The organism is Bradyrhizobium nanningense (assembly GCF_004114535.1).
Taxonomy (GTDB): Bacteria; Pseudomonadota; Alphaproteobacteria; order Rhizobiales; family Xanthobacteraceae; genus Bradyrhizobium; species Bradyrhizobium nanningense.
The window spans coordinates 285,027-342,141 of sequence record NZ_LBJC01000014.1; the positions used below are offsets into that span (position 1 = coordinate 285,027).

At 65.1% G+C, this 57,115-nt stretch carries 51 protein-coding genes, 1 other RNA gene and 1 pseudogene (2 of these 53 only partly in view); 42 read left to right on the top strand and 11 right to left on the bottom strand.

Annotated elements, in window-relative coordinates:
* The 5 genes from XH84_RS09345 to tkt all read right to left on the bottom strand — a co-directional run.
* Positions 1–561 carry the 5' portion of a class I fructose-bisphosphate aldolase gene (locus XH84_RS09345; protein WP_128922103.1) on the bottom strand. It extends 465 nt beyond the left edge of the window, so only the first 561 of its 1,026 coding nucleotides appear in the window; it begins with the start codon at positions 559–561; the stop codon falls past the left edge of the window.
* A 238-nt stretch (positions 562–799) separates the two neighbouring features.
* Positions 800–1,867, bottom strand: a complete 1,068-nt coding sequence (fba, locus tag XH84_RS09350) for a class II fructose-bisphosphate aldolase (protein ID WP_128922102.1) — start codon at positions 1,865–1,867, stop codon at positions 800–802.
* 39 nt (positions 1,868–1,906) lie between these two features.
* Positions 1,907–3,100 (bottom strand): phosphoglycerate kinase, encoded by a 1,194-nt coding sequence (locus XH84_RS09355; RefSeq protein ID WP_128922101.1) that lies wholly within the window; start codon positions 3,098–3,100, stop codon positions 1,907–1,909.
* A 152-nt stretch (positions 3,101–3,252) separates the two neighbouring features.
* Positions 3,253–4,260, bottom strand: coding sequence for a type I glyceraldehyde-3-phosphate dehydrogenase (gene gap, locus XH84_RS09360; RefSeq protein ID WP_128922100.1), 1,008 nt, complete (start codon positions 4,258–4,260; stop codon positions 3,253–3,255).
* 148 nt (positions 4,261–4,408) lie between these two features.
* Entirely contained in the window at positions 4,409–6,424 is a 2,016-nt protein-coding gene (tkt, locus tag XH84_RS09365) for a transketolase (RefSeq protein WP_128922099.1), read from the bottom strand.
* A 380-nt stretch (positions 6,425–6,804) separates the two neighbouring features.
* On the opposite strand from tkt, the gene XH84_RS09370 reads away from it, so the two are divergent.
* The 7 genes from XH84_RS09370 (at position 6,805) to XH84_RS09400 (ending at position 12,124) form a co-directional block, all read left to right on the top strand.
* Positions 6,805–7,125: a DUF4164 domain-containing protein gene (locus XH84_RS09370; protein WP_018318703.1), complete on the top strand. Its 321-nt coding sequence runs from the start codon at positions 6,805–6,807 to the stop codon at positions 7,123–7,125.
* Complete coding sequence (locus XH84_RS09375; RefSeq protein ID WP_128922098.1) at positions 7,122–7,505, top strand: cell division protein ZapA; 384 nt, start codon at positions 7,122–7,124, stop codon at positions 7,503–7,505. Before XH84_RS09370 ends, XH84_RS09375 begins: the two co-directional genes overlap by 4 nt.
* 274 nt (positions 7,506–7,779) lie before the next feature.
* Positions 7,780–7,940: non-coding RNA, 6S RNA (gene ssrS / locus XH84_RS09380), on the top strand.
* Positions 7,941–8,144: 204 nt separating this feature from the next.
* Entirely contained in the window at positions 8,145–8,741 is a 597-nt protein-coding gene (locus XH84_RS09385; protein ID WP_128922097.1) for a 5-formyltetrahydrofolate cyclo-ligase, read from the top strand.
* Positions 8,719–9,543, top strand: a complete 825-nt coding sequence (locus XH84_RS09390; protein ID WP_164936592.1) for a TIGR00282 family metallophosphoesterase — start codon at positions 8,719–8,721, stop codon at positions 9,541–9,543. The genes XH84_RS09385 and XH84_RS09390 overlap by 23 nt, the downstream gene beginning before the upstream one ends.
* 393 nt (positions 9,544–9,936) lie before the next feature.
* A complete protein-coding gene (locus XH84_RS09395; protein WP_128922096.1) occupies positions 9,937–11,538 on the top strand; it encodes a tetratricopeptide repeat protein in 1,602 nt (533 codons plus the stop codon).
* A gap of 22 nt (positions 11,539–11,560) precedes the next feature.
* Positions 11,561–12,124: a hypothetical protein gene (locus XH84_RS09400; protein WP_128922095.1), complete on the top strand. Its 564-nt coding sequence runs from the start codon at positions 11,561–11,563 to the stop codon at positions 12,122–12,124.
* A 343-nt stretch (positions 12,125–12,467) separates the two neighbouring features.
* On the opposite strand, the gene XH84_RS09405 is transcribed toward XH84_RS09400, so the two are convergent.
* Both XH84_RS09405 and XH84_RS09410 read right to left on the bottom strand, forming a co-directional pair.
* Entirely contained in the window at positions 12,468–13,892 is a 1,425-nt protein-coding gene (locus tag XH84_RS09405) for a methyl-accepting chemotaxis protein (RefSeq protein ID WP_128922094.1), read from the bottom strand.
* 107 nt (positions 13,893–13,999) lie between these two features.
* Positions 14,000–15,748: a methyl-accepting chemotaxis protein gene (locus XH84_RS09410; RefSeq protein WP_128922093.1), complete on the bottom strand. Its 1,749-nt coding sequence runs from the start codon at positions 15,746–15,748 to the stop codon at positions 14,000–14,002.
* Between the two features lie 218 nt (positions 15,749–15,966).
* On the opposite strand from XH84_RS09410, the gene XH84_RS09415 reads away from it, so the two are divergent.
* The 7 genes from XH84_RS09415 (at position 15,967) to XH84_RS09445 (ending at position 21,238) form a co-directional block, all read left to right on the top strand.
* A complete protein-coding gene (locus tag XH84_RS09415) occupies positions 15,967–16,713 on the top strand; it encodes a YebC/PmpR family DNA-binding transcriptional regulator (protein WP_128922092.1) in 747 nt (248 codons plus the stop codon).
* A 213-nt stretch (positions 16,714–16,926) separates the two neighbouring features.
* On the top strand, positions 16,927–17,454 hold the full coding sequence (gene ruvC / locus XH84_RS09420) for a crossover junction endodeoxyribonuclease RuvC (protein ID WP_128922091.1): 528 nt from the start codon (positions 16,927–16,929) through the stop codon (positions 17,452–17,454).
* Complete coding sequence (ruvA, locus tag XH84_RS09425) at positions 17,451–18,068, top strand: Holliday junction branch migration protein RuvA (RefSeq protein ID WP_128922090.1); 618 nt, start codon at positions 17,451–17,453, stop codon at positions 18,066–18,068. Before ruvC ends, ruvA begins: the two co-directional genes overlap by 4 nt.
* A gap of 20 nt (positions 18,069–18,088) precedes the next feature.
* Positions 18,089–19,123 carry a Holliday junction branch migration DNA helicase RuvB gene (ruvB, locus tag XH84_RS09430; protein WP_206734178.1) on the top strand — a complete coding sequence of 345 codons (1,035 nt, stop codon included), beginning with the start codon at positions 18,089–18,091 and terminating at the stop codon, positions 19,121–19,123.
* A gap of 129 nt (positions 19,124–19,252) precedes the next feature.
* Positions 19,253–20,173, top strand: coding sequence for a metallophosphoesterase (locus XH84_RS09435; RefSeq protein ID WP_128922088.1), 921 nt, complete (start codon positions 19,253–19,255; stop codon positions 20,171–20,173).
* 69 nt (positions 20,174–20,242) lie between these two features.
* Complete coding sequence (gene ybgC, locus XH84_RS09440) at positions 20,243–20,692, top strand: tol-pal system-associated acyl-CoA thioesterase (protein ID WP_128922087.1); 450 nt, start codon at positions 20,243–20,245, stop codon at positions 20,690–20,692.
* Between the two features lie 78 nt (positions 20,693–20,770).
* A complete protein-coding gene (locus tag XH84_RS09445) occupies positions 20,771–21,238 on the top strand; it encodes a nuclear transport factor 2 family protein (protein WP_128922086.1) in 468 nt (155 codons plus the stop codon).
* Between the two features lie 112 nt (positions 21,239–21,350).
* Here the strand turns inward: XH84_RS09445 and XH84_RS09450 are convergent, their stop codons facing one another.
* Complete coding sequence (locus tag XH84_RS09450) at positions 21,351–22,070, bottom strand: type 1 glutamine amidotransferase (RefSeq protein WP_128922085.1); 720 nt, start codon at positions 22,068–22,070, stop codon at positions 21,351–21,353.
* 29 nt (positions 22,071–22,099) lie between these two features.
* On the bottom strand, positions 22,100–23,026 hold the full coding sequence (locus XH84_RS09455) for a LysR family transcriptional regulator (RefSeq protein WP_128922084.1): 927 nt from the start codon (positions 23,024–23,026) through the stop codon (positions 22,100–22,102).
* 151 nt (positions 23,027–23,177) lie between these two features.
* Between XH84_RS09455 and XH84_RS09460 the strand changes: the two genes are divergently transcribed.
* The 9 genes and pseudogenes from XH84_RS09460 (at position 23,178) to XH84_RS09500 (ending at position 32,178) form a co-directional block, all read left to right on the top strand.
* Positions 23,178–24,134: an N-carbamoyl-D-amino-acid hydrolase gene (locus XH84_RS09460; protein WP_128922083.1), complete on the top strand. Its 957-nt coding sequence runs from the start codon at positions 23,178–23,180 to the stop codon at positions 24,132–24,134.
* A 49-nt stretch (positions 24,135–24,183) separates the two neighbouring features.
* Complete coding sequence (locus XH84_RS09465) at positions 24,184–25,011, top strand: ABC transporter substrate-binding protein (RefSeq protein ID WP_128922082.1); 828 nt, start codon at positions 24,184–24,186, stop codon at positions 25,009–25,011.
* Positions 25,008–25,865, top strand: coding sequence for an amino acid ABC transporter permease (locus tag XH84_RS09470; protein WP_164936591.1), 858 nt, complete (start codon positions 25,008–25,010; stop codon positions 25,863–25,865). Before XH84_RS09465 ends, XH84_RS09470 begins: the two co-directional genes overlap by 4 nt.
* Positions 25,862–26,624: pseudogene (locus tag XH84_RS09475) on the top strand (amino acid ABC transporter ATP-binding protein). Before XH84_RS09470 ends, XH84_RS09475 begins: the two are co-directional and overlap by 4 nt.
* A 14-nt stretch (positions 26,625–26,638) precedes the next feature.
* A complete protein-coding gene (locus tag XH84_RS09480; RefSeq protein WP_164936590.1) occupies positions 26,639–27,454 on the top strand; it encodes an ABC transporter substrate-binding protein in 816 nt (271 codons plus the stop codon).
* Positions 27,441–28,325, top strand: coding sequence for a polysaccharide deacetylase family protein (locus XH84_RS09485; RefSeq protein WP_128922079.1), 885 nt, complete (start codon positions 27,441–27,443; stop codon positions 28,323–28,325). The genes XH84_RS09480 and XH84_RS09485 overlap by 14 nt, the downstream gene beginning before the upstream one ends.
* An 8-nt stretch (positions 28,326–28,333) precedes the next feature.
* Positions 28,334–28,990 carry an aspartate/glutamate racemase family protein gene (locus XH84_RS09490; RefSeq protein WP_128922078.1) on the top strand — a complete coding sequence of 219 codons (657 nt, stop codon included), beginning with the start codon at positions 28,334–28,336 and terminating at the stop codon, positions 28,988–28,990.
* Positions 28,991–29,224: 234 nt separating this feature from the next.
* Positions 29,225–30,808 carry an ABC transporter substrate-binding protein gene (locus tag XH84_RS09495; protein ID WP_128922077.1) on the top strand — a complete coding sequence of 528 codons (1,584 nt, stop codon included), beginning with the start codon at positions 29,225–29,227 and terminating at the stop codon, positions 30,806–30,808.
* Positions 30,805–32,178 (top strand): amidohydrolase family protein, encoded by a 1,374-nt coding sequence (locus XH84_RS09500; protein WP_128922076.1) that lies wholly within the window; start codon positions 30,805–30,807, stop codon positions 32,176–32,178. Before XH84_RS09495 ends, XH84_RS09500 begins: the two co-directional genes overlap by 4 nt.
* Before the next feature lie 93 nt (positions 32,179–32,271).
* Here XH84_RS09500 and XH84_RS09505 read toward each other — a convergent pair whose 3' ends face one another.
* Positions 32,272–33,171 carry a LysR substrate-binding domain-containing protein gene (locus XH84_RS09505; RefSeq protein ID WP_128922075.1) on the bottom strand — a complete coding sequence of 300 codons (900 nt, stop codon included), beginning with the start codon at positions 33,169–33,171 and terminating at the stop codon, positions 32,272–32,274.
* A 273-nt stretch (positions 33,172–33,444) separates the two neighbouring features.
* Here XH84_RS09505 and XH84_RS09510 point away from each other — a divergent pair, with 273 nt between their 5' ends.
* The 10 genes from XH84_RS09510 to XH84_RS09555 all read left to right on the top strand — a co-directional run bounded on the left by XH84_RS09510 (position 33,445) and on the right by XH84_RS09555 (position 43,639).
* Entirely contained in the window at positions 33,445–34,479 is a 1,035-nt protein-coding gene (locus XH84_RS09510; protein WP_164936589.1) for an ABC transporter substrate-binding protein, read from the top strand.
* Positions 34,480–34,503: 24 nt separating this feature from the next.
* Positions 34,504–35,544 (top strand): ABC transporter ATP-binding protein, encoded by a 1,041-nt coding sequence (locus tag XH84_RS09515; protein WP_128922073.1) that lies wholly within the window; start codon positions 34,504–34,506, stop codon positions 35,542–35,544.
* Positions 35,541–36,416: an ABC transporter permease gene (locus XH84_RS09520; protein ID WP_128922072.1), complete on the top strand. Its 876-nt coding sequence runs from the start codon at positions 35,541–35,543 to the stop codon at positions 36,414–36,416. The genes XH84_RS09515 and XH84_RS09520 overlap by 4 nt, the downstream gene beginning before the upstream one ends.
* Positions 36,413–37,219, top strand: coding sequence for an ABC transporter permease (locus XH84_RS09525; protein WP_128922071.1), 807 nt, complete (start codon positions 36,413–36,415; stop codon positions 37,217–37,219). Before XH84_RS09520 ends, XH84_RS09525 begins: the two co-directional genes overlap by 4 nt.
* A gap of 8 nt (positions 37,220–37,227) precedes the next feature.
* A complete protein-coding gene (locus XH84_RS09530; RefSeq protein ID WP_245471655.1) occupies positions 37,228–38,424 on the top strand; it encodes an NAD(P)/FAD-dependent oxidoreductase in 1,197 nt (398 codons plus the stop codon).
* Positions 38,425–38,451: 27 nt separating this feature from the next.
* Positions 38,452–38,748, top strand: coding sequence for a (2Fe-2S)-binding protein (locus XH84_RS09535; protein ID WP_128922070.1), 297 nt, complete (start codon positions 38,452–38,454; stop codon positions 38,746–38,748).
* The gene (locus XH84_RS09540) at positions 38,745–40,163 is read left to right on the top strand and encodes an FAD/NAD(P)-dependent oxidoreductase (RefSeq protein WP_128922069.1); all 1,419 of its coding nucleotides are present in this window, start codon (positions 38,745–38,747) and stop codon (positions 40,161–40,163) included. Before XH84_RS09535 ends, XH84_RS09540 begins: the two co-directional genes overlap by 4 nt.
* The gene (locus XH84_RS09545; protein WP_128922068.1) at positions 40,160–41,287 is read left to right on the top strand and encodes an NAD(P)/FAD-dependent oxidoreductase; all 1,128 of its coding nucleotides are present in this window, start codon (positions 40,160–40,162) and stop codon (positions 41,285–41,287) included. Before XH84_RS09540 ends, XH84_RS09545 begins: the two co-directional genes overlap by 4 nt.
* A gap of 222 nt (positions 41,288–41,509) precedes the next feature.
* Entirely contained in the window at positions 41,510–41,857 is a 348-nt protein-coding gene (locus XH84_RS09550; protein WP_128922067.1) for a RidA family protein, read from the top strand.
* A 168-nt stretch (positions 41,858–42,025) separates the two neighbouring features.
* On the top strand, positions 42,026–43,639 hold the full coding sequence (locus XH84_RS09555) for an ABC-F family ATP-binding cassette domain-containing protein (RefSeq protein WP_128922066.1): 1,614 nt from the start codon (positions 42,026–42,028) through the stop codon (positions 43,637–43,639).
* Between the two features lie 186 nt (positions 43,640–43,825).
* Here the strand turns inward: XH84_RS09555 and XH84_RS09560 are convergent, their stop codons facing one another.
* On the bottom strand, positions 43,826–45,157 hold the full coding sequence (locus XH84_RS09560) for a dicarboxylate/amino acid:cation symporter (RefSeq protein WP_128922065.1): 1,332 nt from the start codon (positions 45,155–45,157) through the stop codon (positions 43,826–43,828).
* A gap of 141 nt (positions 45,158–45,298) precedes the next feature.
* Here XH84_RS09560 and XH84_RS09565 point away from each other — a divergent pair, with 141 nt between their 5' ends.
* From XH84_RS09565 to XH84_RS09610, 9 genes are all read left to right on the top strand, one after another.
* Entirely contained in the window at positions 45,299–46,618 is a 1,320-nt protein-coding gene (locus XH84_RS09565) for a solute carrier family 23 protein (RefSeq protein ID WP_128922064.1), read from the top strand.
* Between the two features lie 73 nt (positions 46,619–46,691).
* Positions 46,692–47,528, top strand: coding sequence for an SDR family oxidoreductase (locus tag XH84_RS09570; protein WP_128922063.1), 837 nt, complete (start codon positions 46,692–46,694; stop codon positions 47,526–47,528).
* A gap of 44 nt (positions 47,529–47,572) precedes the next feature.
* On the top strand, positions 47,573–48,394 hold the full coding sequence (locus XH84_RS09575; RefSeq protein ID WP_128922062.1) for an NAD-dependent protein deacetylase: 822 nt from the start codon (positions 47,573–47,575) through the stop codon (positions 48,392–48,394).
* A gap of 142 nt (positions 48,395–48,536) precedes the next feature.
* Positions 48,537–50,621 (top strand): hydantoinase/oxoprolinase family protein, encoded by a 2,085-nt coding sequence (locus XH84_RS09580; protein ID WP_128922061.1) that lies wholly within the window; start codon positions 48,537–48,539, stop codon positions 50,619–50,621.
* Positions 50,622–50,623: 2 nt separating this feature from the next.
* The gene (locus XH84_RS09585; protein WP_128922060.1) at positions 50,624–52,282 is read left to right on the top strand and encodes a hydantoinase B/oxoprolinase family protein; all 1,659 of its coding nucleotides are present in this window, start codon (positions 50,624–50,626) and stop codon (positions 52,280–52,282) included.
* Between the two features lie 34 nt (positions 52,283–52,316).
* Positions 52,317–53,318, top strand: a complete 1,002-nt coding sequence (locus tag XH84_RS09590) for a TRAP transporter substrate-binding protein (RefSeq protein WP_128922059.1) — start codon at positions 52,317–52,319, stop codon at positions 53,316–53,318.
* A gap of 10 nt (positions 53,319–53,328) precedes the next feature.
* A complete protein-coding gene (locus XH84_RS09595; protein ID WP_128922058.1) occupies positions 53,329–53,922 on the top strand; it encodes a TRAP transporter small permease subunit in 594 nt (197 codons plus the stop codon).
* A 31-nt stretch (positions 53,923–53,953) separates the two neighbouring features.
* On the top strand, positions 53,954–55,258 hold the full coding sequence (locus tag XH84_RS09600) for a TRAP transporter large permease (protein WP_128922057.1): 1,305 nt from the start codon (positions 53,954–53,956) through the stop codon (positions 55,256–55,258).
* A 1,044-nt stretch (positions 55,259–56,302) separates the two neighbouring features.
* Positions 56,303–57,115 carry the 5' end (the start) of a methyl-accepting chemotaxis protein gene (locus XH84_RS09610; RefSeq protein ID WP_128922055.1) on the top strand. Its footprint extends 1,338 nt past the window's final position, so the window shows 813 of its 2,151 coding nt (coding positions 1–813); its start codon is at positions 56,303–56,305; its stop codon lies off the right edge, out of view.

The following is a 57,115-nucleotide window of genomic DNA, read 5'->3' on the forward strand; positions in this document are numbered from 1 at the left end:
GTGGTCGCCGTCCATCAGCACCTCCGGCTCCACGATCGGCACGATCTGTGCGGCCTGGCACAGCGCGGCATAGCGCGCCAGCGCATGGGCGTTGACGCTGATCGCGGTCATCGAGGGGATGCCGCTACCGATGTCGATCACCCCTCGCCATTTGGCGAAGCGCGCGCCGCGCTCATAGTATTTCTTCAGCCGTTCGGCGAGCTTGTCGAGCCCGACGGTGACGAGCTCTCCCGGGCACATCGGCAAGGCTTGCGTGCCCTCGTCGACCTTGATGCCGGGAATGGCGCCGCTCTGTTCGATCAGCTTGATCAGCGGCGTGCCGTCCGCAGCATTCTGCCAGATCGTCTCGTCATAGAGGATCACGCCGGAGATGTACTGGCTCATGGCGTCCTTGGAGCGGAATAGCATCTCGCGATAGTCGCGGCGGTTCGTTTCCGTGGAATCCACGCCGATTGCGTCAAAGCGTTTCTTGATGGTGCCGGAGGATTCGTCGGCGGCGAGGATGCCCTTGCCTGATGCGACCATGGCGGTCGCCACCCTGTTGAGCTCAGTCAGATTCATCGAGAGGCCCTCCCAAAACGATTCTGCCCTTGCCTATGAAAATAGACCGTTCTCGGGCAATTGCCGAGTTAACGTTCGTCGCAGGGTAAAGGGGCTTTCTGTCATTCCGGGATGCGCCGAAAGGCGCAGGCCCGGAATCCATAACCCCAGGCTGGGGTTATGGATTCCGGGCCCACGCTTCGCATGTCCCGGAATGACGGGAGGATGTGACGGAGGCCCCAGGCCCTTTCGCGATCGCTTACGCGACGCGGGGGTCGAGCTCGCCCTTGGCGTAGCGCTTGGCCATCTCGGCGGTGGTCAGGACGCGCTTGACCTTGGAGGCCTGGCCCGCGGTGTTGAACTCCTGCAGGCGCTGCTTGCACAGCTTGGTCATGGCTTCCATCGCCGGCTTCAGGTACTTGCGCGGATCGAACTCTTCCGGGCTGTCCTTCAGCACCTTGCGAATCTGGCCGGTCATCGCCATGCGGTTGTCGGTGTCGATGTTGATCTTGCGCACGCCGTTCTTGATGCCGCGCTGGATCTCGGCCACCGGCACGCCCCAGGTCGGCTTCATCTTGCCGCCATAGGCGTTGATGATGTCCTGCAAGTCCTGCGGCACCGAGGACGATCCATGCATCACGAGATGCGTGTTCGGCAGCTTGCGATGGATTTCCTCGATCACGTTCATGGCGAGGATGTCGCCATCGGGCTTGCGGGTAAATTTGTAAGCACCGTGAGAAGTCCCCATCGCGATCGCGAGCGCGTCGACCTTGGTCTCCTGGACGAACTTCACGGCCTCGTCCGGATTGGTCAGCAGCTGGTCGTGGCTGAGCTTGCCTTCGGCGCCGTGGCCGTCTTCCTTGTCGCCCATGCCGGTTTCGAGCGAGCCGAGCACGCCGAGCTCACCTTCCACCGAGATGCCGCCGAGATGGGCCATGTCGGTCACGGTCTTGGTGACGCCGACATTGTAGGCCCAGTCGCCGGGCGTCTTGCCGTCGGCCTTGAGCGAGCCGTCCATCATCACCGAGGTGAAGCCGGCCTGGATCGCGGTCATGCAGGTCGCGGCCTCGTTGCCGTGGTCGAGATGCACGCAGACCGGGATGTGCGGGTAGATTTCGGTGACCGCGTCCATCATGTGCTTGAGCATGATGTCGTTGGCGTAGGAGCGCGCGCCGCGCGAGGCCTGGATGATGACGGGTGCGTCGACCTGGTTGGCCGCGTCCATGATCGCCAGCGCCTGCTCCATATTGTTGATGTTGAAGGCCGGTACGCCGTAATCGTTCTCCGCCGCGTGGTCGAGCAGTTGACGTAACGTGATCCGAGCCATCTGTGTCTTTCTCCCGTTGGGGCCTGCAAGGCCGCTTGATTACCTGATACGCAGAACTTCAACGCCGGGCAGTGGCTTGCCTTCCATCCATTCGAGGAATGCGCCACCGGCGGTCGAGACATAGGTGAAGTCACCGGCCACATGGGCCTGGTTGAGCGCCGCCACGGTGTCGCCGCCGCCCGCGATCGAGATCAGCTTCTTGGCCTTGGTGCGCTCGGCAGCGTGCTTGGCCGCCGCGACCGTGCCGCGGTCGAAGGGCTGCATCTCGAACGCGCCGAGCGGCCCGTTCCAGACCAGCGTCGCCGCGTCGTCGATCGCGGCGTGGACGCGCGCGACCGATTGCGGGCCGACATCGAGGATCATGCCGTCGGCCGGGATCGCGTCGAGCCCATAGGCATGCGACGGCGCGTTGGCGGCGAAGTGATAGGCAACGGTGGCGTCGACGGGGAGGATGATGGCGCAGTTGGCGGCTTCCGCCTTCTCCATGATGCGCACCGCGGTGGCGCTAAGATCCTTCTCGGCCAGCGACTTGCCGACCGCGACGCCCTGGGCGTGCAGGAAGGTGTTGGCCATGCCGCCGCCGATCACCAGCGCATCGACCTTGCTCACGAGATTTTCGAGCAGGTCGATCTTGGTCGAGACCTTGGCGCCGCCGATGATGGCGATGACCGGCTTGGTCGGGGAGCCCAGCGCCTTCTCCAGCGCATCGAGTTCGGCCTGCATGGTGCGGCCGGCATAGGCCGGCAGCTTGTGGCCGAGGCCTTCGGTCGAAGCGTGGGCCCGGTGCGCCGCCGAGAACGCGTCGTTGACCCAGATGTCGCCGAGCTTTGCCAATTCCGCGACGAAGGCGGGATCGTTCTTTTCTTCCTCTTTGTGGAAGCGGGTGTTTTCGAGACAGAGAATATCGCCGTCGTTCAGAGCCGCGACCGCCTTGGCCGCGGGCTCGCCGATGCAATCCTCGGCGAAGGCGACGGGCTTCTTCACCACCTTCGCCAGCGCCTCTGCGACGGGCTTGAGCGAGTCCTTGGCGTCGCGCCCCTTCGGCCGGCCGAAATGCGCGAGCAGGACGACCTTGCCGCCCTTGTCCGAGATTTCGGTGATGGTCGGCGCGACGCGATCCAGCCGGGTCGTGTCGCTGACGCGGCCATTGTCCATGGGCACGTTGAGATCGACGCGCAGCAGCACGCGCTTGCCCTTCACGTCGACGTCGTCGAGGGTGCGGAATTTGGTCATCTCTGGATCTCTTGTCCCGGGCGCTGCGCAGCGCGGAGCGGTGCGCTGCAGAACCGGGACCCACATGACAGCGAGTCCCGCGGTTGAATGGGTCCCGGTTCTGCGAAGCAGCGCTTAGGCGCCGCTCCGCGCCCGGGACACGAGACCTTGGCTCAGATCACCTTCGCCATCGCGGCGGCGGTGTCCGCCATGCGGTTCGAGAAGCCCCACTCGTTGTCGTACCAGGACATCACGCGCACCAGCGTGCCGTTCTGCACCTTGGTCTGGTCCTCGTGGAAGGTCGAGGAGTGCGGGTCGTGGTTGAAGTCGATCGAGACGTTCGGCGCATTGGTGTAGCCGAGGATGCCCTTGAGCTGCTGCTCGCTGGCGCGCTTCATCGCCGCGTTGATCTCCTTGGCGTCGGTGGCGCGCTTGGCAACGATCTTGAGATCGACCACCGAGACGTTCGGGGTCGGCACGCGGATCGCGACGCCGTCGAGCTTGCCCTTCAGCTCGGGCAGCACGAGGCCGATCGCCTTCGCCGCACCGGTCGAGGTCGGGATCATCGACATCGCAGCCGCGCGGCCACGATAGAGATCCTTGTGCATCGTATCGAGCGTCGGCTGGTCGCCGGTATAGGCGTGGATCGTGGTCATGAAGCCGGTCTCGATGCCGACGAGATCGTTCAGCACCTTGGCAACCGGCGCCAGGCAGTTGGTGGTGCAGCTTCCGTTGGAGACGACCAGGTGGTCCCTGGTCAGCGTCTCATGGTTGACGCCGTAGACGATGGTGGCGTCGGCGCCGTCGGCGGGCGCGGAGACCAGCACGCGCTTGGCGCCGGCGGTCAGATGCGCGGATGCTTTATCCTTCGAGGTGAAGATGCCGGTGCATTCCATCGCGATGTCGACGCCGAGATCCTTCCAGGGCAGCTTGGAGGGATCGCGCTCGGCGGTCACCTTGATCTTGCCATTGCCGAGATTGATCGAGTCGCCATCGATCGTGACGGTGCCGGGGAAGCGGCCATGGACCGAGTCGAAACGGAGCAGATGGGCGTTGGTCTCGACCGGACCGAGGTCGTTGATGCCGACGACCTCGATGTCCTTGCGGCCGGACTCGGCGATAGCCCGCAGGATGTTGCGGCCGATGCGGCCAAAACCGTTAATTCCGACGCGGACTGCCATGTTTCGTCTCCTTCAATGACCGTTGTCATCCCGCACAACGCGCTTTGCGCGCCTGCGAGGGTTTTTTAGGGGCGGGCGCCCGGTTCGGCCGGGCGGTGCTTGATCATATGGGAGATTAGGTAGTCCTTTTTTGCGGCAAGCTCAACTCTCAGGAAACGCGCTTCAGCACAGCGTTAACCGCAGCCTCGGCGGTAATACCGAAGTGCTTGTAAAGCTCCTTGGCAGGGCCGCTCTCGCCGAAGGAATGCATGCCGATGAAGTCGCCATCCTGGCCGATCACGGCATCCCAGCCCCAGCGCACGGCGGCCTCGATCGCAATCTTGACCGGCGCGTTGCCGATGATCGCGGCGCGCTTGGCCTCTGGTTGCGCTAACAACAGCTCGAGCGAGGGAACAGAGACCACCCGTGACGCGATGCCGCGTTCGGCGAGCTGCTTCTGGGCGGCGACCGCGATCTCGACCTCGGAGCCGGAGGCGAACAGCGTCGCCTTGGCTTCGCCCTGAGCTGCGACCAGCTCGTAGGCGCCGGCCGCGCAGGGATTGTCGTTCGGTGCGGTGGTCCGCAACTGCGGCAGATTCTGGCGGGTCAGCGCCAGCACGGTCGGTCCGTCGACGCGATTGAGCGCGAGCTCCCAGCACTCGGCGACCTCGATGGAATCGCAGGGACGGAACACGCGCATGTTGGGAATGGCGCGAAGTGCGGCGAGATGCTCGACCGGCTGATGGGTCGGACCGTCTTCGCCGAGCCCGATCGAGTCGTGGGTCATGACGTAAACGACGCCGGCGCCCATCAGCGCGGCAAGGCGCATCGCGGGACGTGCGTAGTCGGTGAACACCAGGAAGGTTGCGCCGTTCGGCGCGAAGCCGCCGTGCAGGAAAATGCCGTTCATCGCGGCGGCCATGCCGTGCTCGCGGATGCCGTAATGGATGAAGCGGCCCTTCGGCGTCTTGGCCGAGAAGGCGGTCGCCGACTTCGCCTTGTTGTTGTTGGAGCCGGTGAGGTCGGCCGAGCCGGCCAGGAATTCCATCGGCATCGCGGCGGCAATGACTTCGATCGCCGCCTCCGACGATTTGCGCGTCGCCGCCGTCAGGGGCTTCTCGAGCAGCTCCTTCTTGTGCGCGCGCAGCGCCTTTGCCAGCGAGGCCGGACGCTCATGACGCAGGCGACGCTCGAACTCGGCGCGCTTGCGGCTGCCGAGTTCACCGAGCCGTGCTTCCCATTCCTGCCGTGCCGCAGCGCCGCGGCTGCCGGCCGCACGCCAGGCCTTCAGCACGTCGTCGGCGACCGCGAACGGCTCGAGCGATATGCCGAGATTTTCCTTGGCGGCCTTGAGCTCGTCGGCCCCCAGCGCCTCGCCATGCACCTTCGAGGTGCCGGCCTTGTGCGGCGCGCCGAAGCCGATGGTGGTGCGGCAGGCGATCAGCGTCGGCTTGTTGGATTTTTTCGCGCGCGTAATCGCAGCGGCGATCGCGGCCTGATCCTGGCCGTCGATCTTCTCGGCGGCCCAGCCGGCGGACTTGAAGCGCTTCACCTGGTCGACGGAATCGGCGAGCGAGGTCGGGCCGTCGATCGAGATGCCGTTGTCGTCGTAAAGCACGATCAGCTTGTTGAGCTTCCAGTGCCCGGCCATCGCAATCGCTTCCTGCGAGACGCCTTCCATCAGGTCGCCGTCGGAGGCGAGCACATAGGTGTGGTGATCGACGATCTTCTTGCCGAACTCGGCAGCGAGCATCTTCTCGGCGAGTGCCATGCCGACCGCGGTCGAGATGCCTTGGCCGAGCGGACCGGTCGTGGTCTCGATGCCCTTGGTGCGGAAATTCTCCGGGTGCCCCGGGGTGAGCGAGTCGACCTGGCGGAACTGCTTGATCTGGTCCAGCGTCATCTCGGAATTGCCGGTCAAATACAGCAGCGAGTAGAGCAGCATCGAGCCGTGGCCGGCCGAGAGCACGAAGCGGTCGCGGTCCGGCCAGGCGGGCGCGGCGGCGTCGAATTTCAGGAACTGGGTGAACAGCACCGTGGCGATGTCGGCGGCACCCATCGGCAGGCCGGGATGACCCGACTTCGCCTTCTCGACAGCGTCCATTGAAAGGCCGCGGATCGCGTTGGCCATACGGGTGTGATCGACCTGCGTATGGGCCATACGGGTGGCATCGAGCTGCATCATGATGAAAATCCGTCTGGAATGAGGTGCTTGATGGCCGTGTGCGCCGCGCTGGATCGAGCCTGGCGGTCACCGGAGGTTGGGGGCTGGATAGCATCTCGGTTCCGGGAGTCCAAGGCAATCAAACGCCGGTTTGGCCGCAAAAGTTGCTTACGGCATGATCCGGAAAAAGCCGCAGCCGCGGATCATGCAGATCCGGAACCAGCCGGCCGGCATGCCGAGGGCCGATCTATCGGTGCATAGTTTCGCGGCGGCGTTGCGCTTGGCTAGCTTGCCACGTAAATTTCTGCTTCTAACCGCTTGCCGAACCGAGTCTTTTGCCGGGCGGCAAGCCCCAGGAAAAGGCCACTGGGCAAAGGCCGCCAGGTTCCACCGCTGACTACATGAACGATCGCGTGTCCAACAGTGCTGCCATGACGGAGTCCTCCGCGGTCGAGATCGAGATCGCGACCCGCAGGCTGATGGCGGCGCTCGACGCGCTCGAAAGCGCGGTGGAGCGGCGGCGCGATGCCGATCGCGACGAGAACGAGCTCGCGGCGCGGATTCAGGCGCTGGGTGCGGACCGTTCGCGGCTTGCCGACGAGCTCGATGGCGCGCTGGTGAAGGCGCGCAAGCTCGAGCGCACCAATCGCGAGATTTCCGACCGGCTGGATTCCGCGATCGTCACGATACGCTCGGTGCTCGATACCGGAGAGGATGGATGAGCCACATCAACGTCACCATCAATGGCCGGCAATACCGCATGGCCTGCGAGGAGGGCCAGGAGGTGCGGCTGCTCAAGCTCGCCGAGAGCCTGGAGACGCGGATCCAGTCTCTGCGCGGAAAATTCGGCGAGATCGGCGATGCGCGCCTCACCGTGATGGCGGCGCTGACCGTCTGCGACGAACTGGTCGACACCACCAACCGCGTCCGAAGTCTGGAGCAGGAGCTGACCGAGCTCAGGGATTTCCGCAACGCCGCCGTCGAGCGCGCCCGGCTGACGCAGACCGCAGTGGTGAACGCGCTAAACGCGGCGGCCGAACGCATCGAGAAGTCGACCCAGGTCCTGAACCGAACCGTCGGCAACGGGATTGCGATCGGGTAGAGGTTGCGGAAGACGCGATCGATTGATGTGCTCGATGGTGCGGCGGACTTCACCTCTCCCGCTTGCTTTGCGGGAGAGGTCGGCGCGGAGCGCCGGGTGAGGGCTCTTTCCTCTGGGGGATTGTCCCGTTGCGGAGACACCCTCTCCCCAACCCTCCCCCGCAAGCGGGGGAGGGAGCGGATCTCCGCCCCGGCTCGCAGCTCGCTTCATTACGCCGAAGCTCGGCGCTCTCGCCGGGCTGGCGATTCGTCAGTATCGTTGTTAGATTGGCTGCGCGAGGCTGCGACGCACGTCAGGAGCCATATATCCCCGGGGCCTTATCGATCCTTTAGGGAACTGTCCCTGGCCGGGCCCGTGGGCCCGGACATATGGTGCCCACCTACTTTCGTAGGGAACTCCGGGATCGAGTGCTTCAACGGCGTACGCGGCTTCGCACTGTTTCTTCTGGTTCGTGCCTGTCGAATTGCGTCCCCGACACGCTTGCGGTTCAGCCTAAGGCTCGGTGTCATGCCCGCGAAAGCGGGGCATCCGGTACGCCGCGGCGTTGAGGTTCTTGCACTGGCGTCTCTGGAATACTGGATCGTCCGCATTCGCGGACGATGGCAGGGAGCAAGGCTCTGCCTTCGGGGGAAAACGCACATGCCCAATTCGAAAGCCGAACTCCGCGCCAAAGCTCTGGCGGCGCGCGACGCGCTGAGCGAGAAGAAGCGCGCTGCTGCCGCCGCCAAGCTCGCCAAGCGCGGGCTGCCGTTCAAGCTTTTGCCCGGCAGCATCGTCTCCGGCTATTCGCCGATCCGCAGCGAGATCGATCCGATACCGCTGATGAGGAAGCTCGCGGAGGAGGGGGCAAAGCTGGCGCTGCCCTGCGTCACCGCGCGCGGCCAATCGCTGATCTTCCGCATATTCCATCCGAACGATCGTCTGATGCTCGGTCCGCTCGGCATTCCCGAGCCGTCGCCGGCGGCCGCTGAAGTCATTCCGGACATCATGCTGACGCCGCTCGCGGCATTCGACCGTCTCGGCCATCGCATCGGCTATGGCGCCGGGCATTACGATTTCACCTTCGCGCATTTGCGCAAAGCCAAGCAGATCGTCGGCATCGGGCTTGCTTTCGCAGCGCAGGAGATCAAGGCGGTTCCGGCACTATCGCACGACGTCGCGCTGGATTATGTGCTAACGGAATCGGACGTGTTCGATTTCCGGAGTTCTGAAGTTGCGCATTCTCTTCGTGGGTGATGTCGTCGGCCGTAGTGGGCGCAGCGCCATCGCCGAATACCTGCCCGGCATGGTCAGGGACTGGTCGCTCGATTTCGTCGTCGTCAACGGCGAGAATTCCGCCGGCGGCTTCGGCATCACCGAAGCGATCTATCAGGAGTTTCTCGATGCCGGCGCCGATGCGGTGACGCTCGGCAACCATTCCTGGGACCAGCGCGAAGCTTTGGTGTTCATCGAGCGCGCCGAGCGCCTGGTACGTCCCGCAAACTATCCGCGCGGCACGCCCGGCCGCGGCGCCGCACTGGTCGAGACCAAGAACGGCAAGCATGCGCTCGTCGTCAACGCGTTGGGGCGCGTCTTCATGACCCCGTTCGACGATCCCTTCGCAGCGCTGGAGCGCGAGTTGGGGGCCTGTCCGCTCGGCGTTGCTGCGGACGCCATCGTCGTCGATTTCCACTGCGAGGCGTCGAGCGAGAAGCAGGGTATCGGCTTCTTCTGCGACGGCCGCGCCAGCCTCGTCGTCGGCACGCACACGCACGTTCCGACCGCCGACCACCAGATCCTGTCAGGCGGCACCGCCTACATGACCGATGCCGGCATGACCGGCGACTACGATTCCATCATCGGCATGCAGAAGGAAGAGCCGCTGCGCCGGTTCACCTCGGGGATTCCGTCCGGCCGCTTCGAGCCGGCGGCGGGCGCTGCAACGCTGAGCGGCGTCGCGGTGGAGACGGATGATGCCACGGGACTCGCGCTGAAGATTGCGCCGGTGCGCGTGGGCGGAAGGCTGGAGCCGGCGACGCCGAAGTTCTGGCTGAGCTAGCGTTCATCTGGCACTAAAGTCGGCGTTGCGCCAGCTTCGAGCCGCGCCGCACCGATGTTCGATCTCAACGACTCTGACGCAGCGCCGGCAGCCCACTCTCACCAGGCCTCAGCGCGTGGATCGTCGAGGAGCGTCTGCCAATATTCCGGCGGCAGATCGGCGTCGGTGAAATGGCGGCTGCGCTTCGCTGTCCGCCTTACGATTTCGCTCACGGAGCCTGACAGGCGTGCTTCCCTAATGCAAATTTGTCCGCTCCTATTGACTCGCCTCGCGAATGGGCAAATCCTTCCAACAACGCAATTGCCGTCGCCAATTTCAGCACTACGAACTTCTGCGCCTCGGACTTTATCGGCGCTATCCGACTCAATTTTCTGAATAGAAACGGAGGGGCCGATGCGCGCGCTCGCCTTGAGAACCGTCTCTCTTCTTACCCTCATTATCCAGGGCTCGATCTCTGCCACGCCTGCCGCACGCGCGGAGGATGGGACCGACGAGCAGTTTGGCAAGGTTCACTTCCAGACCTCCTGCAATGAATTGGCGCAGCGCCGCTTTGACCGCGGGATGCGCTATCAGCACTCGTTCTGGTACCGGCCCGCGAAAGAGATTTTCGAGGAGACGTTGCAGGCAGATCCGGAATGCGCGATCGCCTATTGGGGCATTGCCCTGAGCCTGCTGTATAATCCGCATTTTCCCGCGCCGAAGGAAAACCTCACCGAGGGCCTCGCCGCGCTGCAGAAGGCCAAGGCACTCGGCGCCAAGAGCGAACGTGAACGCGACTATATCGATGCGCTGCTGGCCTTCTATTCGGGCGACGAAAAGACGACGTTTGGCCAACGCGCGCAGGCCTATCTCAAGGCAACCGAAGCCGTCGCCGCGCGCTATCCTGATGATGACGAGGCGCAGATCGCCTACGCCATTACGCTGAATGTCACGGCCTCACCAAACGACAAGACCTATGCTAACCAGCTCAAGGGCGCTGCCATCCTGGAGCCGATCTTCAAGCGGCAGCCGCGCCACCCCGGCGTCGCGCATTACCTGATCCACCTCTACGACTATCCGGCGATCGCCGAGCGAGGTCTCGACGCTGCCAAGCGCTATTCCGAGATCGCGCCGGCGGCGCCGCACGCTTTGCATATGCCGTCGCACATCTTCACGCGCGTCGGCTACTGGAACGAATCCATCGAGGCCAATAGCCGTTCCGCCAAGGCTGCCAAGGAGGGCAAGGACCCCAGCGAGCAGCTGCATGCCGACGACTATATGGTCTACGCCCTGCTCCAGCTTGCGCAGGACAGCCGAGCTCGCGACGTCATCGCGGACATGGTTGCGACCACGGGTTATGCGCCGGCCGTCCGCGCTGGTCCCTACGCGATAGCGGCCAGCCAGGCGCGCTATATGGTTGAGCGCGGCGATTGGGAGGGCGCCGCCGCGCTGAAGGTTGAGCCGAGCCGGTTTGCCTATGTCGATGCGATCACCTATTTCGCCCGCGCCCTTGGCGCCGCGCGCTCCGGCAATGCAGACGCAGCAACGGCGGACATCGCCAAGCTGGCGGAGCTGCGGGACAAGCTGCAGCAGGACAAGGATGCGTATTGGGCCGAGATCGTCGACATTCAGCGGCAGGTCGCCACAGCCTGGCAGCTCAATGCCCAGGGAAAACAGGCGGACGCGTTGGAAGCGATGCGCCTTGCCGCCGATGCCGAAGACAAGACCGAAAAATCCATCGTGACGCCGGGACCGCTTGCCCCGGCACGCGAGCTTTACGGGACGATGCTGCTCGAACGCGGCATGGCGACGGAGGCATTGGCCGCGTTCGAAAGCACCATGCGCAAGGAGCCGAACCGCTTTGGCGCGACGATCGGCGCCGCTCACGCCGCCGAGAAAGCGGGTGACGCCGTGAAGGCGCGTCAGTACTATGCGAAAGTCGTCGACATGGCGCGCAATGGCGACTCCTCGCGGGAGGACCTCGCGGCCGCACGAAAGTTCATGGCCCAGAATTAGCAAAAGTGCCGTGGCAGCTTCCATGCGCCTGACAAGCAAATTCGTTGCGATCGGCGCAGCCACCGCACTGCTCTGCGCAGTTGCTGCGGTCTGGACATTGCGATCCGGCGAACCAGCACGCGCTACAGCGGCACTCGGCGAGGTCCGCCCGGTGTGGTCAGAAACCGACTGGCCTTTCGGCGCAGATCCTTGGGGGAAAGGAAAGGCATTCCGCTGCAAAGCCGAGGATTGCGGCGGCGAGGTCCAGCTCTACGTTCGCGCCAAGCTCGGGTTTTGCAATTGCGTCACCGGCGTCGCCGACGATGACGACCTCGAGAAAATGGGCGACCTAGCGCTGATTGGCAAGGCAACGCCGATCGGTGCCGGTCGAGAGATCATCGTCGGTCCGATGCGCGGCCGCAGCCGGCCCTATCGCGTCGAGGGAAATCGCAACGCGCTCTCACTCGCCTTCAATCAGCGCTGCGACATGGTGGCCGCCACGGCTTTGGTTGGATCGGGCGCGCCCGCGTCACTGGAACCGGCGGTGCTGGCATTCCTCAATAGCGACCGCATGTTGAAATGGGCCGAGATCGCGCTTGGCTTGTAACTCAGGGCGGTTCGGCTTCCGTCTGACTGCAGGACCTTCTCCGCTTGGCCTGAGCAACGTTAGCATTAAGGTCATGTGCGAGCGTGTGAGGGCTCTCCGCGCGAGATGAATCGAGTCGCAGCCGGCTACGCGGCCTTCTCCCACGAGGCAGCAAAAGGCCCAAATGCGCGATTTCGGAATATTCGTATTGTGTCCTGTTTTGCCCGGACGCGTCAACCGCGTCGCCGCTTCTTCGGGCCTGCTCGCGTAAGCCTTTGATTTCGCTGGTCCCGGCTACTGTGCATGGGGTTGTTTTTCAGCTTTTGATTTGAGGGCGCCGTCGCGCAAGGCGCCTCGCGGGCCGTCAGCCCTGCCGAAAACCCATCCGGAATGCGCCCCAGTGCTTGCCGCGGACTATGATCGGTGAGGACAGATCCTTCATCAGCACGAACTGCCCGCCGCCCATGTCGCGGCGGTAGGTCTGGAGCAGGAACGGCTTGGTGTTGCCTGCGACCTTCTTCACGGTGCGATCGTTGAACAGGCGGCGGTTGCGGCAATTGGCGTTATTCCAGACGGGGTCCTTGCCCTGCGGCAGGCGGTAGTTCGGATTGTGGGTCGGCAGGTAGCCGCTCCGCGCCCAGGCCACGCAGTAGACGATGCGCGGATCCGATTTCTGGATCGGGTCCTGGATCGCGGGCAGCACGCGGTCGGTGAATTCGACGTAGTTGGTGAGGTACTGCTTCGGATCGGTGCCGGGAATTTCGCGATAGGTCTCGTCGAGCAGCTGCTCGAGCGTGATGTCGCCGCGATCGATGGCGGCGTCGAACTCGGCCGAGATCCGCTTCGCGGTCTCGACCACGATTCGGATCAGCGGCGTGTCCGACGTTTCCACGCCGCTGTCGGCGATCAGTGCGATCAGGCCTTCGGATGTGTCGAGCAGTTTCGCCACCCGCTCGTCGGCATTCTTGAGGTCACGCGAGGAGAGGTCGACGCCCTTGGCGAGCTCGTTGAGCTCGCTGATGACGGTGTCGCAATGGCCGAGATTGGAGGTCGCCGCGCGCGTGACGCTGCCGATCTCCGCTTCCACCGATGCAAATCCCTGCTGGACGCGCGAGATGATGCCGGAAATCTGCTGGGCGCCTTCGCCCGCGGTCTTGGCGCGCTGCGAGGCGTCGCTGCTCTCGCCGATCAGGCCTTCGATCTGGCCGTCGAGATCGCGCACGGTGTCGGAGATCTGGTGCGTGGCCTGGCGGGTGGCTTCCGCGAGGTTCTTCACTTCGCTTGCGACCACCGCGAAGCCGCGGCCGGCATTGCCGGCGCGGGCGGCTTCGATGGTCGCGTTCAGGGCGAGCAGATTGGTCTGCTTGGCGATCGCCTCGATCGAGCCGGACACTTTCGCGACCTGCGCCAGCGCCGAGCCGACCGCGCTGAGGCGCGCCTCGATCCGCTCCACGGCTGCGACCAGCTCGGAGATATGGCTGACTGCGGTGTCGACGGCGCTGCGTGACTGCGCGATCTCGCCGACCGCCGCTGACGTGGTGGTTTGCACGGCCTGCGATGCATTGGCGATGTCGTGGTTGGCCGAGACCATCGTCTCGGCCGTCTTCTGCAGGTGATGGAAGCGTTCCGACTGGTTTGCGACGCGGGTTGCGACTTCCTGGACGTTGCCGGCAATATCGGCGAGTTCCACGCCGAGGCCGCCGATGCGGTCGGCGAGCTGATCAATCAGCCGTTCGGCCAGCGTCCGGTTGGATGCGGTGTCCAATACTGCAAGTTGTGCGGCGGACATGTCTTGGGCTTCCTCCAGTCAGAGCCGTTCGCCGGCCCTCCGCGGCATTCCCATTCCAGCTGCGACTTAGAGGATGATTCGGGGACGGCGTCTTGCCTGAGCGTGCACTACAGTTTGTAGGCGGTGCGGAATCCGCCCCAGTGCCGGCCCTGCACGCGGATCGGGACGTCGATCTCGCGCATCATGACCGTGTTGCCGTTGCCCATGTCGCGCGCATAGCTCTGGACCAGGTACGATCGCAGGTTGCGCGCGGCAGCTAACCCCGCCGGATCGTTGAATATCCGCCGGTTGCGGCTGTTGGCCGTATTCCAGGCGACGTCGCCCGGCCGCTGCGGATGCGAATAGATCTTGTTGTGCACCGGCAGGAAGCCGTTGCGGTCGACCATGGCGCAGAACGCCATGCGCGGGTCCTTTGCCAGAAAGGCTTCCTGGAACGGCGGCAGGGCGCGGTCGGCCCAGTCGAGATATTTCGTGCGGTATTGCTGCGGATTGGTGCCGGCGATCTCGGCATAGTCGGTGTCGAAAAGGTCGTCGATCCTGACCTCGCCGCGGGCAACGGCCTGCTCGAAGATCTTCGTCAACGCGTTGCCCGCCTCCATGGCGCGGGTAACGAACTCCGTGTTCTCTTCGTGGATCGACCAGAGCTTGTCCTCGATCTTTTCGCGGAGCTCGGCATTGGGGCCGGCGAACTGCGCGCGGGCGCCGGCCTTGGACTGCTCGATCACGCGCAGGCGACAGGCGCCGACGTCTTCGAGAGTGCCTTCGATCGTCGCTTGCGGTGCAAGCCGGCTTGCGTCCGCGCCGCCGATCAGCACGCCGTCCATCGAGATTTCATAGACCGGCATCATGCCGCGCGCGCTCTCGAACTTGAGATGACAGGGCAGCCGCTCGGTCTTGCGGCGATCGTCGTGCTCGCTCTGGCGCAGCAGCACGGCGCAGCGCGACTTCAGCTTTTGTGCGAAGGTGGTGACGGCCTTGCCGGCACTGGCGACGTTCTCGCCATGGCTCTCGGCTGCCTTCGTCGCGGCGTCGATCTCGGCCGCGCTCTCGCCGACCGAGACGATGAACTCCGAGGCGCTCGCGGCGTTACCGGAGACTTCGCTGGTGGTGGCGTTCTGTTCGGCGACCGCCCCGTTGACGGTCTCGAACACCGGGCGGATCGCCTCGATCGCCTGCGAAATGCGGTGCACGGCATCCGCAGAGCCGGCGGCGTCGCGCTGAAGTGCGTCGATCTTCTTTGTGATCTCTTCCGTCGCGCCTTGCGTCTGCACCGCGAGGGCCTTGACCTCGGTTGCGACGACCGCGAAGCCTTTTCCCGCAGCGCCCGCGCGTGCAGCCTCGATCGTCGAATTGAGTGCGAGCAGCGTCGTCTGCCGCGCGATCTGCGCGATCAGATTGACGACGTTGCCGATGGCGGCAGAGGATTCGCGCAAGCGATCGACATTGGCGCGGGCTTCCTGCGCCGCGGCGCTGGCCTCGTCGGCGAGCTTGCCGGCCTCGCGAACCTGCGCCCCGATTCCCAGCGCGGATTGGGTGAACTTGTCGGCGGCATGGGCGAAGGTGGATGCGGTCGATTGCGCGGCGTTGGTGCGGCCGGTCAGGGCATCTGTGCGGTCACGAATGGCGGCCAGCGTTGTCGCGGTCGCTTCGGCGCCGCCGGCCACCGAATTGGCGGCGCGTTCGAGCTGGCGGATCATGGCGCCGAGCTCGAGTTCCAGCAGCTCCAGGATTTCCCGCGCCGAATCAGTTTCGGCCGCGGCTGCGGGCTCGGAAGGGGCCGCCGGCTGCGGAGCCGCGGGGGCGGCCGCAGGCGCAGCCTGGTCCGATAGCCGCTTCCGAAATAGTCCGAACGCCATCAGCTCTCTCTTGTCGGGGAACGGTCGGACGCTATTTTCGCAGGTCGGAATGAAATCAGGGTTAACAATGCCCGATCTCTAGGCATCGGCCATTATGGTGGCTGCCTTTACAGTGCTACCTTAGGGCAGCAGATCCCTTTGATTCCGGTGGGGTGGCGGCCTATAAGGCCGCGCTTCCCACGCTCATCTTTGGCTGACGATTCCTCAAGAGACCACGCATGGCCGGACATTCCCAATTCAAGAACATCATGCACCGCAAGGGGCGGCAGGATGCCCAGAAGTCGAAGCTGTTCGGCAAGCTGGCGCGGGAAATCACGGTCGCCGCCAAGCTCGGCACGCCCGACCCCGGCATGAACCCCCGTCTGCGCGCCGCCGTGATCGCCGCGCGCCAGGAGAACATGCCGAAGGACAATATCGAGCGCGCCATCAAGAAGGCGCTCGGCAGCGATGGCGAGAACTATGACGAGATCCGCTACGAGGGTTATGGCCCCGGCGGCGTCGCCGTCATCGTCGAGGCGCTGACCGACAACCGCAACCGCGCCGCCTCCGACATCCGCTCCTTCTTCACCAAGTCCGGCGGCAATCTCGGCGAAACCGGCTCGGTCTCCTTCATGTTCGATCGCACCGGCGTCATCGAATACGACCGCGCCGTTGCTTCCGACGACGCCGTGCTCGATGCCGCGATCGAAGCCGGCGCCGACGACGTCGTCTCCGGCGAAGGCGGCCACGAGATCTACGCCTCGACCGAAGGTTATCGCGACGTCGCCAAGGCGCTGGAGGCCAAGTTCGGCGAACCGCGCAAAGCCGCGTTGATCTGGAAGCCGCAGAACACTGTTACGGTCGACGACGAGACCGGCGAGAAGCTGCTCAAGCTGATGGATTTGCTCAACGAGCACGACGACGTCCAGAACGTCTACGCCAATTTCGAGGTGTCGGACGCGCTGATGGCGAAGATGGGTGGCTGAAGTCGTTCTCGTGTCCCGGACGCGCTGCAGCGTGAAACGCTGCTGCGCAGAGCCGGGACCCACTGTTCGCTAGGGATCGGTGGCAAAATGGGCCCCGGTTCAGCGCCGCACCGCTTCGCGCTGCGTCGCGCCCGGGGCACGAGACCGCCTTTCCCCTGTTACTTCCGTTCTGTTTCTGTTTCCCTGCGCCCGGCCAGCCGCTATCACTGGCCCATGACTGCGCTCCCGATTCGTGGCCCCGTTCGCATCATCGGCATCGACCCCGGCCTGCGCCGCACCGGTTGGGGCGTGATCGAGGCTGACGGCAACCGCCTGATCTATGTGGCCTGCGGCTCGGTGGAACCGCCGAGCGACCTGCCGCTGTCGAGCCGGCTGCTCGCGATCCATGCAGGGCTCGCGGCCGTGCTCTCGAACCATCAGCCAATGGAAGCCGCGGTCGAGCAGACCTTCGTCAACAAGGACGGCGTCGCCACACTCAAACTCGGTCAGGCCCGCGGCGTCGCCATGCTGGCGCCCGCAATGTTCGGCATCTCGGTCGCCGAATACGCGCCCAATCAGGTCAAGAAGACCGTCGTCGGCGCCGGTCACGCCGAGAAGGCCCAGATCGCGATGATGTTGAAGATCCTGCTGCCGAAGGCCGAGCCGCCGTCAGCCGACGCCGCCGACGCGCTCGCCATCGCCATCACCCACGCCCATCACCGCCAGAGCACGGCGCTCAGGTTGAGGGTGGCGAGCCTATGATCGGCAAGCTCAAGGGCCTGATCGATTCCTACGGCGAGGATTTCGTCATCCTCGACGTCGGCGGCGTCGGCTATCAGGTGCACTGCTCCTCGCGCACGCTGCAGCATCTGCCCTCGCCCGGCGAGGCCGCCGTGCTCTCGATCGAGACCTACGTCCGCGAAGATCAAATCAAACTGTTCGGCTTCCGCACCGATCAGGAGCGCGAATGGTTTCGCCTGCTCCAGACCGTGCAGGGCGTCGGCGCCAAGGTTGCGCTCGCCGTGCTCGGCACGCTGGCGCCGGCCGATCTCGCCAATGCGATTGCGTTGCGCGACAAGGCAGCGGTGTCGCGCACGCCCGGCGTCGGCCCCAAGGTCGCCGAGCGCATCGTCACCGAACTGAAGGACAAGGCGCCGGCCTTCGCCAATGTCGATCCCGCCGTCGTGCACCTCGCCGGTGCCGTCGACGACCATCGCGCACCGCGTCCGGTAGCGGACGCGATCTCCGCGCTGGTCAATCTCGGCTACGGCCAGCCGCAGGCCGCCGCGGCCATCGCGTCGGCCTCGCGTAGCGCGGGCGAAGGTGCCGAGACGGCGCAGCTCATTCGCCTCGGCCTGAAGGAATTGGCTAAGTGAGCGATCCCAAAGCCAGCCGCATGGTCTCGCCCGAGCGCCGCAGCGACGATGTCGGCGACACCGCGCTGCGGCCGCAATCGCTGTCCGATTTCGTCGGCCAGCAGCAGGCGCGCAAGAACCTCTCCATCTTCATCGAGGCGGCGCGCAAGCGTGGCGAGGCGCTGGATCACGTGCTGTTCGTGGGTCCGCCGGGACTCGGCAAGACCACGCTGGCGCAGATCGTGGCGAAAGAGCTCGGCGTCGGCTTTCGCGCCACCTCAGGGCCAGTGATCGCCAAGGCCGGCGATCTCGCCGCGCTGCTGACCAATCTCGAAGAGCGCGACGTGCTCTTCATCGACGAGATTCATCGCCTGAGCCCGGCGGTGGAAGAGGTGCTCTATCCCGCGATGGAGGACTTTCAGCTCGACCTCATCATCGGCGAGGGCCCGGCGGCGCGCTCGGTGAAGATCGAGCTGTCGAAATTCACGCTCATCGGCGCCACCACGCGCGCCGGCCTGCTCACCAATCCCTTGCGCGATCGCTTCGGCATTCCGGTGCGGCTGAATTTCTACACCATCGAGGAATTGGAAAGCATCGTCAGCCGCGGCGCGCGCGTGCTCAATGTCGGCATGAGCGCGGACGGCGCCAACGAGATCGCGCGCCGCGCCCGCGGCACGCCGCGCATCGCCGGGCGCCTGCTCCGTCGCGTGCGCGACTTCGCCTCGGCGGCCGATGCGGACAAGATCGATCGCAAGATCGCAGACCACGCGCTGAGCGCGCTCGAGGTCGACGCCGCGGGCCTCGACGCCATGGATCGCCGCTATCTCACGACCATCGCGATGAACTATGGCGGCGGCCCGGTCGGCGTCGAGACCATGGCCGCGGCACTGTCCGAGCCGCGCGACGCGATCGAGGACATCATCGAGCCGTATCTGATCCAGTGCGGCTACCTCCAGCGTACTCCGCGCGGCCGCTTGCTCACCTCGCATGCCTTCCGCCATCTCGGCATCGCCGAGCCGTCGCGCGATGCGGCGGCACAGTTCGGCCTGTTCGGGACGGATGAGAGCGACGACTGATCTGCGCAAACGCCGCGCGCTCCTTTTGTCATGAATTTCCGGTCATCTCGTGCAGACGATCTGCACGAGCGCACCCCAATTCCGCTCCAATCGGACCGCATCAAGAGGGCGCATCTCGATCGGGTTTCCATGATCACGCGCCGTCATCTCATTCGTTCCATCGGCGGCCTGTCCGCCCTCGGCGTTTCGACCGCTGCCTACGGCGTGGGCGTCGAGCCGGTGCTGCGGCTCCGCGTCACCCGCTATCATCCGACGCCGCGGCAATGGCCTGCGGATCTTCCGCTGAAGATCGCCGCCATCGCCGACATCCATGCCTGCGATCCCTGGATGTCGCTGGAGCGGATCGAGGGCATCGTCGAGCGCACCAATGCGCTGAAGGCCGACCTCGTCGTGCTGCTTGGTGACTATGTCGCCGGTCTTCACCAGGTCACGCGCCTCATTCCGTCGCGCGAATGGGCGAGGGTGCTGGCCGGCCTCAAGGCGCCGCTCGGCGTCCATGCGGTGATGGGCAATCACGATTATTGGGACGACAAGACCGTGCAGCGCGCGGGGCACGGGCCAACCATCGCGCATTGGGCGCTGGAGGCAGCCGGCATTCCCGTCTACGAGAACGACGTCGTGCGCCTTTCCAAGGACGGCCGCCCGTTCTGGCTTGCCGGGCTCGGCGATCAGCTGGCCTACTATCCCGCAAAGCGCTTTGGCCGCGTCCACAGGCTTGGTGCCGACGATCTCGCAGGCACGCTGGCGAAGGTCACCGACGATGCGCCGGTCATCCTGCTCGCACATGAACCCAACATCGCGCCACTGGTACCTGCGCGCGTCGCGCTGCAATTGTCCGGCCACACCCATGGCGGCCAGGTTCGCTTGCTCGGCTGGTCGCCGGCCGTCTCGCCGAAACACGGCGTCCGCCTCGCCTATGGTCACTTCCGGCTGAGATGCGACCTCATCGTTTCCGGCGGCCTCGGTTGCAGCATCATGCCGGTCCGCGTCGGCGTGCCGCCTGAGATCGTCGAGGTGACGCTGGGAAGGTCAGGGCTGGTTGTGTCCTGACAGGCTTGCGCGGTCGGCCGTTTTTGCGCAGAACGGGGTCGGTTACCGACAAGCGAAGAGGCTCGCGACGTGACAGCTCATCTCGACGGCGAGATCCGCGACGGCCGGCACCACATGCAGGTCCGCGTCTATTACGAGGACACGGATTTTTCCGGCATCGTCTATCACGCCAATTATCTGCGCTACATGGAGCGTGGACGCACCAATCATCTGCGCTTGATGGGCGCCGAGCAGCAGGCGCTGTTCGAGCAGGCCGAGACGGAAGGCACGGGCTTCGCCTTCGTGGTGCGCTCGATGCATCTGGATTTCCTCAAGCCCGCGCGGATGGACGACGTGCTCGACGTCGTGACCTGGCCGGTCGCGGTGAAGGGCGCCTCGATCATGCTGGCGCAGGAGGTGCGGCGCGGTGAAGACGTGCTGGTGAAAGCCGAGGTCCGCGTCGCCTTCATCAGCGGCGGCCGCGCCCAGCCGATCCCGAAATCGATCCGCACGCTGATGAAGGCCGATTTGGTTTCGTGATCGCCCGATTTGTGATGGCCTATCGACTCCGTCAAACGGGGCGATAGATTGCGGCCTCAATCAACCGATGAGGCCACCATGTCGCGCCCGCCGCTTCCGCCCTTCACCCGTGAGACCGCAGCGCAAAAGGCGCGCATGGCAGAGGACGCCTGGAATTCACGCGACCCGGTGCGCGTCTCGCTCGCCTACACCGAGGACAGCCGCTGGCGCAATCGCTCCGAGGTGTTTCAGGGCCGCGAAGCGATCGTCGCCTTCCTCACCCGCAAATGGGAGAAGGAGCAGGACTATCGCCTGATCAAGGACCTCTGGGCCTTCGACGAGAACCGCATTGCGGTGCGTTTCCAGTACGAGTGGCACGATGGAAACGGCCAGTGGTATCGCTCCTACGGCAACGAGCAGTGGGAGTTCGACGAGCACGGCCTGATGAAACGGCGCGAGGCGTCGATCAACGACATCGCGATTGCGGAAAAGGATCGCCGGTTTCACTGGCCGGCGCCGGGGCCACGGCCGGCCGATGTCGCGGGACTGGGAAGCGATCCGTTTTGAAGAACTCTCACTCCTCATGGTGAGGAGCCGCGAAGCGGCGTCTCGAACCATGCAGGCCCCGCTGCCGCAGTGGGGCCTCGATCCTTCGAGACGCGCGCGAAGAGCGCGCTCCTCAGGATGAGGGGATGGATTTGCGTGCCAGAAACCGCGTAATTGCCCCACCGAGCTTCGCGTTGTCCATCGGTTCCGCCAGCGATGCTCGCGCTGTTGCGACGACATCGTCCGGCGCCTTGCCGTCGCGCAGCTCGCAGCATATTTGCGCGAACTCGACGTCGAACTCCGGATGCGGCTGCACGGTCAGCGTCGTGCCGTTAGCGTAGAGCAGACCGGCATGCGGGGCGAACTCCGACGACAGGATCGTCAGCGCATCGTTCGGGGGTTCAATCACCTGGTCCTGATGCGAGGCGGCGATCGCAATGGCTTCGCCGTCGACGACGCCGTTCTCCGGCAGCACTTGATAGACGTGCCGGCCGATGCCCCAGCCCTTCTCCGACTTGCGCACGGTGCCGCCGAGCGCCTGGGCGATCAGCTGATGACCGAAGCAGACGCCGACCATCGGTGTCTTGCTGGCGTAGGCGGCCCGCACGAAATCTTCCAGCGGCGCGATCCAGTCGAGGCCGTCATAGACTCCGGCAGCGGCGCCGGTGATCAGGACGGCCTCAAGCTTGCTCGGATCGGGAAGCGTATCGCCATTCGGGATGCTGATGACCTCGATTGTGGCGGCCGGGTCCTCGGTGCGGACCATGCGGGCGAACATATCGGGAAAGGAACCGTGGCGCCCGCGGTATTTTTCCGGGACCTCTCCGGTCTCGATGATGGTGATGCGTGCCATGTGCCTCCCAAAGTCAAAGGTTGCGAAGCTCAGTCGCTTTCTGCCCCATGTTGCTGGTGTGGCGCTGTGCGCGCCAGCAGCGTGCTCTCCTTGCGGACCTCGTTAAGAAAAGCCTTGGCGAGGCGCGACAGCGGCTCGGCTTCCGACCATAGCATATAGGCGACCGCGTGCGTCGTCGGCGCGAACGGCCGCACCACGAGGCCGCTGCCGCCGTTCTGCCGCGGCGAGAACGGGTCGACCACCGCGGCGCCGACGCCGGCGGCAGCCAGCACGCAGGCCGTGTTGCAATAGCGCACCTCGACGGTCGGCTGGAACGGCGCACCGGCCCGGGCAAAGCTATCGCGCACGGCTTCGCCGAGCCGTGTGCCGCGCTCCAGCCCGATGAAGGGCAGGCCGGAAAGGTCGGAAGCGGAGATCACCGGCCTATCAACGAGGGGATGCTGCTGCGGCAGCACGCAGACCATCTCACCCGTGTGTACCACCTCATGCGCGATGCCGGGATGACGCGTCAGGCCGAGCGCGAAGCCGAGCTCGGCGACGCGGCTGAGCACGCCCTCGATGATGCCCTCATAGCGGCGCACGTCGAAGAACACGCGGGTCCCCGGGCGGCGGCGCAGGAAGCCTGACAGCGCGGACGGAATGATGCTGTAGGCGAGCGGCGGCGTCGCCACGATGGCAAGATGGCCGGAGCGGTTCTCGCGCAGATCGCGCACACGGTTCTCCAGCTTGGCGTGCAGCGCGAAGATGGCTTCGCTCTCCTTGTAGAGCGCCATCGCTTCCGCGGTCGGAAACAGCCGGTTGTTGACCCGCTCGAACAATGCAAAGCCCGCCTGCGCCTCCATCGTCTTCAGCGCATTGCTGACCGCGGGCTGCGACAGTGCCAGCTCGTCCGCTGCCGCCACCGTGGTGCGGTGGCGGATGACGGCACGCAGGATCTCGAGCTGACGCAGGTTCATATCACTGCCGGTTATACTCAGGGCCAAAACATCATAGCAGAACGAATTGATTTTGCAGCCCCGCTCGCCCGTAATGGCAGCGGATTTGCGCGTCGCATCAATGGGTTCGTTCGCCCATTGAGGCAGCACTGCGCACAGATTGGAGGCAATCTTGGTTCGCGTCCTTCGCGCCGCCGCTGCCCAGATGGGGCCGACGCAAAAAGCCGATACGCGCGAGCATACGTTGTGGCGGATGCTGGCATTGCTGGAGGAGGCGGCCGGCCGCGGCGCCAGCCTCGTGGTGTTTCCCGAGCTTGCCTTCACCACCTTCTTTCCGCGCTGGCTGCTGGAGGGCGAAGCGCTCGACCGTTATTTCGAGCGCGGCATGCCGAACCCGGCGGTGGCCAAGCTGTTCGATCGCGCGCGAGCGCTGCGCGTCGGCTTCTATGTCGGCTATGCCGAGCTGACGCCGGAGCGCCGGCGCTACAATTGCTCCATCCTGGTCGATCGCGACGGCGAGATTTTGGGCCGCTATCGCAAGGTGCATCTGCCGGGTTCGGTCGAGCCTCGCGAGGGCGCACGCTATCAGCAGCTCGAGAAGCGCTATTTTGAATATGGCGACCTCGGCTTTCCCGCTTTCCGCGCGGGATCGGCCTGGGCTCATGCCATCATGGGCATGATGATCTGCAACGATCGGCGCTGGCCGGAATCCTGGCGCGTGCTCGGTCTGCAAGGCGTCGAGCTCGTCTGCATCGGCTACAATTCGGCCGCCTACGATCCCAACGGCGGCACGACCGAAGACGGCGCCTTGCGTACCTTCCACTCGACCTTGGTGACGCAGGCCAATGCCTACATGAACGCGACCTGGGCGATCTCGGTGGCGAAGGCGGGTGAGGAGGACGGCTCCGGGTTGATCGGCGGCTCCTGCATCGTCGATCCAAATGGCCGCATCGTCGCGCAGGCGCAGACGCTCGCCGATGAGGTAATCGTTGCCGACATCGATCTCGATCTGTGCCGCCAGGGCAAGGACAAGATGTTCAATTTCGCCGCCCATCGGCGGCCCGAGCAATACAGGGTGATCACCGAACGCGCCGGCGTCATCGAGCCGGCCGTTCTCGACGCGGACTGACCAAATGGCACGGCAATAGGACCGGCCAACCGTTGGCAAAGGAGCTGACATGACACGCCTCTCGCATTTCCTTGGGCTGGCAGCCCTGGCCGCCGTGACGTCGGCGCAGGCGGCCGAGCTTCCGGCGGAAATCAGGCAGGCGGGCACGTTGAAGCTCACGGTCAACTCCACCTACGCGCCGATGGAATATCGCGATCCCGCGACGGGCGAGCTGGTCGGGCTCGACATCGATCTTGCGAGCGAGCTCGCCAAGCGGCTCGGCAGCCTGAAGATCGTCTGGAGCGAGACGCCGTTCGCCGAGCTGATCCCCTCGCTCCAGACCAAGCGTGCCGATTTCATCATCTCCGGCATTTCCGACCGCGCCTCGCGGCGCGAGACCGCCGATTTCGTCGACTATCTTGCGACCGGCCCGCAGTTCTTCGTGATGGCGGACAATGCGGCCAAGGACGCGACCGATCTCTGCGGCAGGAAGGTCGGCACCACCCGCAGCACCAGCTTTCCGGTTGAGATCGAGAAGTGGAGCAAGCAGAATTGCGAGCCGACCGGCAAACCGGCGATCCAGTACGTGCCCGGTGAGAACTCGATCGACGTCCGCAACCAGCTCAAGCAGGGGCGCATCGATGCCGCCGTGCAGGGCAGCGAGACGCTGCCATATGCCCAGACGCAGGAGCCCGGCAAATACCGCGTCGTCGGCGAGCCCTTCGCCAAAGGTTATCAAGGCATCATGTTCCGCAAGGACGATGCAGCCTTGCGCGAGGCGGTCACGGAAAAACTCGCGGCGATGATCGCTGACGGCTCCTACGAGGCGATTCTCGACAAATGGGGGCTGGGCGCCAACGCTATCGCAAAACCCATGCTGAACGCGGCGCCGCAATGAAGCCGGCGCCGGCACTCGCGGAGGGGTTTCCCGATCTGTCGGGGATGCGGATCGCGCGCGAGCCGCACTGGTTTCGCTGGCTCAGCGCGGCCCTGATCGTGCTCGTGCTGGCCGCGATCGTGCGCGCCTTCGCGGGCGGCCAGATCGAATGGTCCTATGTCAGCCGTTTCCTGACCGCAAAGGTCATCCTCGAAGGCATCGTCAACACCATGGTGATGGCGGTGCTGGCAATGGCGCTCGGGATCTTCCTCGGCATCGTCGTGGCGATCATGCGGCTGTCGCCCAATCCGGTGCTGAAGACGGTCGCGGCCGGTTACACCTGGCTGTTCCGCGGCACCCCGCTGATCCTGCAATTGCTGCTGTGGTTCAATCTCGCGCTGGTGTTTCCGACCATCGGCATTCCCGGGCTGTGGAGTGCGCGCGCCGTCGACGTCATGACGCCGTTCCTCGCCGCGCTGCTCGGGCTCGGCATCAACCAGGGCGCCTACACCTCCGAGGTGATGCGCGCCGGCATGCTGTCGGTCGATATCGGGCAATATGAAGCGGCGCAGGCGATCGGCATGGGGCGGCTGCGCGCGCTGCGGCGGATCGTGCTGCCGCAGGCGATGCGGGTGGTGATTCCGCCGCTCGGCAACGAGTTCATCGGCATGGTGAAGGCCACCTCGCTCGCCAGCGTCATTCAATATCCCGAGCTGCTGCACAACGCCGAAAACATCTATTACGCCAATTCCCGCGTCATCGAGCTCTTGATCGTCGCCGGGCTCTGGTACCTGCTCGTGGTCTCGATCCTGACCCCGCTCCAGATGCTGCTCGAACGCCGCTTTGCCCGCGGCACATTGCGGCTGGCGCGATGACAAAGCCCCTGGTCGCGATCCGCTCCGTAGCCAAGAATTTTGGAGAGTTCCAGGCTCTCAGAAGCGTCTCGCTCGACGTCTGGCCCGGCGAGGTGATGTGCCATCGGCGCCTCCGGCTCCGGCAAGACCACGCTGCTCCGCTGCATCAACCAGCTCGCCACGATCGATGCCGGCGGCATCTGGCTCGATGGCGAGCTGCTCGGGGTGCGCGAGCAGGGCGGGAAGCTCCATCGCCTCAGCGAGCGCGAGATCGGGCGGCAGCGGCTCAAGACCGGCATGGTGTTCCAGCGCTTCAATCTGTTCCCGCACAAGACCGCGCTGGAGAACATCATCGAAGGTCCGGTCCAGGTTCAGGGACGCAAGGTCGAGGAAGTGCGCGCCGAAGCACTCGAGTTGCTCCGCCGCGTTGGATTGTCCGCGAAGGCGGACTGGTATCCGGCCCAGCTCTCCGGCGGCCAGCAGCAGCGCGTCGCGATCGCGCGAGCGCTCGCCATGAAGCCGATGCTGATGCTGTTCGACGAGCCGACCAGCGCGCTCGATCCCGAACTCGTCGGCGAGGTGCTCGCCGTCATGAAGGAATTGGCGAAGAGCGGCATGACCATGATGGTGGTGACGCACGAGCTCGGCTTTGCGCGCGAGGTCGCGGACCGCGTCGTCTACATGGACCAGGGCGCGATCGTGGAGCAGGGGCGCGCCTGCGACGTGTTGGGCGCGCCGCGCGAGGCGCGAACCAAGGCATTTCTTGCGGCTGTGATCTGAATGGGGGCGTGTTGATGAAGAGGTTTTTGGTTGCGGCGGCGTTCCTGGGTGCCATGAGCTTGCCGGTGATGGCGATCGAGCTGCCCGCGGAGATCGCCAAGCGCGGCAGCATCAAGGTGGCGCTGGTGCCGAACTATCCGCCGATGGAGTTCCGCGATCCCGCCACCAACGCGCTCTCCGGCTTCGATGTCGAGTTCGGTGAGGCGATCGGCCGCAAGCTCGGCGTCAAGATCGAATGGCAGGAGACGAGTTTCGCCGAGTTCATGCCGTCGATCGCGACGAGGCGGGCGGATGCGATCCTGTCGGGCTTCACCGACTATGCGAGCCGGCATGAGACCGCGACCTTCGTCGACTATCTTCGCAGCGGCCCGCGCTTCTTCGTGCAGCAATCGCGCGCGGCGGAGTTCAAGGATGCCGCCGCGCTCTGCGGCAAGAAGGTCGGTGCCAGCCGCCGCACCATGTTCCCGGCCCAGATCGCGGCGTGGAGCGAGAAGAGCTGCGGCAGCAATCCGATCGTGTTCGTCGGCACCGACGGCTCGGCGGATGCCCGCACCCAGCTCAGGCAGGGGCGTATCGACGCCGCCGTGCAGGGCGATGAGACGCTACCCTACATCATGGATCAGGAGCCCGGCGCCTATGCGCCGGTGGGCCAGACCCTTGCGCAGCAATTCACCGGCATTGCCCTGCCGGTGAAGGAGAAGGCGCTTCATCAGGCGATGCTGGAGGCTGTCGATGCGCTGATCGCGGACGGCACTTACAAGACCCTGCTGGCGAAGTGGAAACTGAGCGATAACGCAATCGAGAAGGCGACCATCAATGCTGGACAGTAAGGCACTCCAGAGCATCCCGCTCGTCCCTGCCAATACCGCCGATCCGGCGCCGGACTATCCCTGGCCGAAGCCGTATAATTCGGCGATGTTCCTGTCGTTCGACGTGGACGCGGAGAGCGCGTGGACCAGCAAGGACGCAGTGCATGCGCAGAGGCTGATCACCATGAGCTATGGCGGTTATGAGGCGCGCGTCGGCACGCCGAAGCTGCTGGAGCTGCTGGATCAGCTCGATCTCAAGGCCACGTTCTTCGTGACGGGGTGGTCGGTCGATGCGCATCCGGCGATGGCCGAGTCGATCCTCAAGGCCGGCCACGAGATCGGCCATCACGGCTATCATCATCTGCTGCCTGATCCGGGCGATCCCTGGATCGAGGAGGAGCTGGAACGTGGCTTCGAGGCGCTGAAGCGCCGGCTCGGCGTCAAGCCGACCGGTTACCGCGCGCCTTACGGCGAGTTCACCGAGGAGCTGCGCGTCGCGCTGGTGCGTCACGGCATCGTCTATACGTCCTCGTTCCGCGATGACGTCAGGCCCTATCGCCATCGTCTCGCCGACGGCAAGCCTGGCACGATCGAGCTGCCAGTCACGGCGAGCTACGATGACTGGATGCACGGCCTGTCCGCACGCTTCAGCCCGCGCTCGATCTTTCCCAAGGAGCATGTGCTCTCAATGTGGAAGGACGAGCTGGACGAGGTCCGCGACTGGGGCGCGATGGTCACGACCGTGCTGCATCCGCAGTGCAGCGGCCGGCCGATGCGGCTGCGCCTGCTGCGCGAGTTCCTGACTTACGCAAAGTCGTGCCCGGACGTCTGGATCACCACGGGTGAGAAGATCGCGGAAAACTTCCTGCGCCACGAGGCGGCGAGCCGTTGAGTCCCGTCATGAGCCGTCGCCGCATCCTCGTCATCAACCCCAACTCCTCGGCGTCGGTGACGGCGGCGATCGACGACGCGGTTGCGCCGCTGCGGATCGCCGGCGGACCTGACATCGAGGTGACCGGGCTTCCCGAGGGCCCGCCGGGCATCAGCTCGCAGCGCGATGCCGACAGCGTGGTGATGCCGCTGGTCAATCGCGTCACGCGCGACGATGCAGATGCTTTCGTGCTCGCCTGCTTCAGCGATCCCGGCCTGCATGCGGTGCGTGAAGCCGCCGGCGGCCGCCCCGTCATGGGCATCGCCGAGTGCGGCATCTTTCGCGCGCTGATGCTGGGCGAGCGCTTTGGCGTGATCGCGCTGTCGCCGTCGAGCATCCGCCGCCAGCAACGGATGGCGCGGGTGATGGGCGTCGATAGCCGCTATGCCGGAAGCTGGTCGGTCGGCGCGAGCGCAGCGGAAACCGCGGGCGCGGACATTCGTGGACGGTTGATCGATGCCGCCCGCGCCCTGGTCACGCAATGCCGTGCCGATGTCGTGGTGATGGGCTGCGCCGGCATGGTCTCGCATCGTGCGGCGATCGCGGAGGCGATCGGCGTGCCGGTGGTTGAGCCGGCGCAACAGGCGGTGGCCGCTGCGATCGGTGCGGTGTTGCTCAATGCGTAACATGCGAATGATGAAGCCGCGTTCTCTTGACACCCGCTCTGGCCGCGCACTCGCTGCGACCTCTCCCGCTTGCGGGAGAGGTCGCGCCGAAGGCGCGGGTGAGGGCTCTCTCCTCTTGGGGGCCCTCGCCTGCGGAGGCACCCTCTCCCCAGCCCTCCCCCGCAAGCGGGGGAGGGAGCGCGCTGCCGTTGCGGCTGCACATCGCGACACTTAGACACTTAGGAGCCTCCTGCAATGCCTATCTCCCGCCGTTCGCTCCTCAAGGCCGCCGCAGCCATGCCGGCGTTATCGCTGCCCGGCATCGTGCGCGCCGAATCCCAGACCACCCTGCGCTTCATCCCGGTGATCGATCTCGCTTTCGTCGATCCCATCTACTCGACCGCGCAGGTGTCGCGAAACCATGGCTTCATGGTCTACGACACACTCTACGGCATGAGCTCCTCGCTCCAGGTTTCGCCGCAGATGCTGTCGGGCCACGTCATCTCCGGCGACGAGCTTCAGTGGGACCTCACGCTTCGCGACGGCCTGTTCTGGCACGATGGCGAGCGCGTGCTCGCGCGCGACTGCGTCGCCAGCATCCGTCGCTGGGCCGCGCGCGACGGCTTTGGCGGCGAGCTGATGGAGGCGACCGCCGAGCTTTCGGCCGCAGGCGACCGCACCATCCGTTTCCGTCTCAAGCGTCCGTTCCCGCTGCTGCCGCAGGCGCTCGGCAAGGCCGCGATCAACGCCTGCTTCATGATGCCGGAGCGATTGGCGAGCCAGGATCCCTTCAAGCCGCTGACCGAAGTGATCGGCAGCGGCCCGTTCCGCTATCTCGCTGATGAACGCGTGCAGGGCGCGCGCAACGCCTACGCCAAGTTCGAGCGCTATCAGCCGCGCACTGACGGCAAGCCGGATTGGACCGCCGGGCCGAAGATCGCGCATTACGATCGCGTGGTCTGGACCACCACGCCCGACGCCGGCACTGGCGTTGCTGCGCTCCAGACCGGCGAGCAGGATTGGCAGGAGACCACGCCGCATGACCTCTTGCCGGTCATCAAGGCCGCCGGCGACATCGAGACGCGCATCCTCGATCCCCGCGGCTATGCCTGCATGCTGCGGCTCAATCATCTGCAGCCGCCGTTCGACAATCCCGCGATCCGCCGCGCGTTGCTGGGCGCGATCGATCAGGCGGCATTCATGACTGCCGTTGCGGGCACCGATCCTGCCTTCCAGGTCTCGCCGATCGGCTACTTCGCGCCCGGCACACCGATGGCGAGCGAGGTCGGCCTCGACGTGTTCCGCGGCCCACGCGACTACGCCAAGGTCAGGGCCGACCTGAAAGCCGCCGGCTACAATGGCGAGAAGATCGTGGTGCTCGTGCCCACCAACTCGCTGGCGCAGAAACCGCTTGGCGAGATCGCCGTGGACTCGCTTCGCAAGGCCGGCATGAACGTGGAATATGCCGGGCTCGATTTCGCCGTCGTGTTGCAGCGTCAACTCAAGAAGGACCCGATCGGGCAGGGCGGCTGGAGCGCTGCGGTCGGCAACTGGCAGGGCATCGACTGGCTCAATCCGGCCGGCAACACCAATATCCGCGGCGAAGGCAAGGTTGCCGGCTGGTATGCGAGCGAGAAGATGGGGTCCTTGCGCAGCCAGTGGCTGGCGGCGTCCGAGCTCGCCGAGCAGCAGCGCGTCTGCCGCGAGATCCAGGCGGTGGCGTTTGAGGAAATCCCCTATATTCCGATCGGTCTGTACAAGCAGCCGACCGCTTATCGCAAAGCCATCACCGGTATTCTCGACGGCACGGCCGTGTTCTGGAACGTACGCCCCGCATGAGCACGATCGCAATTTTCGGCAGCTATGTGCTGTCGCGGAAAGATGGCGCGCAGGACGTGCTGCGCGACCACTGGGTTCTGATCGAAGGCAAGACAATCGCCGCGGTCACGCCGGACAAGCCGCGCGCGGATCGGGTCTACGACCGTCCCGGCCGCTTCGTGCTGCCGGGCCTGCTCAATCTGCACAATCACTGCTTCTCCGAGGCCGTGGCGCGCAGCCATACCGAGGACGGCAACGGCCGCAAGAACAACCAGAGCATCGTTTACACCGTGCTGCTGCCGCTGACCAAGCGCGGCGCCGAGATCCTGTCGGCCGAAGAACGCATGGCGGTGGCGCGGCTCGGCATCCTCCAGCTGCTCAAGGGCGGCGCCACCACGGCGATGGAGCCGTTCCGCAATTCGATTCCGGAAATGTTCGACGCGGCGGAAGAGATGGGCATCCGCTTCTACGGCGCGCCCTATCTGTTCTCGACGTCGGACGCCAAGGCCGGCCCCGACGGTGTGGTGCGCTATTCCGGCGATGACGGCGCCGCCGACTTGGCGACATGGGATGCGCTCTACCAGCGCTGGAACGATCGCGGCGACGGCCGCATCGGCCTCGCCATGAGCCCGCATGCCACCGACACCTGCGGCCCGGATCTGCTGAAGGCCTGCGCGACGCGGGCGCGCGAGCTCGGCGTTCCCATCACCACGCACATGGCGCAGAGCCGCGCCGAGGTCGAGACCATCGGCAAGCGCTACGGCGGCCGCACGCCGGCGCAGTACCTGGACTGGCTCGGCCTGCTGGCGCCTGACCTGATGGCGGCGCACTGCATGTTCAGCAGCGACGACGATCTCAAGCTGATGGCCGCGCGCGGCATGACCGTTCTGAATTGCCCGCGCGTGTTCGCGCGCGCCGGCGTCACCGCGGCGTTCAGCCGGTTCGCGGAGCACGGCGTGCGCACGGTGGTCGGCACCGACGGCTACAATATGGACCTGCTCGGCGAGCTCAACGCGGCGTCGTTGATCTCCAAGATCACCTCGGCGCGCCCTGACGTCGCGAACTCGCCCGAGTTGATCGAGGCGAACACGGCGGTGGCCGCCGACGTCATCAAGCGGCCGGATCTCGGCCGGATCGAGCCGGGTGCAACCGCCGACCTCACCGTGGTCGATCTCACCCATCCGCATCTTCAGCCGTTGTTCGATCCGCGCCGCGCGCTGATCGCGCTCGCCAACCGCGCCAATGTCGATCAGGTGATCGTCGATGGCCGCGTGCTCATCGATGCCGGCCGCTATCTCGGCGCTGACGAAGCGGCGATCACGGTCGCGGGCACCGCCGCGATCGGCAAGATCTGGGATCTGCCGGAGGCGCAGGCGGCGTTCAACGGCTGATTGTTCTGGCGAAGGAAGTGCGCTCCCTCTCCCGCAAGCGGGAGAGGTTGCAGCGACCCTGCGGCCGGATCGTCCGACCCAAGAGCATTCGGCCTAATCGTCGAATTCGGCGAGCGCCTTGCGCATGGTCTCGACCAGGTCCAGCGCCACCGGCGAGGGACTGCGCTGCGCCGGGAAGACGGCGGAGAATTCGAAGTCAATGCGTGGCAGGAAGCGACGCGCGACCACGCCGCGGGTGGAGAATTCCCTCGCGGTGAAAGGGTCGCAGATCGCGACGCCAAGCCCTGACGACACCATGCCACACATGATCTCCGACAACGTGGTCTCGACCCTGAGCACGCGGCGGACCTCGTGACGATTGAACACCTGGTCGACGAGATGCCGGCTCGATGATCCCGCCGACAATGAGATGAACGTCTCGCCTTCGAAATCGCGCGGCTCCAGGACGTCCTTCTCCGTAAGGCGATGACCTGTCGGCAGCACCGCGACGCGCGCGGGCGCCGGCAGTCGCAGGCTCGGCAGCCCGGAATGGGCGATCGGCACCTCGGCAAAGCCGATGTCGCATTGATTGTTCAGAACCCAGTCGACCACGATCGGAGAGATCACGCCGAAGAAAGCAAGGTTGAGGTTCGGCCGCTCCTGCAGGAAGTGTCCGGCCAGGCGCGGCAGATAGCCGTTCGCAAGCGCCGGCAGCGCGGCGATGCGCAGCGAGCCGGTGCGGCGGCCGCGGATTTCCTCGGCCGCCGCACTGATGCGTTCGAGGCCGACGAACGAGCGCTCGACCTCGGTATAGAGCGCCATCGCCGCCGCGGTCGGCACGAGGCCGGTGCCGCGCCGCTCGAACAGCTCCATTTTCAACAGGGCCTGGAGGTCGCGCAGCAACCGGCTGACCGCGGGCTGCGTCACCACCATCAGCTTCGCAGCCTCCGTGACGCTGCCGGTCAGCATCATCGCGCGGAAGGCCTCCACCTGCCGCGAATTGATCCGCGCCATCCCGCAATCCAATCATAACATTTCGGCATGCAGAGGGTGCCATTATTCATTGGACGATGGAAGTATACGTCTGCGATCTTTTTCATCAGAGCTGGAGCCAGCTCGCATTTTCGGCAGATTGGAGGGGTTCAAACCTCCAAATCGCGCCAAAACCCGCCGAACAGGGGCCGGAGCCCTGGTCTGAGAGGGATTTGCGCGGAAGGAAATGCGGAAGGCGCCCCGGCCGGAGACTTGTCGGCACGTCACCTCATTCCGGTATGGAGATCGGTCCACATGAAGACTTTTCGCCTTCTGACCGCGGTCAGCATCGCAGCGCTCATTGCCGCCCCGTCAGCCGCCTCGGCCCAGCAAAAGACTCTCTACGTCGCCGGCTATGGCGGCTCGTTCGAGAAGACCATCCGCGACGAAGTAGTCCCAGCCTTCGAGAAGGAGAACGGCGTCAAGGTCGAATACGTCGCCGGCAACTCCACCGACACGCTGGCCAAGCTGCAGGCGCAGAAGGGCAACCAGCAGATCGACGTCGCCATCGTCGATGACGGCCCGATGTACCAGGCGATCCAGCTCGGCTTCTGCGGCAAGCTCGATGGCCTGCCCGCCGATCTCTACGACGCCGCGCGCTTCAAGGACGATCGTGCCGTCGCCATCGGTATCGTCGCGACCGGCCTGATGTACAACACCAAGGTGTTCAAGGAGAAAGGCTGGGCGCCGCCGACCTCCTGGAACGACCTGAAGGACACGAAATACGCCAAGCAGCTCGTGATCCCGCCGATCAACAACACTTACGGTCTCGAAGCGCTGGTGATGTTGTCGAAGATGAACGGCGGCGGCGAGACCAACGTCGATTCCGGCTTCAAGATCTTCAAGGAACAGATCAATCCGAACGTGCTCGCCTATGAGCCGTCGCCCGGCAAGATGACCGAGCTGTTCCAGTCCGGTCAGGCCGTGATCGCGGTGTGGGGGACCGGCCGCGTGCAGAGCTTTGCCAATACCGGCTTCCCCGTCGACTTCGTCTATCCCAAGGAAGGCGCTGCGACGCTGCTGACGACGGCGTGTCCGATCGCCAAGCCCAATGCCTCGCCGCTGGCGGCAAGCTTCGTCAAGATGCTGCTCGATCCAAAAATCCAGCTCGTGATGCTGAAGGATTACGGCTACGGCCCGGTGCTGAAATCGCTGGTGATCCCGCCCGAGCTCGGCAAGATGGCGCCGATCGGCGAGCGCGCGGCAAAGCTCTACAATCCGGACTGGACCGTCATCAACGAGAAGCGCGAGGAGTGGACCAAGCGCTGGAATCGCGAGGTCGAGCGCTGATCTGATCGTTTGCGGAGACAGCGCATGGCCTATCTCGAGCTCGTCCGGGTCGCAAAACAGTTCGGCGCGCAGACTGTGGTCGACGACTTCAGTCTGTCGGTGGGGAAGGGGGAGTTCATCTCCTTCCTCGGCCCCTCCGGCTGCGGCAAGACCACGACGTTGCAGATGATCGCGGGCTTCCTTGATCCCTCACGCGGCGCCATCCGCCTGGAGGGCAAGGACCTGACCGCGATCCATCCGGCCAAGCGCGGCCTCGGTATCGTGTTCCAGAGCTACGCGCTGTTTCCGCACATGACGGCGGCGGAGAACGTCGCCTTTGGCCTCGATATGCGCAATGTGCCGCGTGGCGAACGGGCCGAGCGCGTTCGTTCCGCACTCGCGATGGTCGGCCTCGCCGGCTTTGAGGACCGTCATCCCCGCCGCATGTCGGGCGGCCAGCAGCAGCGCGTGGCGCTGGCGCGCGCGCTGGTGATCAAGCCGAGCGTGCTGCTGCTCGACGAGCCGCTGTCGAACCTCGACGCCAAGCTGCGCGAGGAAATGCAGATCGAGCTGCGCCAGATCCAGCGCACTATCGGCACCACGACGATCCTGGTCACGCATGACCAGAACGAGGCGATGTCGCTGTCCGACCGCATCGTGGTGATGAGCCAAGGCAAGATCGAGCAGATCGGCACGCCGCAGGAGACTTATGAGAAGCCGGCCTCGGCCTTCGTCTCGCAATTCCTCGGCAAGACCAATGATTTTGCCGGGACGATCGACCGGACGGTCTCGCCGGCACAGCTGGTGGCGGGCTCATGGAGCGCGCCGGCGCCGGCCGGGCTGAGCGGTCCCGTCACCCTCAGCATTCGCCCCGAAAGGATCGGGTTTGGCGATGCCGGTCTTGATGCGAAGATCATCACGCGCATTTTCCAGGGCAACCACTGGCTGTTCCAGTGCGAGAGCGAGTGCGGCCCGGCGATCGTGATCCGTCAGAATGACGGCAAGGCCCAGCCGGCCGAAGGCGAGGCCGTTCGCCTCACCTGGCGGCCCGAGGACATGAGCATGCGTGCGAGGACCGGCGCATGAGCATGGCCGCCGAGGAGCGCAGTGTACGTGCACCGTGGGCACTGACGGCGCCCGCCCTGATACTGTTCGTCGGCGTGCTGCTGATTCCGCTGGCGATGACGGTGATGCTGTCGTTCCACGATTGGGGCCAGTACAAGGGCATCGAGCCGGTCTTCATCCTCAAGAACTGGCACGAGATCGCGACCGATCCCTATTACGCCGAAATGTTCTGGCGGACGTTTCGCATTGCGATCCTGACCACGCTGCTCACGGCGCTGCTCGGGGCACCCGAAGCCTATATCCTCAACCGCATGAGTGGCCGCTGGAAGAGTTTTTTCCTGCTGGTCATTCTCGGCCCGCTGCTGATCTCCGTGGTGGCGCGTACGCTCGGCTGGGCGCTTCTGTTCGGCGGCAACAACGGCCTCGTCAACAAGCTCTTGATGTCGCTGGGCGCGATCCGCTCGCCGATCCCCTTCATGTTCACCGAAACCGGCATGGTGGTCGCGCTCGCGCATGTGATGATGCCGTTCATGGTGCTCTCGGTGTGGGCGGCATTGCAGCGGCTCGATCCGCAGATCGAGAATGCCGCGATGTCGCTCGGCGCCGGCCCCGTCACCATCATTCGCCGCATCATCATGCCGCAGATCATGCCGGGCGTGCTGTCGGGCGCCATCATCGTGTTCTCGCTCTCGGCCAGCGCCTTCGCGACACCCGCGATCATCGGCGGCCGCCGGCTCAAGGTTGCTGCGACCCTTGCCTATGACGAATTCCTCAACACCCTGAACTGGCCGCTCGGGGCGGCGGTCGCGACGCTCCTGCTGGTCGCACTGGTCTTGATCGTTGTCGGCAGCAACGCGCTGATCGAGCGGCGCTATGCGGAGGTGTTCCGATGAGACGGAATGGCCCGCTCGCGCTGATCTTCCACACCATCTTCGTGGTCGTGATGGTGGCGCCGATCCTGGTGGTCTGCCTGGTCGCGTTCACGCCCGAAGGCTTCCTGTCGCTGCCGACCAACGGTTTCTCCTTGCGCTGGTTCAGGACCATCGCGAACTATCCCGAATTCATTCACGCCTTTTGGGTCAGCCTTGGGTTAGGGGCGCTCTCGTCGTTCGTCGCGCTGCTGTTCGCGGTGCCGGCGGCGCTCGCGATCGCGCGCTATCGCTTCCGCGGACGCGATGCGCTGGCGGCGCTGTTCCTGTCGCCCTTGATGATCCCGCATGTCGTGCTCGGCATTGCCTTCCTGCGCTTCTTCACCTCGGCAGGACTCGGTGGCAGTTTTGCCGCGCTGATCATCGCCCATGTCATCATCGTGTTTCCGTTCGCGCTGCGGCTGACCTTGGCGGCGGCGACAGGCATGGACCGTACGGTCGAGATGGCAGCGGTCTCGCTCGGCGCTGGCGGCTGGACGCTGTTTCGCCGCGTGTCGCTGCCGCTGATCCTGCCCGGCGTCATCAGTGGCTGGGCGCTGGCCTTCATCCAGTCCTTTGACGATCTCACCATGACCGTCTTCCTCGCCGCGCCCGGCACCGAGACGTTGCCGGTGCGCATGTTCCTTTATATCCAGGACAACATCGATCCGCTGGTGACGTCGGTCTCGGCCTGCGTGATCGCTGTGACCATGACCGCCCTCATTCTGCTCGACCGCTTCTACGGGCTCGACCGCGTGCTCGCCGGCAAGGGCGATACGGGGCGATAGGAGAACTTATGTCCAAAGCGTTTTCGAGCGAAGTGGGCGCCGGTTCGCGTGAAGAAAACGCGTCCAGACAAAAATCAGACTACGACGTCGCCGTCGTCGGCGGCGGGCTGCTCGGCTCCGCGATAGCCTGGGGCCTCGGCCGGCTCGGCAAGAAGGTCGCCGTGCTCGACGAAGGCGATATCACCAAGCGCGCCTCGCGCGCGAACTTCGCGCTGGTGTGGGTGCAGAGCAAGGGGCTCGGCATGCCCGCCTATACGGTGTGGACCGTGCAGGCGTCGCAGGCATGGAGTCGGCTGGCGTCCGAGCTGAAGCAGCAGACCGGTCTCGACGTCTGCCTGCAGCAGAATGGCGGCTTTCACCTCACCCTCGGCGATGACGAATTCGGCCAGCGCACCGACCTCGTCAAGCGGATGCACAACCAGGCCGGCGCGGCCGACTACAAGATGGAGATGCTCTCGGCGTCCGACGTGAAGAAGTCGCTGCCGCTGATCGGCCCCGAGGTCTCCGGCGGCAGCTATTGTCCGCTCGACGGTCACGTCAATTCGCTGCGCACCTTCCGCGCGTTCCACACCGGCTTCAGGGCGTTCGGCATCGACTATTTCCCGGAGCGGCCGGTGTCCGCGATCAGCAAGAGCGGCGGCGAATTCCGCCTGACCACGCCGAAGGGCGAACTGCGCGCCGCAAAAATCGTGCTCGCCGCCGGCAACGCCAACCAGACGCTGGCGCCGATGGTCGGCCTCTTTGCTCCGATGGGCCCGACCCGCGGCCAGATCGTGGTGACCGAGCGCACCATGCCGTTCCTGCCGCACCCACTGACCACGATCCGCCAGACCGACGAAGGCACGGTGATGATCGGCGACAGCAAGGAGGACGAGCTGGACGATCGCGCGCTGAAGCATTCGATCAGCGCGGTGATGACAGATCGTGCGCAACGCATGTTCCCGCATCTGTCGCGGCTCAACGTGATCAGGAGCTGGGCCGGCATCCGCGTGATGCCGCAGGATGGTTTTCCGATCTACGACCAGTCGGAGACGCATCCCGGCGCCTTCGTCGCCTGCTGCCATTCCGGGGTGACGCTCGCCTCCAACCACGCTTTCGAGATCGCGCGCATGGTCGCGCAGGGCGCGCTCGAGCCCGAGCTGGTCGGCGCGTTCTCGGCCAGCCGCTTCGGCGGCGCCGGCGCGGCGAACGACAGCGGCTACTAAAGATATCAAGGAGCCAAGAGGCATCCCATGTTTAAGCGATCCGAACAGGACAAGCGTCCGCAGCTGCAGATCTTCGTCGACGGCGTTGCCGTCGCGGCGCGCCAGGGCGACACCGTCTCAGCCGCGCTGCTGGCCTCCGGCTGCGACGCACGTCGCTCGACGGCGGTGAGCGGTGCGCCGCGCCTGCCTTATTGCATGATGGGCGTGTGCTTCGACTGCCTGGTCACCATCGATGGCGTCGGCAACCGGCAGGGCTGCCTCGTGCCCGTCGCCGAGGGCATGCAGATCGAGATCCAGAAGGGCAAGCGGGAGATCGGAAGATGACTGTGGCTCCCAAGCGCGAAGACTATGATGTCGTGGTGATCGGCGCGGGGCCTGCGGGCCTTGCCGCCGCTGCGACCTCCGCCGAAGCCGGCCTCTCGACGCTGCTGCTCGACGAGAACGTGGGCCCTGGCGGTCAGGTGTTCCGCGCCATCGCCTCGACGCCGGTGACCGACCGCAACCAACTCGGCGCGGATTATTGGGTTGGCGCCGATCTCGTGCAGTCCCTGCGAGCGAGCAGCGCCGAGGTGATTCATCGCGCGACCGTCTGGAGCCTCGACCGCAACCTCGAGATCGCCGTCTCGCTTGGCGGCGCGTCCGCCTTCGTCAAGGCCAAGCGCGTGATCCTCGCGACCGGGGCGCTGGAGCGGCCGTTCCCGATTCCCGGCTGGACGTTGCCGGGCGTGATGACCGCCGGCGCGGCACAGACCATGCTGAAATCGTCGGCGCTGGTGCCGGACGGACGCACCGTGATCGCAGGACAGGGGCCGCTGCTCTGGCTGCTCGCCGCGCAGATCCTTCGCCTTGGCGGCCGTATCGACCGCATTCTCGACACCACAGAGCGCGGCAATTATTTCGCGGCACTGCCGCATGCCTTCGCCTTCCTGACCTCGCCCTATTTCGCCAAGGGCCTGTCGATGATGCGCGAGGTCAAGGCGAAGGTGCAGGTTGTCTCCGGCGTCACCGAGCTCTCGGCCTCGGGTGACGGTCAGCTCGCCAGCGTGAGCTATGTCGCGGGCGGTAGGCGCGAGACCATTCCCGCCGATCTGCTCTTGCTGCATCAAGGCGTGGTGCCCAACGTCAATCTGGCGATGGCGGCCGGCGTCGAGCATCGCTGGGACGACCTGCAACTCTGCTGGTCTCCGGTGCTCGATGCGAACGGCAACTCGTCGGTCGCGGGGATCGCGATCGCCGGCGATGGCGCCGGCATCGGCGGCGCGAATGCTGCCGTGGTGCGCGGGCGGATCGCGGCGCGCGCGGCGGTGGAAGCCCTGGCGCCGGCGGCCGCTGCAAAGCTGCCCGCGATGGCAACGCTCCGTTCCGATCTCGCCAAGGCCGAGCGCGGCCGCGTCTTCCTCGACACGCTGTTCCGGCCGGCACCGCAGTTCCGGATTCCCTCGGGCGATACCATCGTGTGCCGCTGCGAAGAGGTGACCGCCAAGGATGTGCTCGATTCCGTCGCGATCGGCGCGACCGGGCCGAACCAGCTCAAGGCCTATCGCCGCACCGGCATGGGTCCGTGCCAGGGCCGGCTCTGCGGCCTCACCGTCACCGAGTTGATGGCGCAGGCGCGCGGCAAGACGCCGCAGGAGATCGGCTATTACCGGCTGCGCGCGCCGGTGAAGCCGATCACGCTCGCCGAGCTCGCAGCCGTTCCCAAGAGCGAGGCGGACGTCAAGGCGGTGGTGCGCGGATGACCACAAACGTGGATGCGATCGTCGTCGGCGGCGGCATCCACGGATGCTCGACTGCGCTGCATCTGTGCCTCGCCGGCCTGAAGCCGGTGCTGATCGAGAAGGACTATGCCGGCCGCCACGCTTCGGGAGTCAATGCCGGCGGGGTACGCCAGCTTGCGCGGCACATTCCCGAGATTCCGCTGTCGATCCGTTCGATGGGGATCTGGGAGAAGATTTCGGAACTTGTCGACGACGATTGCAGCTTTGAAAGCTACGGCCAGGTGCTGGTCGCGGAGAACGAGGATGAGCTTGCGGTCTGCCGCGCGCGCGTCGCGGAGTTGAACGCGCTCGGCTTTACCCATGAAGAGCTGATCGATGCGGCTGAACTGCGGCGTCTCGTGCCGGCGGTCGCCCAGACCTGCCCCGGCGGCGTGGTCTCGCGCCGTGACGGCGCGGCCAATCCGGCGCAGACGACGACGGCGTTCCGGCGCAAGGCCGAGCACCTCGGCGCGACCGTACGCGAGGGCCTCGCCGCCTCCAACATCCGCCACCGTGATGGCCTCTGGCATGTCGACGTCGGCCCTGAAATCTTTGCTGCGCCGGTACTCGTCAATGCCGCCGGTGCCTGGGCCGGCAAGATCGCGGCTGATCTCGGCGAGCCGGTGCCGGTCGAGACCGTGGCGCCGATGCTGATGATCACCTCGCGCGTGCCGCACTTCATCGACCCCGTCGTGATCCTGCGCGGCCGAAAGCTCTCCTTCAAACAATTCAAGAACGGCACCGTGCTGATCGGCGGCGGCCATCTGGCAACGCCATACCAGGATCGCAACGAGACGGTGCTGGACTGGAAGAGTCTTGCGACCAGTGCGCGCACCGTGTTCGAGCTGTTCCCGGTGATGCGCAGCGCCACCATCGTGCGCGCCTGGGCCGGCATCGAAGCCAAGATGAAGGACGATATTCCCGTGTTCGGGCCGAGCAGCCGTCACAAGGGTCTCTATCATCAGTTCGGCTTCTCGCTGCACGGCTTCCAGCTCGGCCCCGGCGCGGGGGCCGTGATGGCCGAGCTGATCGTCAACGGCGGCAGCCAGACGCGAATCAGCGATCTCGGCATCGACCGCTTCCATCCTTCCACGCTCCAGGGATGAGAAGTTGTCGAATCCGATCGGTTGCTCCGAACTCTCTCAACCTCTCCCGCTTGCGGGAGAGGTCGGCGCGAAGCGCCGGGTGAGGGCTTCCTCCTCTGGGGGAGTGCCCCCTTGTGGCGACACCCTCTCCCCGACCCTCTCCCGCAAGCGGGAGAGGGGGCTCACCGGCTTCGCCAATCCAGACTTACTGAATATCGTCACGCTCTAGCAAAAGAGGACATCATGAGCATCACCCGCAGCATCCGCACGCCCATCATGCATCGCGCCGTCGAAGCCAATGGCTTCGTCTTCCTCGGCGGCACCATCGCCGACGACACCTCGGTCTCGATGGGCGAGCAGACCCGCAACATTCTCAGCAAGATCGCCGGCTATCTCAAGCAAGCGGGAACCGACAAGAGCCGGGTCGTCAGCGCCTCGATCTTCGTCACGGATCTCTCCAAGAAAAAGGAGATGGACGCGGCCTGGACCGAGTTCTTCGGCGACAATCTACCGACCCGTGCCACCGTCGGCGTTGCCGATCTCGGCGGCAGCGCGCTGATCGAGGTCGTGGTCACCGCGCTGAAGGGCTGATCGCATGCCGACGGGGACGTCAGCGCCTCTCGCGCTGTCGTCCCTTCGTGCCGTGCCTTGATCTCGCCCTTCGAAGAGAATACTTAGAGACTTCCTCAATCAGGAAATTCGCAGCCATGGATTCTACCCCGACCGCAAAGCCCATCCGCCTTGCTCACGGGGAATTCCATGCCTGCTTCAATCATCCTGTCGAACCTGTCGCTGGCCACGCCTGACGGCCGTTCTCTTCTCTCCAACCTCGATCTGACATTCGCGGCCGAGCGGACCGGTCTCGTCGGCCGCAACGGCGTCGGGAAAACGACGCTGCTTGCGTCGATCTCAGGGGAGCACCTCCCTCATTCCGGACGCGTTCTGGTCAACGGCAGCATTGGCCTGCTGCGCCAGGACGTGCAATTGCCCGCGAGAGCGGCCGTGGCCGATCTGTTCGGTGTGCGGCCGGCGCTCGAGCTGCTGCGCCGCGCCGAGCGGGGCGATGCCTCCGCCGACGACATCGCCACGATCGACTGGACGCTCGAAGCGCGGCTGGAGGCGGAGCTGGCACGCCTCGGGTTCGATCCGTCTCCCGATACGGAGCTGTCGTGCCTGTCCGGTGGCCAGATCACGCGGGTTCGCCTCGCCGCGCTGGCCTTTGCCGCGCCGGACTTCCTGCTGCTGGACGAGCCCACCAACAATCTCGACCGGGATGGACGCAAGGCCCTGACCGATTTCCTTGCGTCCTGGCGCGGCGGCGCGATCGTTGTCAGCCACGATCGGGACCTGCTCGAGACCGTGGATGCGATCGTCGAGCTGACGTCGCTCGGAGCCACGCGCTACGGCGGCAATTGGAGCGGGTTTCGCGAACGGAAAGCCGTCGAACTCGCCGCCGTCAGGCACGACCTCGCGCATGCCGAGAGGCGGCTGTCAGAGATCGACGGGAAGACGCAGCAGGCGGCAGAGAAGAAAGCGCGCAAGGACAGCGGCGGCAGAAAGAAGCGCGCCAAGGGCGACATGCCGCGCATCCTGGCCGGGGCGCGTAAGGATCGCAGCGAGGACAGCGGCGGCAAGACCGCGCAAATCGCCGAGCGGCAGCGCGCAGAAGCGCTCGAGGCCGTCGATGCGGCGCGCCGGCGCATCGAGATTCTTCAGCCGCTCTCCGTCAAGTTGCCCGCGACCGGCCTGCCGGCGGGCAGGGAGGTGGTTTGGCTCGACGGCGTCAGCGCAGGCTACCGACCAGAGCAGCCGGTCCTGCGCGATCTCTCGTTCGCCGTCGTCGGACCGGAACGTGTCGCGCTGGTCGGGCCCAACGGATCCGGCAAGACGACGCTGCTGAAACTCATCGCGGGCGAGCTGCGTCCGCTCTCAGGCATCGTGCGGGTCAGGCCGGATTTCGCGCTGTTCGATCAGAAGGTCAGTCTGCTCGACCCTGGACTCTCCATCCTGGATAATTTTCGGCGTCTCAATCCGAAGGCGGGTGCGAACGAGTGCCATGCCGCGCTGGCCCGGTTCATGTTCCGCGCCGATGCCGCCTTGCAGGCAGCCGGAAACCTGAGTGGCGGGCAGATGTTTCGCGCCGGCCTTGCCTGTGTGCTCGGCGGGCAGACGCCGCCGTCGCTGCTGATCCTGGACGAGCCGACCAATCATCTCGACCTCGAATCCATCGAAGCCGTCGAAGCGGGCTTGCGGGCCTATGATGGCGCGCTGCTCGTCGTCAGTCATGACGAAGCGTTCTTGCAGGCGATCGGGATGACACGACGGATCGATGTTGCCGCCAAGGTGCTACGCATCGATGGCGGGATCGTCTGATCCCGCCTGGCGGTCTGGATTTGGTAGTGATTTTCAAAAACCCGACGCCCTGCCCCCAGCGCGTCGGGTGGAAAGAATGAGTATCAATCCGTGATCCCAACCCGATACTTGTGACGCGTGCCGCCTCAATTTTCTACTCCGGGAAACTACCGCGTCGGAACCGCCCCCCGGGGGGGCGCAGGCCTATCAGGCCGCGCTTCCACCCGGCTCCAGCGCCTCGCCGATCTCCAGCGGATGGGCCATGGTCTCGTGCAGCGCATCGCGATCGAGCTCGCCTTCGGAAATGCTGATGACGACGCAGGCAACGCCGTTGCCGATCAGATTGGTCAGCGCGCGACATTCGCTCATGAACTTGTCGATGCCGACCAGGATCGCGATCGACTGGATCGGGATGTCAGGCACAATCGAGAGCGTCGCGGCGAGCGTGATGAAGCCGGCACCGGTGACGCCCGAGGCGCCCTTCGAGGTGATCATGGCGATGCCGAGGATGCCGAGCTCCTGCCAGATCGTCAGATGGGTGTTGGTCGCCTGCGCCAGGAACAGCGTCGCCAGCGTCATATAGATGTTGGTGCCATCGAGATTGAAGCTGTAGCCGGTGGGAATGACGAGGCCGACCACGGAACGCGAGGCGCCGAGATGCTCCATCTTCTGGATCATTTGCGGCAGAACCGTCTCCGATGAGGAGGTGCCGAGCACGATCAAGAGCTCGTCCTTGATGTAGGCGATGAAGCGCAGGATCGAGAAGCCGGCGAGGCGCGTGATCGCGCCGAGCACGACCAGCACGAACAGGATGCTGGTGAGGTAGAAGGTGCCGATCAGGGCGGCGAGGTTGAGCAGCGAGCCGAGACCGTAGGCGCCGACCGTGAACGCCATCGCGCCGAAGGCGCCGATCGGCGCGACGCGCACGATGATGCGGATGATGCCGAAGAACATCTTGGCGGCCTTGTCGATCGAATCTGCAATGGGTTCGCCGGCATTGCCGAGGAAGGCGATGGCGAAGCCTGAGAGGATCGAGATCAGCAGCACCTGCAACAGGTCGCCGCGCGCGATCGCGCCCAGATAGCTGTCGGGAATGATCGCCATCAGATGGGCGACGATGCCTTCTTCCTTGGCCTTGGTGACGTAGGTGGCCACCGATTTCGGATCGATCGTGGCGGGGTCGATGTTGAAGCCGTGCCCGGGCTGGAGGATCTCACCGATCAAGAGGCCGACCGCGAGCGCGACGGTCGAGACCGTCTCGAAATAGATCAGCGACTTCAGCCCGACCCGGCCGACGCGCTTGAGATCGCCCATCGAGGAGATGCCGTGCACGACGGTGCAGAAGATCACCGGCGCGATCATCATCTTGATCAGCGCGATGAAGCCGTCGCCAAGCGGCTTCAAGGCCTTGCCGAGATCGGGATAGAAATAGCCGATAAGCACACCGAGCGCGATCGCGATCAGCACCTGAACGTAGAGGATCTTGTACCAGGGCTGGTGCCGGCGATGGATGGCTGGCTGGATCGCGAGTTGTGTCATATTGTGGGACCCGAACGCATCGATTGTGCAAGATTTGAATCTTGCATCACGTGCATCATGTGATGGCCGCGTTGGATGCGACAATCACATTTTTGTCGGATCGCACGAAGATCGATCGTTGCACCGCAACTCGGGGGGATCATGTCGACTGCAACAGGCTCGGACCAGCAAGGACGGGGCTATTTTCCGCGCTGGACGCTCAAGACCTCGGGCGTGATCATGCCCGAGGAACGGATGTCATGGGGCCAGACCGTCGTCTCCGGTCTCCAGCATTGCGTCGCAATGTCGGGTGCGACGATCATCGCCCCGTTGCTGATGGGGTTCGATCCCAACGTTGCGGTGCTGTTCTCGGGCATCGGCACGCTGATCTTCTTCGTCATCGTCGCGGGGCGCGTGCCGAGCTATCTCGGCTCGAGCTTCGCCTTCATCGCCGTCGTCATCGCCGCCACCGGCTATGCCGGGCAGGGGCCGAATCCCAATATTTCGGTCGCGCTCGGCGGCATCGTCGGAGCCGGGGTGCTGTACGGCGTGATCGCGCTGATCGTGATGTGGTCGGGCGTCGACTGGATCGAGCGCTTGATGCCGCCGGCTGTCACCGGCGCTGTGGTCGCCGCGATCGGCCTCAACCTCGCACCCGTCGCGGTCAAGGCGGTAAGCGCGAACGCGTTCGACACGGGAATCGGGCTCGCCACCGTTCTGATCATCGGCGTGGTGGCCGTTGCCGCTCCAGGCCTTTGGCGAAGGCTCCCGATCATCCTCGGCGCCATCGGCGGCTACCTCTTGTGCCTGTTGGGCGCGAACGGGCTCGGTTTCGGCAAGCCGATCGACTTCACCCAGCTCTCGGCCGCGCCGTGGATCGGCCTGCCGAACTTCACCACGCCGACGTTCCAGGCCGACGCGATTTTCCTGATCGCGCCGGTCGCGATCATTCTCGTTGCCGAGAACCTCGGCCACATCAAGGCCGTCGGCGCCATGACGGGCCGCAGTCTTGATGCCTATCTCGGCCGCGCCCTGTTCGCCGACAGCCTCGCAACGATCGTCGCGGCCTGCGGCGGCGGCACCGGCGTCACCACCTATGCCGAGAATATCGGCGTCATGGCGGCGACGAAGGTCTATTCGACATTGCTGTTTGCCTTCGCCGCCATCGTGTCGATCGTGCTCGGGTTCTCGCCGAAATTCGGCGCGCTGATCCTGTCGATCCCTGGCCCCGTCATCGGCGGCCTCTCGATCGTGCTGTTCGGACTGATCGCGGCGATGGCGGGCCGGATCTGGGTCGAGAATAAGGTCGACTTTGCAAATCCTGCAAACCTGATCACTGTCGCCGTGGCGTTGACGGCGGGCGCGGGAGATCTCACGCTCAAATTCGGCGCATTCACGATCGGTGGGATTGGCACCGCAACTTTTGGCGCCATCATCCTCTATCAGATTCTGACCTCGCCACTTGCGCGCCGCGCGGAATGAATCCCAGCGATGCACGGAAGAGATGGAACAAAAAGCGCCTTCCGTCGATGATGAGGCATTCCGGAGAGAACACATGCCGCAACCCGATCGCTCGACTTCGTTTCCCTCGCGCCTGATCGGCCAATACGCGCTGGTGACCGGCGCCTCGCAAGGCATCGGCCGCGCCGTCGCCATCAGGCTCGCGCAGGAAGGCGCGACCGTCGCCATCAATTATTTCGAGCACGACGAGCGCGCGGAGGAGACGCTCGCGCTCGCTCGGGCAGCTTCGAGCGAGCGCGGCCACGGCAAGGCCGATCATTGCATCGTCAAGGCCAATGTCGGCGATGAGAAGGACGTTGCTGCGATGTTCGAGACGATCCTTTCGCGCTGGAAACGTCTCGATTGTCTCGTCAACAACGCCGGCTTCCAGAAGGAATCGCCGAGCGAGGCGCTTGACGTCGACACCTATCGCCGCATCATTGATGTCAACCTGAACGGTGCCGTGCTCTGTGCGCAGAAGGCACTCGCGCATTTCGTCGCGCGCGGTGGAGGCGGCAGCATCATCAACTGCTCCAGCGTCCACCAGATCGTTCCAAAGCCCGGCTATCTCGCTTACTCGATCAGCAAGGGCGGCATGGCCAACTTGACGCGCACGCTGGCGCTCGAATTTGCCGGCCGAGGTATCCGCGTCAACGCCGTGGGGCCGGGCGCGATCGACACGCCGATCAACGCGGCCTGGACCGGCGATCCGGAAAAACGCGGCGTGGTCGCCAGCCACATTCCCATGGGCCGCGTCGGCACGCCGGAGGAGATCGCCGCCGTGTTCGCCTTCCTCGCCTCTGACGATGCGAGCTACATCACCGGGCAGACCCTTTACGCTTGCGGCGGCCTGACGTTGTTTCCGGAGTTTCGCGAGAACTGGGCGAGCTAAGTGGGGATCTGGCAAAACCCGCTGGCGCGGACTACATCTGCCGCATGGCAAATGCTCCGCTGGCAAACTCTCCGCTTCAGGATTTCATCGCTCGGCACGAAAATCTGTTCGTGCTGACCGGTGCCGGCTGCAGCACCAATTCGGGCATTCCCGATTATCGCGACAGAAATGGCAATTGGAAGCGGACCCAGCCCGTCAACTTTCAGTCGTTCATGTCGGACGAGCATACGCGGCGGCGCTATTGGGCTCGCAGCCTGATCGGCTGGCGGCGGTTCGGCCAGGCGCGCCCGAACGATGCGCATCACGCGCTGGCCCGGCTCGAGGCCAACGGGCGGTGCGGGATGCTGCTGACCCAGAATGTCGACAGGCTGCACCAGTCCGCCGGCCACCGCCAGGTGATCGATCTGCACGGTCGGCTCGATCTGGTCCGCTGCATGGGCTGCGGCCGCAAGACGCCGCGGAGCGAATTCCAGAATGCGCTCGGCCGTGCCAATGCGGAATGGCTGACGCTCGATGCCGCCGATGCTCCTGATGGTGACGCCGATTTGGAGCATGCGGATTTTTCGTCCTTCCAGGTGCCTCCTTGCGAAGCCTGCGGCAGCATTCTCAAACCTGACGTCGTGTTCTTCGGGGAGAACGTTCCGCGCGACATCGTCGCCACCGCGCAGGATCATCTGGCGCAAGCCGACGCCATGCTGATCGTCGGCTCGTCGCTGATGGTCTATTCCGGATTCCGCTTCGTACAGGCTGCCGTGCAGCGCCATATTCCGATTGCGGCGGTCAACCTTGGCCGCACCCGCGCCGACGATCTCCTGACGCTCAAGGTCGAGGAGCGCTGCGAAGCGGCGCTTGCATTCCTGCTCTGACCGCGCAGGCCGCGAAACACGCCTTGCCTATTGCATAGGTGCCAAGCAGAATGGCCGGGCGCGGCGTTGTCCTCGTCGGCCATGGCATGGAAATTGCTGCGCTTTCGACCTCAGTCTTGACGATCAGCGCGGAGAATTTGGAATGCTTGAGGGAGCCGAGGTGCGGCTTGCCGTTGATATCGGTGGCACGTTCACCGACATCGTGCTGGACGTTGGTCTGGATCGCAAGACGCGCAAGCTGCTGACGACGCCGCAGCGGCCTGAGCAGGCGGTGCTGGACGGCATGCGTCTCATCCTCGCCGATGCGCGCGCCCATATCAGCGACATCGACGTCTTCATTCATGGCACCACGCTGGCGACCAACGCGATTATCGAGCGCCGCGGTGCCAAGACGGCCCTGATTGCGACCGAAGGCTTTCGCGACGTGCTCGATATCGGCACCGAAAGCCGCTACGACCAGTACGATCTCAGCATCGACAAGCCGAGGCCCCTGGCGCCGCGTAGCCTGCGCTTCACCGTCCCCGAGCGCGTCGACGCCCACGGCGCCGTCCGCCTCCCGCTGGACGAGACTGCGGTGCGCGCACTCGCGCCGAAATTGCGCGAGCGAGGCGTCGAGAGCGTCGCGATCGCCTTCCTGCACTCCTACGCCAATCCCGAGCACGAGCGGCGTGCGGCCGCGATTCTGGCCGAGGAGATGCCGGGCATCTCGGTGACCGTGTCCTCCGCCGTCTGTCCCGAGATCCGCGAGTATGAGCGCACATCGACCGCGGTCGCGAATGCCTATGTGCAGCCGCTGATCGACGGCTACCTCGCCCGCATGGCCGACGCCTTGCAGGTCGAGCAGTTCCGCGGCGCGATCTATCTGGTCACCTCCGGCGGCGGCGTCACCTCGATCGAGACGGCGCGCCGTTTTCCGGTGCGCCTCATCGAATCCGGCCCCGCCGGCGGCGCGATCTTCGCGGCGCAGATCGCGGCGCGTCTGGGCGAGAGCAAGGTTCTGTCCTTCGACATGGGCGGCACCACGGCAAAAATCTGCCTGATCGAGAAGTACGAGCCCGAGACCTCGCGCGTGTTCGAGGTCGATCGCGCCGCGCGCTTCCTCAAAGGCTCCGGTCTGCCGGTGCGCATTCCCGTGATCGAGATGGTCGAGATCGGCGCGGGCGGTGGCTCGATCGCCCATGTCGACGCGATGAAGCGCGTCACTGTCGGCCCGGAGAGCGCCTCGTCGGAGCCGGGGCCGGCCTGCTATGCCCGCGGCGGCCTGCGTCCCGCGGTGACGGATGCGGACGTTGCGCTGGGCATGATCGATCCCGATGCGTTTGCGGCCGGCACGATCAAGCTCGACCCGGAGCTGTCGAAGCAGGCGCTGCTGCGCGACGTCGGCGCGCCGCTCGGCCTGTCGGCGGAAACCGCGGCCTATGCCGTGCACGAGGTCGTCTGCGAGAACATGGCGAGTGCGGCGCGCGTCCATGCGGTCGAGCGCGGCGAGATCGTCGGCCAGCACACCTTGATCGCGTTTGGCGGTGCTGCGCCGCTGCATGCGGCGCGTGTCGCCGAGAAGATCGGCGTCTCCCGGGTGATCGTGCCGTCGAATGCCGGCGTCGGCTCCGCCGTCGGCTTCCTGGCCGCGCCGATCGCCTATGAGCTGGTGCGCAGCCGTCATGTCCGGCTCGATGAGTTCGACACCGAAGCGGTCTCAGACCTCTTGCAGGACATGGTGACCGAGGCGCGCGCGCTGGTCGAACCGGGCGCCGCCGGTGCGCCGGTGCGCGAACGCCGCGCCGCCTTCATGCGCTATGTCGGCCAGGGCCATGAGATCTCCGTCGAGCTGCCGAACCGGCGGCTGACGGCGGCCGATCTCGCCGGCCTGCGTCAGAAGTTCGAGGCGGATTATTCCGCGATGTTCGAGCGCGCCATTCCAGGCGCGGCGATCGAGGTGTTGAGCTGGTCGGTGCTCGCTACGACGGAGGCACGGAATCCACCTGTTGTCGCCGCCGTCACGCGCAAGCCCGCAGGCAAGGCCTCCGGCAGCCGCAAATTCTTCGACGGCCGCGCCGGTGAGGTGATCGAGATCCCGCTCTATCGCCGCGAGGACATGGCGCCGGGCGCGACCGTTGCCGGGCCCGCCGTGATCGCGGAGGACGAGACCTCCACCTTCGTCTCCACCAGTTTTGACGCTCATATCGACGGTGCCGGCAGCATCGTCATGGAACGAAAGGCGGCCTGATCATGAGCAAGGCAAATGGCGCGAGCCTGATCGACCTTCAGATCATGTGGCACCGGCTGATCGCTGTGGTCGAGGAGCAGGCGCAGGTGCTGCTCCGCACCGCCTTCAGCCCGATCGTGCGCGAATGCGGCGACCTTTCGGCCGGCGTGTTCGACCTCGAGGGGCGGATGCTGGCGCAGGCGGTGACCGGCACGCCCGGCCACGTCAACTCGATGGCGGAATCGGTCAAGCACTTCATCGCCCACTTTCCGATCGAGACGATGAAGGAGGGCGACGCCTATATCACCAATGATCCCTGGATGGGCACCGGCCATCTCAACGACTTCGTCGTCACCACGCCGTGCTTCAAGGACGGCAAGCCGGTGGCGCTGTTCTCCTGCACCAGCCATCTCATGGACATCGGCGGCATCGGCTTCGGGCCTGACGCCACCGACGTATTCATGGAGGGGCTGTACATCCCCATGCTGAAGCTGATCGACCGGGGCGTCGTCAACGAGACGCTGATGGCGATGATCCGCACCAACACGCGGCTTCCAATCGATACCGAGGGCGACACCTATTCGCTCGCCGGATGCAACGACGTCGGCTGCGAGCGCCTGGTCGAGATGATGACCGAGTTCGGCATCGATACGCTCGACGAGCTCGGCGACTACATCTGCGCGCGCTCGCGCGAGGCCGTGCTGGCCGAGATCGCAAAGCTGCCGAAGGGCAGCTGGCGCAACACCATGGTGGTCGACGGCTATGATTCTCCGGTGACGCTGGCGGCAACACTGACGATCTCGGATGCGGGCATCCACGTCGATTTCGATGGCACCTCCACAGCCTCGAAGTTCGGCATCAACGTGCCCTTGTCCTACACCACCGCCTACACCGTGTTCGGCCTAGGCTGCGTGGTCGCCTCGCAGATCCCGAATAATGCCGGCTCGCTCTCGCCGCTGACGGTGTCGGCGCCGGCGGGTGCGATCCTCAATGCGCCCAAGCCCGCGCCGGTCGCCTCGCGTCACATCATCGGCCAGATGCTGCCCGACGTGGTGTTCGGCTGCCTGCGCCAGATCATTCCGGAGCGCGTGCCGGCGGAAGGCACCTCCTGCCTGTGGAATCTCAACGTCCGCGGACAGACCCGCTCCGGCGTCGGCGGCAATTACGGGTTCTCGATGGCGGTGACGTCCAATGGCGGCACCGGTGCGCGGTTCGGCAAGGACGGTCTGTCGGCCACCGCCTATCCCAGCGGCGTGCGCGGCACGCCAGTCGAGATCGCGGAGACGCAGACGCCTTTGATCTTCTGGCGCAAGGAGCTGCGTCCGGATTCCGGCGGGGCGGGACGCACCCGCGGCGGTCTCGGCCAGATCATCGAGGTCGGCAGCGGCGTCGATGCGCCGTTCGACATCCTGGCGGCATTCGACCGCATCGATCATCCGCCGCGCGGCCGCGATGGCGGCAAGAACGGCGAGGCCGGCTATGTCGGCCTCAAGTCCGGCAAGAAGCTGCGTGGCAAGGGCTTTCAGCAGGTGCCGCCGGACGACCGGCTGGTGGTGCTGACGCCGGGCGGCGCCGGCATCGGCGATCCCGCGGCGCGCGAGCGTGCGGCGGTCAAGGACGATATCGAAAGCGGCCTCGTGTCCGCCGACAAGGCGGTTGCAGTTTATGGGTACGCGCGCTGACGTATCAGCACGCATGGGTCAACGGAGGGGTGCAATGATCACGCGACGGAACTTCACCGCGGGCGCAGCGACGCTGCTCGCCGCCGGTCACATCTCGACCCGTGCGCGGGCGGCGACGACGAGTTGGGACATGTCGACGGTCTGGCCCGACGGCAATTTCCACACCCAGAACGCGATGGCCTTCGCGGAGGAGGTGAAGAAGCAGACGGGCGGCTCGGTCGCGATCACCGTGAAGGCCGGCGGCCAGCTCGGCTTCAAGGGGCCCGAGCATCTGCGCGCGGTGCGCGACGGCCTGGTGCCGCTCGCCGACGTCCTCAACATCCAGCAGGTCGGCGACGAGCCCTTCATGGGCGTCGAGAGCATCCCGTTCCTCTGCGGCTCGGTGGACGAGCTGAAGGTGCTGCACAAATACGTGCGGCCCGAATACGAGAAAATTGCCGCGCGCAACAACCAGAAGATCCTCTACATCGTGCCGTGGCCGACGCAGTATCTGCACCTCAAGGCGAAGGTCGCCGACGTCGAGGGCCTGAAGAACATCAAGATCCGCGTGCCCGACAAGAATGCGGTCGACATGTTGAATGCGATCGGCATGGCGGCCGTGATGATCCCGTGGGGCGAGACGATTCCGGCGCTCGCCTCCGGCGCGGTGGCCGGCGTGTCCACCTCGTCGGTGTCGGGCGTCGACGGCAAGTTCTGGGAATTCCTGAAATACGTCTACCCGACCAACCACGTCTGGTCGTCGCAGATGCTCACCGTCAATCTCGATTCCTGGAAGGCGCTCAGCGCCGATCAGCAGAAGCTCGTGGCCGATATCGCCGCAAAGATGGAGCCGGGCTTCTGGGCGAATTCGCTCAAGGCCGACGTCGACAGCCTCAACCGTCTCAAGGAGGGTGGCATGGAGGTGGTGCCGGTCTCGGACGCGATGATGATGGAAATCCGCAGCAAGACCGCACCGCAATTAGATGCCTTCCTCAAGCGCGTGCCGGCGGCCGACAAGCCGGTGCGGGCCTATCTCGCCGAAATGAAGCGCGGCTGAGGGCGGGGCCGTGGTGAGCATTTCGCCCGAAGCACCGCAGAGCCTCAATGCAGCGGCGCCCCCGCCGCTGCGCATCCTGCTTGACGGCATCGATCGACTCGGCCGGCTCGACGGCTGGATCGGCGGCGGTTGTCTCTTGATGCTGACGCTCTTGATGCTGTGCGAGGTCGCAACCCGCTTCCTGTCGAACCTCCTGCCGTTCTTCCCGCCGACGATCTCGATCGCCTGGGAATATTCGTCTTATCTGATGGCGGCATCGTTCACCTTCGGCGCGGCCATGACGCTGCGGGTGGGCGGCCACATCCGCGTGGTGCTGCTGCTGAAGAACGCGCCGGTGCCGGTGCAGCGTGCGCTCGAGATCCTCTCGGCCGCGGCCGGCTTCGCCTTCATGGCGTTCCTGACCTCGGCCATGGCGAAATTCGCCTTTGGCGCCTATCTGCGCGGCCAGGTCTCGACCTCCAGCGATACGCCGCTGTGGTTTCCGGAAGCCGTCGTCACCTTCGGCATGCTGCTGCTCACTCTCCAGTTCCTGGCGCGCGCCATCCAGGCCGTGCTCGGCCTGCCGCTGGAGGATCATCGCATGAAGGCCTCGCCCGTCGAATGACCGCCTTGCCCACAGCCGGATCTAGGATCGCATGACCATCGAAGTCGCTGCCCTGTTCGCGATCCTGTTTGCGCTGCTGGCCTGCGGTGTGTGGATCGGCCTGACGCTTGCGCTCACTGCGACGCTTTTGCTCGCGATGTTCCGTTCGATCCCGCTCGACAAGCTGCTGCCGCAATATGCCTGGAACATCCTGACCACGCAGGAGCTCCTGGCGCTGCCGCTGTTCATCCTGATGGGTGAGCTGCTGTTTCGCACGCGCTTGTCGCGCTCGTTATTCCAGGGGCTCGCGCCGTGGGCGGGGTTGCTGCCGGGCCGGCTGCTGCATGTCAACGTGATCGGCTGCACCATCTTCGCGGCGATCTCGGGCTCCTCGGCGGCGACCACGCAGGTGATCGGCCGCATGTCGCTCAACGAGCTCTTGCGCCGCGGCTATTCCCGCGACATCGCGATCGGCTCACTCGCCGGCGCCGGCACGCTCGGCTTCCTGATCCCGCCGTCCAACATCATGATCATCTACGGCGTGCTCGGCGACGTCTCGATCCTGAAGCTGTTCACCGCCGGCGTGCTGCCCGGGCTCCTGCTGGCCGCGACGTTCATGACCTGGGTGATGCTGCACACGAGCCTCGACCGCACGATGGTGCCGGAAACTGAAGCCAAGCTTTCGCAGGTGCCGTGGAGCGAGCGCTTCGCCGCGCTGAAGGATCTCGCGCCGGCGTTGTTCCTGATCGCCTGCGTGCTCGGCTCGATGTATGGCGGGCTCGCCACGCCGTCGGAAGCCGCCGCCGTCGGCGTGCTCGGCGCGGGGCTGGTGGCCTGGGCGCAGGGTTCGATGTCGCAGCAGGTGATGCGCGACGTGCTGATCGGCTCGGTCGTCACCTGCTCGATGATTGCACTGATCGTGCTGGGGGCCTCGATCCTCGGCAATGCCGCGGCCTTCCTCGGCATCCCGCAGGCGGTCGCCGCCTTCGTCAAGGGGCTTGGCCTGTCGCCCTTCATGTTGATCGTCGTGCTGGTCATCTTCTATCTCGTCCTCGGCTGCTTCCTCGACGGCTTCTCGATGATCGTGATGACGCTGCCGATCGTGCTGCCGATCGTGAAGGGCGCGGGCTTCGACGAGATCTGGTTCGGCATCTTCCTGGTGCTGGCCGTCGAGATGGCGCAGATCACCCCGCCGGTCGGCTTCAATCTGTTCGTGATCCAGGGCCTGACCGAAGACGGCCTCGGCTACATCGCGCGCGTCACGATGCCCTACCTGATGATCATGATCGGCTTCGTGCTGCTGCTGACGCTATGGCCCGGCATCGTCACGATACTGCCGCGGGTGCTGTACGGGTAGTTGATATCTCGCTCGCGGACATATTCGGCCCGGTCCCACCTACCATCCGTTGTGCTGCCCGACGGGCAAAACACGCCAGCGCTGGGTCGAGAGCGTTCGGCAAAATATTCGAATTTACAGAAGTTCGGTTTTGCCGTACAAGCCTGGACATCCCGCCCGCCACAAGGGGCGTTTCGCGATCGTCACGGGACGCGGGCCGGGATGCGGTGGCCGCGACGGCGTCGGCGCGCGATGTGGATTGCAGGGCGGGCGACCGTGAGCAGCGACAGGCGCGATACGACACGGCGCTGACAGCGTCTTCGAATGGCCTCGACGGTGAGCGCACGCCAGCCGTGGAGAACCCAGCGAGGACGTGCGCGGACGGAGAAGTCGTGTGGTCCTGACGCCCGGGGTCTGTGCGTCAAGTCCTGCGGAGATGCGGCGGCCAACCGGCGCGCGCATCGATCATCCGCAAGGCGACGGGGGCAATAGTGCATCGCTCCCCGGGGAGAGCACGAAGGACACCGTGAAAACCATCCGCGCAGGGAAGGCCGGGATGTCCCGGCGTCACCTGTCGTCCACCCCGTGCGCGCTTCTTCAGCACACGCGGGACTTCGGGTGCCAGCCGGCGCCCGGCCTTCCCTGCGCCCTTGCTTTCGAAGAGGGCGGAAGAAGACAGCTAAGCTCGGGCAAACCACGCCGCGAGGATAAACAGTCATGTCCATCGTTGAACTGCGATCTCATGCCCCGGACGCAGCGCAGCGCTCCGGCGATCATGATCGGCCTCGCGTTGCTGTCGACGCTGTGGCCCGGCATCGTCACGATCTTACCGCGGGTGCTGTACGGCTAGCTGCGAAAGAGAAGCGGCTGCAACGTTGCTGCGACCATCCAGCGGTTGGTGCTGTTCTGCGATCTCCCGCATTGAGTGCGTTTTTGCCGAAAATCATCACTGGCAGTGTCGTTCACCGAGCGATCAATGCGGGAAATTTAGGCAAATTAAATCCTTTCGGCGCTTACCTGAAATTCACAGGTTCGATTTTTACGAATGCCACTTGGAGGCTCCCCATGCGGACCAATCTTCCGGTCACGGCTGTCGAATATCCAATTACCGACGAGACTCTCATCGTCTCTCACACGGATACGAAAGGGAAGCTGATCTACTTCAACGATCAGTTCGTTGAGGCCTCCGGATTTTCCGAGGCCGAGTTGATGGGGCAGCCTCACAACATCATCCGCCATCCGGATATGCCGCCCGCGGCCTTCGAGAATCTGTGGGCCACACTCCAGCAGGGAAAGCCCTGGGCGGGCGCGGTGAAGAACCGGCGCAAGAACGGCGACTTCTACTGGGTGTTGGCGACCGCCTCTCCAATTCGCCAGAACGGACAGATCGTCGGCTACAGCTCCATCCGCACCAAGCTGCCCGCCGACCAGCGCGCCGAGGCGGAGCAGGTGTATGCGAAGATCCGCGAGAACAAGCCGCATGATTACAGGCTGGATGCCGGCATGATTCGCCGACGTTCTCTTCTCGATCGATTGGCCATCTTCACCGGCACGCTCAACGCCCGCCTCGTCACACTTGTCACCATACTCTCGTTGTTCCTGCTGACGATCGGCGTCATGGGCTTGCAGGGGACGCGCCAGAGCAATGCACGGCTGAAATCGATCTACCAAGATCGTGCGGTGCCATTGGCACAGCTCTTTGAAATCAACGACCGGATGAGAGACAATACGGTGCTGATGTTTGAGGCGGCCGCCAACGGGCGCGCTGGAAAACCGGTCGGCGAGATTGCAGCCAAGGTGAATGCCAACCTTGAGAAGGTCGGAAAGGCCTGGGCTGAGTACATGGCGACCTATCTGACGCCCGAAGAAAAAGGCGTT

Bases quoted from the DNA above. Each gene is read 5' to 3' on its own strand.
- fba (WP_128922102.1), bottom strand. From the start codon at position 1,867: ATGGCTCGGATCACGTTACGTCAACTGCTCGACCACGCGGCGGAGAAC.
- XH84_RS09355 (WP_128922101.1), bottom strand. From the start codon at position 3,100: ATGACCAAATTCCGCACCCTCGACGACGTCGACGTGAAGGGCAAGCGC.
- gap (WP_128922100.1), bottom strand. From the start codon at position 4,260: ATGGCAGTCCGCGTCGGAATTAACGGTTTTGGCCGCATCGGCCGCAAC.
- tkt (WP_128922099.1), bottom strand. From the start codon at position 6,424: ATGATGCAGCTCGATGCCACCCGTATGGCCCATACGCAGGTCGATCAC.
- XH84_RS09370 (WP_018318703.1), top strand. From the start codon at position 6,805: ATGAACGATCGCGTGTCCAACAGTGCTGCCATGACGGAGTCCTCCGCG.
- XH84_RS09375 (WP_128922098.1), top strand. From the start codon at position 7,122: ATGAGCCACATCAACGTCACCATCAATGGCCGGCAATACCGCATGGCC.
- XH84_RS09385 (WP_128922097.1), top strand. From the start codon at position 8,145: ATGCCCAATTCGAAAGCCGAACTCCGCGCCAAAGCTCTGGCGGCGCGC.
- XH84_RS09395 (WP_128922096.1), top strand. From the start codon at position 9,937: ATGCGCGCGCTCGCCTTGAGAACCGTCTCTCTTCTTACCCTCATTATC.
- XH84_RS09400 (WP_128922095.1), top strand. From the start codon at position 11,561: ATGCGCCTGACAAGCAAATTCGTTGCGATCGGCGCAGCCACCGCACTG.
- XH84_RS09405 (WP_128922094.1), bottom strand. From the start codon at position 13,892: ATGTCCGCCGCACAACTTGCAGTATTGGACACCGCATCCAACCGGACG.
- XH84_RS09410 (WP_128922093.1), bottom strand. From the start codon at position 15,748: ATGGCGTTCGGACTATTTCGGAAGCGGCTATCGGACCAGGCTGCGCCT.
- XH84_RS09415 (WP_128922092.1), top strand. From the start codon at position 15,967: ATGGCCGGACATTCCCAATTCAAGAACATCATGCACCGCAAGGGGCGG.
- ruvC (WP_128922091.1), top strand. From the start codon at position 16,927: ATGACTGCGCTCCCGATTCGTGGCCCCGTTCGCATCATCGGCATCGAC.
- ruvA (WP_128922090.1), top strand. From the start codon at position 17,451: ATGATCGGCAAGCTCAAGGGCCTGATCGATTCCTACGGCGAGGATTTC.
- ruvB (WP_206734178.1), top strand. From the start codon at position 18,089: ATGGTCTCGCCCGAGCGCCGCAGCGACGATGTCGGCGACACCGCGCTG.
- XH84_RS09435 (WP_128922088.1), top strand. From the start codon at position 19,253: ATGATCACGCGCCGTCATCTCATTCGTTCCATCGGCGGCCTGTCCGCC.
- XH84_RS09445 (WP_128922086.1), top strand. From the start codon at position 20,771: ATGTCGCGCCCGCCGCTTCCGCCCTTCACCCGTGAGACCGCAGCGCAA.
- XH84_RS09450 (WP_128922085.1), bottom strand. From the start codon at position 22,070: ATGGCACGCATCACCATCATCGAGACCGGAGAGGTCCCGGAAAAATAC.
- XH84_RS09455 (WP_128922084.1), bottom strand. From the start codon at position 23,026: ATGAACCTGCGTCAGCTCGAGATCCTGCGTGCCGTCATCCGCCACCGC.
- XH84_RS09465 (WP_128922082.1), top strand. From the start codon at position 24,184: ATGACACGCCTCTCGCATTTCCTTGGGCTGGCAGCCCTGGCCGCCGTG.
- XH84_RS09470 (WP_164936591.1), top strand. From the start codon at position 25,008: ATGAAGCCGGCGCCGGCACTCGCGGAGGGGTTTCCCGATCTGTCGGGG.
- XH84_RS09480 (WP_164936590.1), top strand. From the start codon at position 26,639: ATGAAGAGGTTTTTGGTTGCGGCGGCGTTCCTGGGTGCCATGAGCTTG.
- XH84_RS09485 (WP_128922079.1), top strand. From the start codon at position 27,441: ATGCTGGACAGTAAGGCACTCCAGAGCATCCCGCTCGTCCCTGCCAAT.
- XH84_RS09490 (WP_128922078.1), top strand. From the start codon at position 28,334: ATGAGCCGTCGCCGCATCCTCGTCATCAACCCCAACTCCTCGGCGTCG.
- XH84_RS09495 (WP_128922077.1), top strand. From the start codon at position 29,225: ATGCCTATCTCCCGCCGTTCGCTCCTCAAGGCCGCCGCAGCCATGCCG.
- XH84_RS09500 (WP_128922076.1), top strand. From the start codon at position 30,805: ATGAGCACGATCGCAATTTTCGGCAGCTATGTGCTGTCGCGGAAAGAT.
- XH84_RS09505 (WP_128922075.1), bottom strand. From the start codon at position 33,171: ATGGCGCGGATCAATTCGCGGCAGGTGGAGGCCTTCCGCGCGATGATG.
- XH84_RS09510 (WP_164936589.1), top strand. From the start codon at position 33,445: ATGAAGACTTTTCGCCTTCTGACCGCGGTCAGCATCGCAGCGCTCATT.
- XH84_RS09515 (WP_128922073.1), top strand. From the start codon at position 34,504: ATGGCCTATCTCGAGCTCGTCCGGGTCGCAAAACAGTTCGGCGCGCAG.
- XH84_RS09520 (WP_128922072.1), top strand. From the start codon at position 35,541: ATGAGCATGGCCGCCGAGGAGCGCAGTGTACGTGCACCGTGGGCACTG.
- XH84_RS09525 (WP_128922071.1), top strand. From the start codon at position 36,413: ATGAGACGGAATGGCCCGCTCGCGCTGATCTTCCACACCATCTTCGTG.
- XH84_RS09530 (WP_245471655.1), top strand. From the start codon at position 37,228: ATGTCCAAAGCGTTTTCGAGCGAAGTGGGCGCCGGTTCGCGTGAAGAA.
- XH84_RS09535 (WP_128922070.1), top strand. From the start codon at position 38,452: ATGTTTAAGCGATCCGAACAGGACAAGCGTCCGCAGCTGCAGATCTTC.
- XH84_RS09540 (WP_128922069.1), top strand. From the start codon at position 38,745: ATGACTGTGGCTCCCAAGCGCGAAGACTATGATGTCGTGGTGATCGGC.
- XH84_RS09545 (WP_128922068.1), top strand. From the start codon at position 40,160: ATGACCACAAACGTGGATGCGATCGTCGTCGGCGGCGGCATCCACGGA.
- XH84_RS09550 (WP_128922067.1), top strand. From the start codon at position 41,510: ATGAGCATCACCCGCAGCATCCGCACGCCCATCATGCATCGCGCCGTC.
- XH84_RS09555 (WP_128922066.1), top strand. From the start codon at position 42,026: ATGCCTGCTTCAATCATCCTGTCGAACCTGTCGCTGGCCACGCCTGAC.
- XH84_RS09560 (WP_128922065.1), bottom strand. From the start codon at position 45,157: ATGACACAACTCGCGATCCAGCCAGCCATCCATCGCCGGCACCAGCCC.
- XH84_RS09565 (WP_128922064.1), top strand. From the start codon at position 45,299: ATGTCGACTGCAACAGGCTCGGACCAGCAAGGACGGGGCTATTTTCCG.
- XH84_RS09570 (WP_128922063.1), top strand. From the start codon at position 46,692: ATGCCGCAACCCGATCGCTCGACTTCGTTTCCCTCGCGCCTGATCGGC.
- XH84_RS09575 (WP_128922062.1), top strand. From the start codon at position 47,573: ATGGCAAATGCTCCGCTGGCAAACTCTCCGCTTCAGGATTTCATCGCT.
- XH84_RS09580 (WP_128922061.1), top strand. From the start codon at position 48,537: ATGCTTGAGGGAGCCGAGGTGCGGCTTGCCGTTGATATCGGTGGCACG.
- XH84_RS09585 (WP_128922060.1), top strand. From the start codon at position 50,624: ATGAGCAAGGCAAATGGCGCGAGCCTGATCGACCTTCAGATCATGTGG.
- XH84_RS09590 (WP_128922059.1), top strand. From the start codon at position 52,317: ATGATCACGCGACGGAACTTCACCGCGGGCGCAGCGACGCTGCTCGCC.
- XH84_RS09600 (WP_128922057.1), top strand. From the start codon at position 53,954: ATGACCATCGAAGTCGCTGCCCTGTTCGCGATCCTGTTTGCGCTGCTG.